Here is a 57,671-nt window from a genome sequence, read left to right as displayed (position 1 = left end):
ACCAAAAAACAAAAAGGGTAAGTATCCAAGGGTATGCTGGTGCCTTTCACGAAATTGCGGCGCGTCACTGTTTTCAGGACGAAACGCTGGAGATCATTCCCGCCCATACCTTTCCCGAATTGGTGGAGCAGGTCGAAGCAGGAGAACAATCGGACATCGGCCTGATGGCGATCGAAAACACCCTGGCCGGCAGCCTGATGAGCAATTACTCGCTGCTCAATGAATCCAAGCTCAAGATCACCGGTGAGGTTTTTCTGCGGATCAAACAAAACCTGCTGGTACTGCCGGGTCAGAAGATTGAAGACCTGACGGAAGTCCACTCCCACCCCATCGCTATTGCCCAGTGCCGGGAATTTTTCGCTCAGTATCCACACATCCACTTGGTGGAAACGGCGGACACGGCGCTGAGCGCGAAACACGTGCAGGAACAGCAACTGAAACACGTCGGTGCCATTGCCAGCACTCTGGCCGCAGAACTGTACGGCCTGGAGATCCTGGCTGCCGGAATCGAGACCAATAAAAAGAATCACACCCGCTTCCTTGTGCTCGAACGCCGGGAAGAAATCATTCCTACACCGGATGCGGACAAGGTAAGCCTCTGTTTTAGCGTTAATCATGAAGTAGGAGGCCTGTACCGCGTACTGGGCGTCCTGGCGGCCTACAACGCCAACCTGACCAAGATACAATCGACGCCCATCATCGGCAAACCCTGGGAATACATGTTCTTCCTGGATTTTGTCTCCGAAGGGGAGTTGAGTTACGAACAGGCTATTGAAGCGATCCGCCCGCTCACTCATTACCTGAACGTTATGGGGGTTTATCACCGCGGCGAGCACTACGAGTACTGATCGCTACCGAACCGACGAATTATACAACTATCGCATTCCCGATAAAGAAATTACCATGTCCGAGACGACAACAATTATGAACATTCAAACGGCATCCCGACTGGGTCAGGTGGAAGAATACTACTTCTCCCGAAAGTTGCGGGAGATCGCCCAGATGCGTGCGGAAGGAAAAGACGTACTCAATCTGGGGATTGGCAGCCCCGACCTCCCGCCGGCGCCGGAAGTGATCGAAACCCTCCACCAGGCCAGTAGCTCCGCCGGAAACCACGGCTATCAGAGTTACAACGGCATCCCGGAATTGCGGCAGGCTTTCGCCGATTGGTACCGCAATTGGTTTGAGGTGGAACTGGATCCGAACACGGAGATCCTGCCGCTGATAGGTTCCAAAGAAGGGATCATGCACATCAGCATGACCTACCTGGAAGCAGGTGATGAGGTGCTGGTGCCCAATCCCGGCTATCCGACCTACAGCGCCGTGGCCCGGCTGACCGGAGCTTCCATCCGTCATTACAACCTGGAAGCCGATAAAGGCTGGTTTCCGGACCTGGATGCGCTGGGGCAGGAAGATCTGAGCAAGGTCAAGATCATGTGGATCAATTATCCGAATATGCCGACCGGAACCCCGGCCAGCAAGGAGTTCTTTTCGGACCTGGTGGATTTTGCCCGCAAACACGAGATCCTGATCATCAATGATAATCCCTACGCTTTTATTCTGAACGACGAACCCCTGAGCTTGCTGAGCGTACCGGGAGCCATGGATGTGGCCATGGAACTTAACTCCCTGAGTAAATCGCACAATATGGCAGGCTGGCGGGCCGGTATGCTGGCCGGAAAGAAAGAATTCCTCCAGGATGTCCTCCGTTTCAAAAGCAATATGGACTCCGGTATGTTCCGACCGCTGCAAATGGCCGCGGCCAAAGCACTCTCCCTGCCGGAAAGCTGGTACCGCGATCTCAATGCGGTCTATACGGGCCGGAGATCAAAAGTCTTTGCCCTCCTGGATCAGCTGGGTTGTACGTACAATACCGATCAGGTAGGCATGTTCGTCTGGGCCGAAACGCCGGAACAGTATCCGGATGGCTATGCCCTTTCCGACGAAGTACTGGAAAAAGCCCACGTCTTCATTACGCCGGGCGGTATTTTCGGCAGTAGCGGTACGCCGTATATCCGGGTATCCCTCTGCAGCACAGAAGCCGTATTTGCGGAAGCACTGGACCGAATTAAAAGCGCTTTTTGATCTAACCGACTATGAACATTTCGATAATAGGAATAGGACTGATCGGCGGCTCTCTCGCCATAACGCTGAAGGAAAACGGCTTTGCCCAACGCATTATCGGCGTTGACGTCAGCCGGGAAAATCTGGATAAGGCCATTCGCCGCCGTCTGATCGATGAGGATATGAGCCTGGAGGATGCGGTGGCAGCATCCGATATCATCGTGCTGTCTACCCCGGTGGACGTCATGCTGGAACTACTCCCGAAATTGCTCGATCTGGTGGACCGGCAGGTGATCATGGATGTGGGATCTACCAAAAGTAATTTGCTGCAGGCAGTAAGTGATCACCCGAAAAGAGGCCGTCTGGTAGCTACGCACCCCATGGCCGGAACGGAGTACAGTGGTCCGGAAGCCGCCATTCCCGGCCTATTCGACGGTAAATGTACCGTGCTCGTGGATGCCGAAAAAAGCGATATAGATGCACTCGAACGCGTGCAGGAACTATACCTGAGTATACCGATGAAGATGGTACGTCTGGACAGTCATTCGCACGATGTCCATACCGCTTATGTGTCCCATATTTCCCACATCAGTTCTTTTGCCCTGGCGCTGACGGTGCTGGCCAAAGAAAAGGATGAGGACCGGATCTTCGAACTGGCCAGCGGTGGTTTCAGTTCCACCGTACGGCTGGCAAAAAGCTCACCGGATATGTGGGCACCGATATTCCGCCAGAACCGGGATAATCTGCTGGACGTACTCGACGAACACATTAATCAGCTGGCTCGCTTTCGCAGTTTGCTGATTAAGAAGGACTTTGCTACCTTTTACGAGTTAATGAAAGAAGCTAATCAAATTAAAAAAATAATTAAATAAGCGATTTAAAACGACCGCTTTAAAAATTCTTGATCATGGAAATGAAGCTGCAATCAATTTTAGACAATCCGCACAAGCGCCCCATTATTATTGCCGGGCCCTGTAGTGCCGAAACCGAAGAACAGGTCCTGCAAACGGCCCGCGATCTGGCCCCTCAGAACATTGACCTGTTCCGGGCCGGCATCTGGAAACCCCGTACCCGTCCGGGTTCTTTCGAAGGGGTGGGTACTCCGGGTCTGAAATGGCTGAAAAAAGTAAAAGAAGAAACCGGCATGAAGGTAACGACCGAAGTTGCCAAAGCCGAACACGTATACCAGGCGATCAAGCACAATATCGACGTGCTGTGGATCGGTGCCCGGACCACGGTAAACCCTTTCTCCGTGCAGGAAGTAGCGGATGCCATCGAGGGCGTTGACATTCCCGTACTGATCAAGAACCCCATCAATCCGGATCTGGGACTGTGGGTTGGTGCTATCGAGCGGATCTACAAGGCCGGCGTAACCAAGATCGGTGTGATCCACCGCGGATTCTCCTACCACGGGGACACCCCTTTCCGGAACGTACCGAGATGGCAGATCGCCATTGAACTGAAGCGTCGTTTTCCGGATCTGGTGATGATCTGTGACAACAGTCACATCTGCGGTCGCCGCGATACCCTGTTCGAAGTAGCCCAGCAGGCCATGGACCTCAACTACGACGGTATCATGACGGAGGTACACCCCACGCCGGATGACGCCTGGAGTGATGCCAAGCAGCAGATCACCCCGGCCCAGTTCCAGGAACTGGTTAACAATCTGGTGTTCCGTGATGCGACCACCGATGACATCGAATTCCTGGAAACGCTGGACCACCTGCGTAAGGAGATCGACCACATCGACAATGAACTGTTCAACCTCCTGGGCCATCGCATGGAACTGGCGGACAGCATCGGTCAGTACAAAAAGCGCAACAACATTTCCATTCTGCAGACTACCCGCTGGAATGAGATCCTGGAAAAAACCATCGCTCTGGGTCAGGCCAAAGGACTGAGTCAGGAATTCGTTACCACCGTACTGCGGGCGATCCACCAGGAGTCCATCAACCACCAGGAAGCAGTTATGTCAGCTGAAGAATCCAAGATCGGAGGATAATTTTCGATCGTCTATACCGATACAGGAAGCTGGGCGGTGGAGACCACCCGATCGCACCTTTTGTTAGGGGTGGGATCGTGGGTGCTCACCGGCCCGGCTTTCGAATATTTTCAACTTCCCAACTTTCATTCCTAACCAAGCACATGTCATACCAAAACCTAAGCGTACAAGAAGAGAACGGGATCCTGATCCTGACCATTTCCCGCGAAAAAGCCCTTAATGCCCTGAACGGCCAGACCATCCTCGAACTCCGTCAATTCTTTGCCGAAGATGCGCCCAACCGCGACGGGATTCGCAGCATCATTATCACCGGAGCCGGTCCCAAGGCCTTCGTGGCCGGAGCCGATATTAAGGAGTTTGTAGGCCTCGATGCCGAGAACGGCCGTCAGCTTTCCCAGCGGGGCCAGGATGTTTTCCGGATGATCGAAACCTTCCCCAAACCGGTACTGGCCGCCGTCAATGGGTTCGCGCTGGGCGGGGGTTGCGAACTGGCCATGGCCTGCCATCTGCGGGTAGCTTCGGAAAATGCCCGCTTCGGACAGCCGGAGGTCAATCTCGGGATCATCCCCGGATACGGTGGCACCCAACGCCTGATCCAGTATGTCGGCAAGGGTAAAGCGATGGAACTTCTCCTGACCGGCGACATGCTCGACGCGCGGGAAGCACACACACTCGGACTCGTCAACCACGTCGTACCCGCCGGGGAACTACTCGATAAAGCCAAATCCATTCTGCAAAAGATCGCCACCAAAGGTCCGGTTGCCGTGGCCGGAGTGATCAGTTCCGTAAACGCCTACTTCCAATACAATGAAGACGGCTTTGACCATGAGGTCCGGGCTTTCGGCAAAACTACCGGTACGGAAGACTTCAAGGAAGGAGCAACCGCCTTCATCGAAAAACGTCAGGCGAATTTTACCGGTAAATAATCGATCTTTCCGTGGGGCCTGGAAATACATTCGGCTCCAATGAACACCGGAGCTTATCCGCACGTTTCTGAGTTGTGAAGTCAGATTTAAGATTCTGGCTTTATTCTCCGTACGTTCCTTATATTTGCGGAGAACGGAAAACTCGATATTTAGAAGATCACTATTATGAAAGCAACACGCTTCTTTCAAACTGCCCTGCTCATTATTGGACTTGGTTCTCTCCTCGCTTGTGGTGAAGACGAGATCCAGGACACTGACCTTATCCTCGGCCGATGGGATATTCAGGAAGCGCTCCGCAGCGGACGCCCCACCGAAAGCCTGGACAATCTTTTCTTTGAATTCTTTGAGGAAGGTAAAATGCGCACCAACATAACCGGATCCACCGTTGACGGATCCTACGAAATTGATGGTGATCAGCTCCAGCAACGGGGCGGTCCACTCGAAACGAACTATACGATCCAGTCTCTAACTGATTCCATGCTGGTACTTAGCGCAATGATCAATAAATTTGATTTCAAATTGCAGTTTACCCGTACCGTACAGGAAGAATAGTCCATTTTCCCAGCATCTGATCCGAAATAATGTAAGCCGCCGGCCATAATGCGGTTTTGGTGGTGGTGACTAAGCTGCAGGTTCGCGGATTCCGGGCAATTTCTTTTATCTTAACGATAAGATATTGCAGCCCGGAAGATCTTTCGCCGATGAACCCTGATTGTCGTACGGCCGGTTGATTTTTCCTCCGGACTGGCAAGTGTTTATTGCACGCAATCACCCGGCTATGCTCTACCAACTCCTTTACTTTTCCGGATTTCTGTTGTTTACGCTGCGCCTGTCGGCCATTGATGCCGCCATCAGTTATGCGGCCTATCAGACGCCCGATCAGGCTTATGTTGAGCTAGCCCTGCGCGTCAGCGGGGCGGGGATTACTTTTCAGCCGGTAAACGATACGCTGCTCCGGGCCCAGGCAGATATTCTCCTGCACTTCTATCGGGACGGGAAAGTCGAGCGAACCGATCACTTTCGGATCTCCAGTCCCGAATCACCGGTTCCCCTGGATTTCATCGCTCTGCAACGCTACGTTCTACCCGCCGGTAATTACGATCTCGTACTTGAGCTCAGCGATGCCGCCGATAACGATAACCGCAAAAGGTACCGGGCCGGTATGGAGATCCGCTTCCAGCGGGATTCCCTGGCCCAGTCCGATATCAGTCTGCTCGCCGATATGTATGCTCACGCCGGCAAAGGGCTTCTGATCCGCAACGGGATCCATATGGAACCCCTCCCCGACCGGTATTACGGCCCGGACGGTGAACGCCTGTACTTTTACCACGAGATCTACGGATCGGATCGGTTTATCGGGCAGGACTTTGTCGTCACCTACGCCATCGAATCCCTGCAAAACGGAGAACGCACCAGGATCATGGAAAGACATAAGCGCCAGTCTCCGGAGAAGGTCATCAGCCTGTACGGGCAGATGGATATTCGCGAACTGCCCAGCGGCCTGTACCAATTGGCGGTGGAAGTACGCGATCCGCAAAAAAATCTGCTTAGCCGGAGTTTTACCTTTTTTCAACGTAGTAATCCGGAGCTCTGGCGACAGGAAGGCTGGCTGGCCCGATTCGATCCCGATCTTACCTTTGTGGGCCGCATTCCGGAAGACAGTCTCGCCTACAGCCTGCGGGCGCTCAATCCGGTGCTTCCTCCGTCGGATATGGAATCGGTTAACTGGTTGTTGAAGCAAAAAGACATACGTTCGCAACGGGCCTATCTGTTCGCCTACTGGGCGGCACGGGCCGGTGACCGGGCACCAGTAGACTATCAACAATACATGGAAATCGCCCGCGCGGTGGATCAGCAGTTCAACTCCGGGTTCCGCTACGGCTTTGAGACGGACCGGGGATACGTCTATCTGAAATACGGCCGACCCACCGAGATCGAGGCCCGGGAGAACGAACCCTCTGCCCCACCCTACGAAGTCTGGACTTACGATCACCTGCCGGCTACCCGGCAAAATAATGTTCGTTTTATTTTTTACAATCCTTCCCTGGCTCCCGGTGACTACCGGCTGCTGCACTCCACCGCCCGCGGTGAACTGCAGCAACCCCAGTGGCAACGCATCTTATACCGAAACGCCCCCAATCAGACCGGCAGTGATGATTTTCTCGAAGGCACGGAGGTGATCGATAACTTTCATCGCAGCAGCCGGAGAATTTTCGGAGAAGGTGGCCAATGAAAAATGAGTAGGTGATCGGGAGACGGGGAGATTTGGTGAAAGTTTGGTATTCTCCCCCTCTCCTCGTCGCCCCTTCTCACTGGCTCTTTGTCTGCCCATCACCACTTACGGTTTGATCACTTTTCCATCCTTTTTGGCTCGCTGCATCGGATTGAGTTTTTCCTTCATTTTGTGGGCCTTGAACACCTGGAAGCGGCTCGGCATTTCCCGCACCGGCCAGTTGTTATTGCTTTCGTCGATATCCGCCGTTTCTTTGAACGGATCGATCCGGATAGCCGTAGCTACTTTATCCTTAACGAAAACCCGGGAAAAGGCTTCTTCATTTTTCCGCCAGATCTGGACCGGGATCCGCTCGATCTCGGTAGTACCGTCCTCAAAGGTCCATTCAATGATCACCGGCATAACCAGACCACCTTTATTGGAGAAAAACAGCTGGTAATAGTTTTTCCCTCCGTAGCGTTCCTCTTTCTCCGCTTCGGTAAAGGTCTGATCGTACAGATAGGTGGTCGTTTCCTGTACGGAATCCACGGTTTCCCAGGGCTTGTAGTTCGTATAGAAATCCTGGAGTTCTTCGTCCTGTTCTACTGTAAATTCCATATCCGAAGCGCGATTGCGGCGGCGGGTAATATCCAGGAAAGGTTCTTCCACTTTTTGGGTCATGGTATGTTCCTCCCTTCGCGGATTGGTTTCCAGGTCGACTTTATACCACTGGATACTATCGAGCGAAATATCCGTAGCGTCCGTGCTGTAGAACCATCCTCTCCAGAACCAGTCCAGATCCATACCGCCGGCATCCTCCATACTTCGGAAAAAGTCAGCCGGCGTGGGATGTTTGAACGCCCAGCGGCGACAGTATTCCCGGTAAGCGTAATCAAACCGTTCCCGGCCCATGATGGTTTCCCGCAGGATATTCAATCCGGCCGCTGTTTTGGTATAGGCATTGCTGCCGAAATCGATCAGGTTTTCTCCATTCGTCATCAAAGGCTCCAGGTATTCTTTAGGTAAGGCCATGTAATCCGTTATGGTAGAGGTAGCTCCGAAGCCCGAAGGATAATTATTGTCGAATTCCATTTCCGTCAGGTACTGCACAAAGCTGTTCAGGCCCTCGTCCATCCAGGTCCACTGCCGCTCGTCGCTGTTGATGATCATCGGAAAGTAATTGTGCCCCACTTCGTGGATGATCACCGATATGGCGCTGTGTTTAGCCTGCGGCGTATAGGTGCCGTCCTTTTCGGCGCGCCCCGGATTGAAGCAGATCATGGGGTATTCCATCCCGTTGGCCGCCTCCACCGATATGGCCGAAGGATAGGGATAGGGGATCGAATAACGGGAATAGGTACGCAGGGTCTGAGCCACCGCTTTGGTGGAATAACGGTTATAGATTGGATAGGCTTCCTTACCGTAGTAGCTCATACACATGACCCGCTTCCCGGCCTCGGTGATGTGCGGCATGGCATCCCAGACGAATTTCCGGCTGGCCGTCCAGGCGAAGTCCCGTACATTTTCCGCCCGGTAGATCCAGGTTTTCGTGGCGGTGCTATTCTCCTTTTGCTCCAGGGCTTTGGCTTCCGCCAGCGTGACGATCTCCACCGGTTCGGTGGCGGTTTGGGCCTGTTCCCATCGTTCCAGCTGGGTGGATGAAAGGACCACCGGATAGTTCAGACACTCACCGGTAGCGCCCACCATGTAATCATCGGGCAGGGTCATCTTGACCAGAAAATTGCCAAAGTTGAGCGCGAATTCCGCCTGACCGGTAAACTGGTTGGTCTGCCAGCCTTCAAAATCGGAGTAGACGCACATGCGCGGGTACCACTGCGTAATAGTGAAAAGGTAATTGCCATCCTCGGGAAAGTATTCGTAGCCACCCCGCGGGTAGTTGGCGAACACCTTGAGGGTCTCAATCAGTTTGACCCGGTCTACAATATTGTAAAACCATTTAACCTTAAAGGTGAATTTTTGCCCGGGAGCGAGCGGTTCGGGTAATTCCACCCGCATGATGGTGGCGTCAATAAAATGCCGGAGCGGTTCGTCATTTTCGCCCTTCACTTCCAGGATCTCGATCCCGTAATCGGCTACTTCTTTGGCCGATTCCAGGGCGCGAAGGTCGGCGGCACTCATCACCGGGTCGATGGAGTTTGGGTCGAAGTACTGGTTATTGTTCTTTGCCGAGTGTTGATTTTCGTCCAGTTGCAGCCAGAGATACCGCAGCGTATTGGGCGACTGGTTGTAATAGGTGATGCTTTCTTCGCCGTTCAGGCGCAAATTTTCGGTATCCAGCGTACAGTCGATATCGTAGTCCGCCCGCTGTTGCCAGTATTCCGGCCCCGGGGAGCCATCCTGGCTGCGGTAGGTATTGCCGGGAGGCAGCATGGTGCCGAGTTGTTCGAACTTGTTGCCGTGCACTCCCGGTTGCTGGGCCTGTATAAGCGCGAACGGAGCGAGGACAAAAAGCAGAAAGGAATAAGTTGATCGGGAAAAGACGAAAGGTTTCATACTAGTGAATTTTGTGGCTGAAAAACGGGAATTTGCGGTAAACGACCATTCCTTCAAGAGATGCTGTAATCGTATCTCCGGGATAGCGTCAAAATTTGCCCGGCTTCTTCGAAGATAATGTTTCCGGGCCAGTCGGCAGGCGGTAAAATCGTCCACCGGCGACTTTTACGATCAAAAATAAAAAAAGAAAGGCTCACCGAAACCCCATTGGTAGTTTCGGTAAGCCTTTGTATCGTGGCGGCGGAAGTCCTTTAGAACTTCTCAATGAGTTTCTTCTTCATTTCCTGGAATTCTTCCTCAGAGATCACGCCCTGGTTTTTCATATCGGCCAGTTCTTTGATCTTTCTCAGCACTTCATCTTTGGAAGATCCCGCGGTGTTGGTAGTAGTGGTAGTTTCGGTCTGCACCTCAACGGTAGCGGTAGTATCCTGCGTATCCTTCTCCACTTTTACTTTCTTGACGGTCTTTCCGTTACCCGTTTTCGAATCCTCTTCTTTTTTCATCTGCTCGGCTACCTTTTTGCCCTTCTCGAATTTTTCCTTGTACACTTTTTTCAGGCGTTCGGTATCGAAGTCGAGGATAGTGCCTCCGGATTCAAAATGTTTTTTGAATACCTCACCGATCGCATAGGTGCTGGCGCCGTTAAAGATAGACACCGCTACCCCACCGACGATGGTCCCGACCACGGGGATCAGTTTGATCAGGCTGCGTGCACCCGCCCGGGCGAGTGTGGAGGTACCCAGAGCAGTCACGATGGCTTTGCCCTGCGTCTCGGAGAAATCTTTATCGTAAACTTTACACAACTGACGGATCATATCCAACTGCACGGCACTTACGGCGAAAATGTCCGCGATCGGAACGGGTACTACTATACTCATACCCATGGACCAGATCATGTGATTGCGGATCACCGAATCGGCATGTTTGCTACGGTCAGTCTTCGTGTCACTCATAATGGTCTTTTTTACTTGGTTCTTTGCGTAATCGAATATTTGCTTCTTCACGTCTTCATCTTTGTTACAGTTTCCAATATTACGAATAATCCAAGATACCTGCCGGTTTTTATCGACAATTCCAGAAGGAATCGGGATTAATGATCACCTCCCGAGCGGGAGAAAGCACTTCCGGAATACCCGAGAGCATAGCCGTAGGGTAAATTTTCCGCCAACCAAAATCCTTAGCTGCTGTTGTGATTGAATGATCACTTCTTTGTTATCTTGAAGGGAGTTAGTACCCTATTACTGTTTTGTCAAAACACTCACTTATGAAATTTACCACTATAGAAAAAACGTGGCGGCGCCGGCCGGTGCTGATGCTGTTCCTGGCCTTTTTAACCGGAGGTTTCAGCGTACAATACTTTTCCGCCGAAATCACCGCCGAAGACGCACGATCCAGCGCCAAAATAATGGGTCTGGAATTCACCGATGCGGAGATCGACTCTCTATTACCGGCCCTGGAAGGCTTTCGGGAAGACTATATCTCCCTTCGGAAAAAGGAGCTGCCGAACAGTGTAAGTCCGGCGCTGTACTTTAACCCGCTACCGCCGGATTTTGTAACGCCCACCGAACAGAATGCGGTGAGTTTCAGCGATCCGGGCGAGGTTAAACTGCCGGCCGACCGCTCGGAGCTGGCTTTCTATACCGTCCGGCAACTGGCCGCGCTCCTCAAAAGTCAGCAGATCACTTCCACAGAACTGACCAAATTCTTCATAGAGCGGTTGAAAGCATACGATCCCACCCTGCACTGTGTTATCACCATCACGGAAGAAAAAGCCCTGCAACAGGCCGCGAAGGCGGATGCCGAGATCCAGGCCGGAAATTACCGCGGCCTGCTCCACGGGATCCCCTACGGAGCCAAGGACCTGCTGGCCGCCGAAGGTTACAAGACCACCTGGGGAGCCATGCCGTACAAGGAACAACAACTGGACTACGACGCCACGGTCGTACAAAAGCTGGAAGAAGCGGGCGCCGTACTTACGGCTAAGCTAACCATGGGTGCCCTGGCCATGGGCGATGTCTGGTACGGGGAACGGACCCGGAATCCCTGGGATCCGGAAAGCGGTTCCAGCGGTTCTTCTGCGGGTTCGGCCTCAGCGGTTGCGGCGGGTTTACTGCCCTTCGCTATCGGTACAGAAACCCTCGGCTCGATCGTTTCTCCGTCTACGGTTTGCGGCACCACCGGTCTGCGACCCACCTACGGCCGGGTGAGCCGGCACGGAGCGATGGCGCTGAGCTGGTCCATGGATAAGATCGGTCCGATCTGCCGCTCCGCCGAGGACTGTGCGGTGGTCTTCCAGGCTATCGCCGGACCGGATGGTAAAGACCTTTCCGTGACGGACTACCCGTTCAATTACCAGGCTGATTATCCGGCCAACCGCAAACTCAAAGTCGGTTACGATCAGGCGGCCTTCGAACGGGATTACGGTTTTAAGGAGCAGGACCAGGCCAGCCTGAAAGTTTTGGAAGACCTGGGTTACGAACTCGTACCGATCGAACTGCCGGAAATGCCGGATATCGGATTTCTGCTTTCCGTAGAAGCCGCCGCTGCCTTTGATGAACTCACCCGTAGCGGACAGGACGAACTGCTGGTGCGCCAAACCCGTAATGCCTGGCCGAACCTGTTCCGGCGGGCCCGTTTCGTACCGGCCGTGGAGTACATCCAGGCCAATCGGGTACGGACGCAACTGGTAGCCGATATGGCGAAGGTATTTGAAGAGGTGGACCTTTACGTGCATCCATCCTGGGCCAGTCGCAGCCTGCGGATCACCAACTATACCGGCCATCCCTGCGTAGTGCTGCCGAACGGCTTTCAGGAGAACGGCCGGCCGACCAGCATCAGTTTCACCGGTAAGCTCTACGACGAGGGCACCATCGTTGGGGTAGCCCAGGCCTATCAGAATGCGACGGAATTTGAGGATCAACACCCTGCGCTGAAGGATTGATCATCGTGCAGACCGGCTGGTTGGGTTCCTAGAGGTCCAGCCGGTCTGCAATACTCAGCAAAAACTGGAAAAGTTAAAATTACAAAGCCGTATTTCGAAAGGTGGCTTTATTGCGTTCTAAGATCTAAGGGCGAAGTCGTTCGATACGATGGACCGGTTAATGGTCGCCGACCGGGATCAAAGATCCGGATCCTTATTACCGATCACTTGCCTTTCACCACTATTAAATCTAAACCTATGAAGTTGTTCTCTCTACTTTTAATTGCCGGCCTTTTTTGTCTGGCGGGAAATCCGGTAACGGATGATTATCAATACGAGCTCACCGTAGAAACACTGGGTGACTTAGAAACTACTTTTGATCTTATCATCACCGGCAGCCTGAAAGCCGATGATGAACCGGTCAAAGAGACTTTCATCAAGCTGAAAACTCCTTATCAAAAGATCCTCGCTCCCGGCACTTACACCATCAAAATTGATCCGAAATCCAGGACCAGACAGGTGTCAGGTAAAATACGGGGCATTCAGAACGGCAAGTATAGAGGTTCCGCATCGGCTAATTCCGGAAAGATCTTACTGCAAGCCGGACCGGGAGGAAGCTATTCTACCGGAAGATGGTGATCAGCCGCCAATGATCATGAACACCGCGTCCATTATGCTGAATAATTGAAGTCGACCGTCAGGCCACCGATACCGGCCGTGAAGCTACCCGCTTCCGTGATCCATTCCCCGTTTTGATCGACAAAGGCCAGGTCCCTGGCCCGAATGGCGAATTCCACCCGAGTAAGCGCTCCGGGCTCCAGGAATACCTTCTTAAAGCCGCGCAGGCGGCGGACCGGCGGCGTCAGACTGGCGTAATGATCCGAAACGTACAACTGCACCGTTTCGTGCCCGGCCCGATCGCCGGTGTTCTGCACTTCTACCGAAATGACCAGTAAATTGTGCGCCGTCAGTTCCGGCGTATTCAGACTTAGGTTGTGGTAGGCAAAGGTCGTGTAACTCAGACCGTGCCCAAACTCAAATTGGGGATTGTACCTGACCCCACTCTCCTGAAGCGGCATGCTTTCTGTAGCCTTGTGATCGTAGGGAATCAACCCGTTTGGATAGCGGGGATAGGTGATGGGCAGTTTCCCCCCCGGATTGTAGTCTCCGAACAGCACATCAGCAATGGCCCGACCGCCTTCATTGCCGGGATAAAAGGCCGCCAGTATGGCCGGTACCTGATCCGCGAATTTGCTGATGAGTCGCGGCCGTCCTTCCAGTAGCAGCAACACCAGGGGCTTTCCCGTGTTGAGCAGTGCGTACGCCAGTGCGTGTTGCGCATCCGGGAGATAAAGATCATCAATGCTTCCGAAAAATTCCGTGTAGGAAGCTTCTCCCAGGCAAAGCAGGATCACATCTACCTCAGCCGCCGCCCGCACGGCGTAGGGAATATCGATCCTTTCTTCGAAGTCAACCCCGGGAGCGTAATAGACCTGCCCTTCCGGCATGCGCCCCGCTACGGCATTAAGCACCGTCGGGTATTCTTTTTTGTCTAATAGTTCATCTATCTGGTCACCCTGCCAGGTATAAGTCCAGCCGCCGTTCAGACTTCGCAGGGTATGGGCCGCGGGCCCGGCCACCAGTATTTTCTGATCTTTCCGCAGTGGTAATACCGACTGCTCATTTTTCAACAGTACGATGGATTCACGGGCTGCCTCTAGGCTGGCATTTCGGTGGGCGGCGCTGCCAAAATCGGGATATTCTTCCAACGGATATACCGCCTGATCAAACAATCCCAGTGATTCCTTTAACTGTAAAATACGCCGCACGGACACATCGATTCGGGCTTCGGGTATCGTCCCTTCTTCTACCAGTTCCAGCAAACAATCAGAAAATGAAAAATCCAGCGGCACCATACTCATATCGATACCCGCCTCTACCGCCATCCGAACCGCCTCTTTATGGCTGGCCGCTATCCGGTGCCGGGTGTGCAGATAGCGAATGTCTTCCCAATCCGTAACAACCAGGCCTTCGAAACCCAGCTCTTCCCGCAGCAGGGTGGTCAAGATCTCCCGGTTTGCGTGTACCGGTATGCCGTTGATCTCACCGGAATTCACCATAATAGTGCTGGCTCCATCCGCGATAGCCCGGGCAAATGCCGGTAGAAAATATTCCCGTAACTGACTATCGGGGATCCAGGAGGGCGTCCGATCCTGTCCGGTCAACGGCCATCCGCCTCCGAGGAAATGCTTCGGGCAGGATGCGAGTCGGTACGGATGGGAGATATCATCTCCTTCGTAGCCCCGCTTCATGGCCAGCCCCAGTTCGCCGACTAAATGAACATCTTCGCCGAAAGTTTCCCAAAGTCGAGGCCAGGCCGGATGGCGGCCCAGATTCAGTACCGGTGAAAAATTCCAGGGAATACCCGCCGCCCGGGTTTCGTAGGCTGCGATTTGTGCCAACTGATTTACCCTTTCCGGATTCCAGGTACTGGCCAGGGCCAATTGCTGGGGAAATACCGTGCTCCCGGCTACATAGTTGGCCCCGTGCACGGAATCTATACCGTAAAGTACCGGGATCCGGTGCCGGGTCTGTCCGGCTGCTTTCTGGATCACGGCCAGGATGCCACGCCATCTTTCGACGCTATGGGCTTGGGTGCCCACATTGAGGATCGATCCGACACCGTAGGTTACGATTGCTTCCTGCAGTTTATGGGGATCGAGCTCAAGGGGATCTTCCAGTCGATAAGGGCGCCCCACTGCAATCGCATCGATCGCCAGTTGGGTCATCTGTCCGATCTTCTCGCGCAAGCTCATTCGGGTAAGCAGGTCCTGGATGCGATTGGCCATATCGTATATTTTTACTGGAGACAAAGAAAGAAAATATTGATCAAAATCTTATTTTACCCCGACCGGGTTGCAAACGCAACCTTCTAAAAGCAAGCGTATGGATTTCGTAATGGCCCAATGGAAGGAGCTGAGTGCGACCTACTGTTCGAAAGCAGGTACCGTCCGGAAGTGCTGGTCGGAAATAGAAAAGGCCTATACCAGCCGTCGCAGGCACTACCATGACCTGCAGCACCTGCACGAACTGCTGCAACAGGCGGCGCAACAACGATCCGTGCTGAAGGATTACGACGTTCTGCGGTTCTCCATCTTTTACCACGACTTCATTTACAGCAGCCTCCGCAAGGACAATGAAATTAAAAGCGCGCAGGTGGCCGAAAAGAAACTGGATAAGCTGGGTTTTCCTTCCCTGCGAGCGGCACGTTGTCTGCGTCAGATCAAAGCTACCCAGGGCCACCAGTTGTCTGTTTCCGACCGGGATCCCGATCTCCCCTATTTTCTGGATTTCGATCTGGCGATTCTTGGGGCCGACTGGGACCGGTATCTGCTGTACACCCAAAAAATACGTCGGGAATACCAGATCTATCCCAACTGGATGTACCGGAAAGGGCGGCGGAAAGTACTGTCTCATTTCCTCGAACGTCCGCGCCTGTACTTCACACCGCTGTATTTTGAACAATACGAATTTAAGGCCAGAGATAACCTCAAACGGGAACTCGCCCAATTGTAAAGACGGTACGCTGCCCTTGTCACTGAATGGTTTGTACAATTTTGCATACACACTTGCCTCTTCATCCGACGGGTAGATATTTGTTATCTTGGACCTTCAACTGGTTTCGCCTCCCAGAAACTGTAAACAGACGACTTACATACCGCACTGCGTGCGATCAATACCCGAACAATGAATCCGATCGATGCCGTCAGAATCAATTTCAACCCTGATCAGCTTTTTTTACTCAATATCTGTCTGGCTTTTCTCCTTTTCGGCGTAGCGCTGGATCTTCGGCTGGACCACTTCCGGGAGATCCTGAAATCGCCCAAATCCACCATTATCGGCCTTTCTTCCCAGTGGATATTGCTGCCGGCCCTGACCATCAGTCTGATCCTGATCGTGCAGCCACCGGTAAGTATCGCGCTCGGCATGGCGCTGGTGGCCGCCTGCCCGGGTGGGAACGTCTCCAACTACGCGGTCCATCTCGCCGGGGCCAATGCGGCACTTTCCGTTACGCTTACTTCGATCTCCACCCTGGGCGCTATTCTGCTTACGCCGCTCTACTTTTCCTGGCTGAGCCAACTGATCCCGGGGAGTGAAGCGTACGCCGGCACCATTCAGGTCGATTCCGGTCAGATGCTGAGTACGATTCTCCAGCTGATCCTGGTACCGATCGTACTGGGTATGGGATTGCGCTGGCGGTTCCCGGAATTTACCGCCAAGATCCGGCGACCGGTGGGTATTTTATCCATGACCATCTTCCTGGGCTTCGTTTTCGTAGCTGTTTACGCTAACTTTCAGCAAATCGTCGATTATCTACATTTAGTATTTCTCCTGGTTTTGATGCACAATTTCCTGGCGCTCACCGGAGGCTACTGGTTTGCCCGCTGGAACAAGCTGCCTCCGGCGGATATCCGGGCCATTTCTATTGAAACAGGTATCCAGAATTCCGGGCTGGGCCTCATCCTCATCTTCAACTTTTTCGACGGTCTCGGGGGCATGGCCATGATCGCGGCCTGGTGGGGTATCTGGCACCTGATCTCCGCCTTTTCGATAGCGACCTGGTGGCGGCGTCACCCACAGGAAATTGGTCAGGAAGCTGCCCTTTGAGCAAAACTATACTGGATTTTTCGCAACGATATTTGTATATTAGTGTTGAAGAATTATTAAACGCCCATGTATGAAAAGACTTTACATTTTAATCATTGGCCTGCTCTTTTTCCACACTTCAACCCACGCTGAAGATTACCAGGGATACATTATTACCCATAGCGGCATACGACTAACCGGGAAGATCAGCACTATTTTCCATTCCGATTTCGGCAGTGAACTCACCTTTATCAACGACTTTGGTACCAGCTATCAGATCCACCCGGCCCTGATCCGGGGGTTTGCTTTTAGAAATGAAGATGAAAATAACATTCTCTACGAAAGCCGTTTTACCAAAGGTTCCTGGATCTTTCTGGAAGTGATCTACCGCGGTAAGGATATGAGTCTGTACAAAGCGCCCGAGGAGAGAGTGAGTATCGCGCACGGTTTCAACACCATTGAATTGGAGGAATACTGGGTAGATGTACCCGGAGGTAACATGACTCCATTGACCCGCTTTCGCTACAAACGTCGCTTTCGTCGACTCGTTAAAAAGTCCGAACCGGAACTGGCCAGAAAGATCGGTAAACCGGGCTACCGGTTTAAGGACCTTGTGAAGATCATAGAAGAATTTAACCGTCTACAGCAGAAGCAGCTGTATAATCTTTAAAAGACCTTTTCCGCCATACTGTAGAACACAGAGATACCCTATTCGTAATTACTTCCCATCGGATCTCCGTTCTTACCTGCAGGGGCAAAAAAAGAAGGGAAAAGCGAGACGCTTTCCCCTTCGGTTTATATCCTATTTCCTATTAATTTCCTATTCTTCCTATCGAAGTCTAAATCCGGTAGCACCAAGGTAACCGGCATCCGAATAAACGAATACGTTGTATTCACCGGCTTCCAGGTCCTTATTCGGACTGAAAGACATGGCTACGGTCTGCGTACTGGACAGGTCAATCTGCTCAACATCCGCAGCGCTGATCTGGAGCGGCTCGTTGGCGGCCGGTACACTGATCTGCTCTACCGGCAGTACTTTTACCGGATTACCATCAAGCGTGGTAACGGTCAGGTACAATTCGCGGGCACCCTGTTTTTCGGGTGGTACGTTATCCAGGTCAAATCGTACAACGATCTCATCGGCACGACGTGCTCTGGAAGTTAGTTTATCATTCCGGCGTTCTACCTGAATACGGAAGTTGTCCGCTTTAAAACCGGCCGGAGCGAGCAGGGTCAGCCTGCGATCCAGCTTCTCGTTCTGTTGGTTCAGACTCGCGATTTCGGTACTCATTTGCTCCACCTTCATCTTGGATTCATCCAGGGCCAAAGTAAGCGTTGAGTTGGTTTCGGTCAGGCTGTCGTTCGTTTCCTGCAGGGCGAGCAGGTCCGTTTCCAAAGCAGCTTTCAGTTCTTCCATCTGGGCCAGTCGAGCTTTGATCTCACTGGTGTTGGCTTTACTGCTTGCAAGCTGGCTCCGTGCCTGCTTAATTCTGGTCTGCAGTTCTTCAACTTCCTGGACCTTAGTTTCAATTTCTGCAGTCAGATCATCATTGACCACCACCTGGGTGTCATAAGCCGATTGAATAACGGCCAGTTCATCCTGCATCTGGGTTTTAGTTTGATCCAGCTCTGTACTCAGTTCAGAGGAGAGTGTCTGATACTTGTTGGATCTTACTCCAAAGTAAATTGCCAGTACGGCCACTACGAACATAATGCCCGCGAAGGTCCATGCCAGCTTTTTTGAGGCTCCGGAATCACCACTATTGGGGGTGTATTCTGGCTTTTCTGAGCTATCGGAATATTTTTTCCAATCTGCCATAATTTTTCCTATTTTTTTTAACAAAAAGTGTGTTTACTTGCCCTTAAAACAGGAATCTCCGTTTTCATGTTCGTTTTTCCCGGGCGCAGGCCGCCGTATCGGGCAGGGCAAAACAGGAAGCTTATCAACTGATTGCAAGGGAGTTACCTGGTTTTTATAGCAGAATTTAAGCGGTTGGGCCGGGCAGTTGGAGGGCTACGGCGGGTGTTATCTTTTCCCGGCAGGCAGGGTAACTCAAAAGAAGCGAAATCCCCCTATTTCCGGGGCTTTTGGCCGAAAATCAGTCTTAAGATCCGGCAATTGATCCATCCGGCAATTTAGGCAAAGTAACGGTTCACAAGCTTCTCTCCGGTGGGGCCAGACAGGAATGGGCCGGTTCCGGAGTGTGTACTCCGGCCGGCCGCAATAATTTTTTCAGTTCAAATATGGATCATTTTAGGATTTTTCCGCCCAAACGGTAGACAAATGGACCAGCATTTCCACCGCTTTTTCCATATCCTGTACCGAAACCCACTCGTGTTTGGAATGGAAAGCGTGCTCACCCGCAAAGATATTGGGGCAAGGCAATCCCATAAAGGAAAGACGGGATCCGTCCGTGCCGCCACGAATACTGGAAGCAATGGGATCCATACCGGCCCGGCGAATGGCTTCTTTGGCGTGCGCTACGATCTCCGGATGCTGATCCAGTACTTTTTTCATGTTGCGGTACTGCTCCCGGATAGAAAGCTCCGCACGGGAACCGGGATATTTGGCGATCACGGCGTTCATGGCTCCCCGGAGTACGGCTTCGTGTTGTTCGAGCCCTTCTTCCGTGAAATCCCGGATGATGAACTGGATCGTGGCCTTTTCGGCGATACCGTTCACACTCACCGGGTGAATGAAGCCTTCCCGGCCCTCGGTTGTCTCCGGAGAGAGGCGATCCTGCGGTAAAGTGGCCAGGATCTCTCCGGCGATCTTAACGGCGTTCTCCAGTTTGCCCTTGGCAAAACCCGGGTGCGCACTCACCCCGTAGATGGTAATGGTGGCACCATCGGCAGAAAAGGTCTCATCTTCCAGCGTTCCCCGCTGCTCCCCGTCCACGGTGTAACCGAAGTCGGCTCCCAGTTTTTCGATATCTACCTTATCCACACCGCGGCCGATCTCCTCGTCGGGGGTAAACAGGATCCGGATCTTACCGTGTTCAATTTCCGGGTGATTGATCAGGTGATGGGCGGCGTCCATGATCTCCGCCAGTCCGGCTTTATTGTCCGCGCCTAGCAAGGTAGCCCCACTGGCCGTGACGATGTCGTTTCCGATCTGATCCTTCAGATGCGGGTGATCATCCGCGCGGATCACCTGACTGGGATCGTCCGGCAGGATGAGGTCCTGCCCCTGATAATTGCGGTGTATGATGGGTTTGACGTCTTTGCCGCTGGCGTCCGGGGACGTATCCATGTGGGAACAGTAACAGATGACGGGAACCTCCTTATCGACGGTAGCTGGTATGGTAGCGTAAACGTATCCGTGTTCGTCCAGGTGGGCATCGTTGATCCCCATCTCCTGCAGTTCTATGACCAGCAGGCGGCCCAGATCCTTTTGTTTGGCGGTGGAAGGACAGGTATCGGAAGAAGCGTCGGATTGGGTATCGATCTTAACGTAGCGCAGGAAGCGGTCCAGTACGGTATGCTGAATGGTCAGGGACATGATGATATGGTTGGTACACGGCCGGCTCTTGTTGGTCGTAGTCTGCCGTGGCGTATTAGACAAAATGGGCTGTCCCTGCAAATGTAAAATTTCCCACTAAATATACGTGGGCTTTAGCGGGCTTTATAAAAACACAAAACCCATAAGTCAGACTTATGGGCTTTGTTAGGGAGAAGATCCAAAAAAAGATGGCAATTAATATACGTTCTCGCTCTGCCTGCCGGGAATTTTCAAAAAACCTACCCCACCCAAGAGCGGGGTAGGCGATGGCATATTCCTATGCAGGAACTAGAGCTGATTTAAGAAGCATTTTAAATCTTGCATCGATTCTTTAAGATACCGGCTTAACCGTTTTGATGATCCGGGCTGCCACTTTGTAGGGGTCAGCCGCAGAGTTCGGACGACGGTCTTCCAGGTATCCGTTCCATCCGTTGTCTACCGTATAGATAGGAATCCGGATAGAAGCACCACGGTCAGAAATACCATAGCTGAACTTGTCGATGGACTGCGTTTCGTGCAGACCGGTCAGACGCATGTGGTTGTCTGCACCGTATACATCGATGTGCGCTTTGATGATATCTGCTGGTGCAAAAGCGTTACAGATCTTATCGTAAACTGCCTTATCACCGGCAGTTCTCAAAGTAGTATTAGAGAAGTTGGCGTGCATACCGGAACCGTTCCAGTCACCTTTGACCGGCTTACAGTGCCAGTTTACGGCTATACCGTAAGCTTCAGCCGTTCTTTCCAGCAGGTAGCGAGCTACCCAGATCTGGTCACCTGCAGACTCTGCACCTTTGGCAAAGATCTGGAATTCCCACTGACCAGCAGCTACTTCGCCGTTGATACCTTCAACGTTCAAACCGGCATCCAGGCAGAGGTCCAGGTGTTCTTCAACGATATTCCGGCCGTAGGCGTTGGTAGCACCAACGGAGCAGTAGTAAGGTCCCTGCGGAGCGGGGTAACCATTCTCGGGGAAGCCCAGAGGCTTGTTGGTTTCCGGATCCCAAAGGAAGTATTCCTGCTCAAAACCGAACCAGAAATCGTCATCTTCATCGTCAATAGTAGCGCGACCGTTGGTCGGGTGCGGCGTACCATCAGCGTTAAGTACTTCAGTCATTACGATGTAGCCGTTCTTACGACCCGGATCCGGGCAGATGAATACCGGCTTCAGGAGGCAGTCAGAAGCACCACCTTCTGCCTGTCCGGTTGAGCTACCGTCGAAAGACCACATTGGGCAGTCTTCTAGTTTTCCACTGAAATCCTTAACAATCTTCGTCTTGCCCCGTAATCCTTGCGTTGGTTCGGAGCCATCTAACCAGATGTACTCTAGCTTTGCTTTAGCCATTTTTTAAATTGAGTTTTAATTAAGTTAGCGAATATGCCTAAAAAGCGATTATTCTTAGAAGGAGTAAACAGCCGCCAGAATAAATGCAGGCAGGCTACCTACTGCCATACCTTCGTCATCTTGGAAGATATCTTCGCTACCCAGGTCAATCCGGAATTCAGGAATCAAACGCAAGTCACCAATTGTGATGTTACCAGAAGCAGTCAGAGCAATGATACTCGGCTCGTCGGAGACGTCTTCACCACCGTCCGGTGCGAAGTACTCACCACGCAGACCCAGTGCGAAAGTTTCGCTGGTCGTGATGGTCGTGTAAAGAGCCGTACCGAAGAAACCACCTTGAGATCTGCCGTCGATGCTGGTGCCGTAGTTCGCTACGTTTAGACCCAGCATGAAGCTTTCAGATACTTCGTAAGTAGCAGTAAGGTCGATCTCGTATTCGTTCAGATCGTTATCACCCAGTTCTGCTTCCTTACCGGTGATGAAGTTCAGATATGCACTCAAAGAACCGGCGGTTGCGGAGAGTTGAGCACCAATGTGCTTTCCTCCTACCGGATCGAATTTGGCATCCGTATCGTTGAATACACCCAACATAGCACCGAAGTTTTCTCCCAGTGCAAAGTCAGCTTTCACACCAGTGTGGTAGAAAGGACCGTTGGAGAACAGGTAAGAAGTACTGTAATTCACGTTACCCGGGGCGTCGATCAATTCGTAGCCCACGAAGGTACTAAAATTACCGAAAGTGAAAGTGACAGCGTCGGATGGCGCGTAAGTTACGTACAACTGCTTGATGGCAGCGGTCAGTATTCCTTCGCCGGTTCCGTTAGCAGCTTCGGCGCGCGGACCCCAGGCCAGGTCGGCAACAAAGCCCACTTTTTCTCCTTCTTTGGCCACTACTACGTTGGCCATACCTAAAGTGAAGGCGCCACTTACATCGGTGAAAGAAGTAGGGAAGCCCACTCCGTTGAATCCGGCCAGGTAATAGCCGTCTACAAAACCGGAGATCATCAGGTCTTCGTCTACTTTTTCAGCGTCTTCTTCCTCTTCTTCAGTAGCTTCCGTTTTTTCAGTTGTCGGTTCGGTCGTTGCGACCTTAACCGGTTCCGTGGTTCCCTTTGTAACCTCGGCGTATGTTTCCTGAGCCCCTAGATTGAAGGTAAATAATACCAGGGCAACAATAGTCAAGTATTGGATCGTTTTCATGTTGCTTACTATTTGATTGTTAATGAATAATACCGCAATAGGGTATAATAGCTGCAGCATCCGGCAGGGCCGGCGTACAGGATTCATGAAAACGGTAAACCAATATCAAAAGTCAATTTTCGAGGGTGTTCTTATAGTTTGGAAAATAGTCCCGAAAGATTAACTTTGCTTTGCATTTATAGGATTCGGTCTACCGTTTTCTGTAAAGGAGCTCCCGGATGTTGGCGCAAACCGGGGGCTTTTTTTTTGATGATATAAGCGGTATCAACTGCAATCTTAAAAACAACTTCAATTTCAGCGCTTCCGTCCGGTTGGCCCTTCAGGGCGCATGCAATTGAAGTTGTTGTTCTGCGGTTGAACTAAGTGTGTGTTATTATTAGTTGAAAGCAATTTGATCTCCGGTCGCTTCCGGGTATGCTTCCATATCGTGCTCGCCGATGTCCAGTCCTTTGATCTCTTCTTCTTCGCTTACGCGGATTCCCATCGTCGCCTTCAGGGCGTACATCAGGCCGAAAGAGAAAGCAAAAGAGAAGGCACATACTGCCAGAGCACCGATCAGTTGAGTTACGATCTGACCAACTCCGGCCATAGCACCGAAGATACCTACCGCCAGGGTTCCCCAGATACCACATACCAGGTGAACGGAAGTAGCACCTACCGGGTCATCCACTTTCAGTTTGTCGAACATAACGACGGAGAAAGGAATAATGGCACCGGCGATCAGACCGATCAGGATGGAAGAACCGGGTAGCATCTGGTCCGCACCGGCAGTGATACCTACCAGGCCACCCAGGATACCGTTGAGTACCATAGAAAGGTCATGGCTCTTGAACAACATCCAGGATACGAAGAAAGCACCGATCGCACCGGCGGCAGCCGCCAGGGAGGTCGTTACAAATACCAGGGATACGGCACCCGGGTCAGCAGACAGTACGGAACCGCCGTTAAAGCCGAACCAACCGAACCACAGGAGGAATACTCCGATCGCAGCCAATGGCATGCTGTGTCCGGGAATGGGTTTGATACCGCTATCGGTATATTTTCCACGGCGTGGGCCGAGCACCAGTACGGCAGCTAAAGCAGCAGCACCACCGGCAGCGTGTACCAGCGTAGAACCGGCGAAATCGTAGAAGCCCATTGCGTCGAGCCAGCCACCACCCCACTTCCACATACCCGTGATCGGGTAGCTGATCGCTACGAAAAGAGTAGCGAAAACCAGGAAGGGTTCGAGTTTGATCCGCTCGGCAACTGCACCGGAAACGATGGTAGCGCAGGTAGCGGCAAACATGCCTTGGAAAATAAAGTCTGTCCAGTAAGTATATCCGGCATCGGCGTATTCGATCAGACCAGCGGCACCTTCGGGCATATCCAGGCCGAAACCGGCAAAACCGAAGAATCCACCGGCGAAATCACCACCGGGATACATTAAGTTGAAGCCGCATATCCAGTAGGTAATGAGGCCGATCGCGATGATCATCGCGTTTTTAAATAGAATGTTTACTACATTTTTCTTTTGCACGAAACCTGCTTCCAGAGTTGAGAAGCCAAGGTGCATGATAAAAACCAGTACGGTAGAAACCAACATCCAGACGTTGTTAGCGGTAAAAGTTGCTTCTAAAGCTGCCTGTTCCATATCCGTCATTTGTAATCGTTAAGAAATATAATTCGAATTCTGCGGCCACTGTATCTTTCGGCTATTTAGGGTAGCAAAAGACATAGGCCAGTCACCCCAAGTGCGGATCACTTGGGAAAGCCCGATGTAGATCGGGAGGCTAATTTGATTACTTTATGGTGTAGGGATTTTTATTTTTGGGATCGGGAGTTACAAACGCTGATAATTTGGTCAATTATTTTGGTGTGGTTAGTGACAATGCGTTTGTCTCTTATCGGTGAGCAGAAGGAAAGAATCAGCTAGTGCCCTGCTCGGTTGTTTTCATTCAGAATATGCCAATCGATTTTTTTTGCTGTCCGATTAAACAGCTTCGGGTCCGGTTTCTCCGGTTCTGATGCGTACGCAGTGAACGGCATCGAGGACAGTAATTTTACCATCTCCGACCTCACCAGTGCGGCCAGCTTTCATGATGACATCAACGACTTCGTCTGCTTTTTCGTCGGAACAAAGAATATCCAACTGTAAGCGAGCGATATAATCGGAATCATATACACTTCCGCGGTAAACCATTTTGGTCCCTTTTTGCAGACCAAAACCTTTAACATCCTGCAGTGTAAAGAACTTAACTCCGATCTCAGCCAGTGCATCACGAACTTTGTCGAATCGGGAAAGCCGAACGATTGCTTCGATTTTCTTCATAATTGCTTAAATTTGTGAGTATAGAAAATTCGCTCAGCTTGTTCAGCCTCAGTTTTTAGGCGCCTATTGTCGTATTGGCCAAATGCTGTTATCTCGTATTGATGAAACAAATGTAGGCCCGAAGCTAAAGGCATCTTAATCTATTTTGTAGTACTTTTGTGATACTCAAAGCGGTCCTGACCAATATAAAGCACTCATATTCAAGGAACTAGAAACACATTCTTTGTCATGTCCAATGCACAAAAGGACCAATTATTTTTGCTGATTAATTCACTATCCAAAGCCGAAAAGCGCAATTTCAGGCTATACGCCACCCGCAATCAAAGCGGGAAGGACGCCAAATTCGTGCAGCTTTTTGACGCTCTGGACAAGCTGGATGATTTTGATGAACAGGCGGTCCTGAAAAAGCTGCCTGCCGTAAAAAAACAACATCTTCCCAACCTCAAACGCCATCTCTACCGACAGATCCTGACCAGCCTGCGGCTGATCCATATCCAGAAGAATATCGATATCCAGATCCGGGAGCAGATCGATTTTGCCCGGATCCTCTACGGCAAAGGCATGTACATGCAGAGCCTGCGTATACTCGACCGCATCAAGCAGATCGCTATCGAACACCACCAGGATCTCCTGCACCTGGAGATACTCGAATTTCAGAAACTGATCGAAGCGCGGCACGTTACCCGCAGTCGGGCCGTTGAGCATAAAATGGACGTGTTACTGGGCGAATCCGAAACCCGCTGCACGGTTACCTATTACAGCAATCTGCTCTCCAACCTGAATATTAAGATCCACGGCTGGTACATCGACCGGGGGCACGCCCGGTCCGCCGCGGAAAAAGACGAGATCAAGGCTTTTCTCGATCAGCACTATCCGGAACACCTGCACGTCACTACGCGGAAAGAAACGTTCTTCGAACGGGTCAATCTTAACCAGATCTATCTCTGGTTCCACTACATCAATCAGGATTTTCTACGCGCAGAAGAACAGGCTAAACAGTGGGTCAATCAGTTCTTCCGCAATACCCAGATGCAGGAAAAGGATCCCGATCTCTATATGCGGGGACTGTATTATCTGCTGGTCTTTCTTTTCATCAATCAGGATAAAAAAGAACACGCCTATTATCTGGATCAGTTTGTGGAGTATGTGGAAGATGCGGATTCCTATCTGAATACCAATTCCCGCATGGTCGCCAGCTTTTACCTCAATCTTTCGCGGATCAACCATCTGCTCCTGAACGGCAATTACAAAGGGGCAGATAAGCTCATTCCCGGGATCGAAGAGGAGATCGATCTCTATCAGCACCACGCCGATCGTTACCGCGTCCTGTTGTTCTACTATAAATTCGCCTGGATCAAATTTGCCCTCGGGGAATTCGACAAAGCCCAGGATTACCTCAACGAGATCGTACTGGTCAAAAACGATGTGCTCCGGGAGGAACTCTATTACTTTGCCCGGGTGCTGCAGCTGCTGTGTTTTTACGAAAACAACGATTACGATGTGATGGCCTACAACCTCACCTCCCTGCGGCGCAGTATGGGGCGGAGCCATCATACCGATAAACTGCTGCAGACCACGACCTCCTTCCTGAAAAAGATCTGCGAAACGCCCGAGTCCGAATCACTTGAGCTTTTCCAGCAACTGGGGCAGGAACTGGACAAACAGAAGCACAAACCGGATAATCAGAAATCCCTGATCTACCTCAATACGCCACTGTGGGTGAAAAGCCGGATCAAGGGATGTACCATTTCCGATATCTGCGAAACGGAATCGCTAACGGTTTCCGGATGTTAGTTTAACATTGGATCTGGAAAAGCTTTATTGGGATTTTTCCTCCAATCCCTCACTTCCATTTGCGTGGGTTCGGGATAAAACGGACCTTTGGGGAAAGCCTGAAAGACCCACTATGATCCGATTTACCGCAGCCCCGTTTGTCTGGCTGACCATCCTGGTGTACAGCGCCTCGCTGCCGGCCCAGACGGATACCCTGCCTGAGATCCCGGAATCATCCCGCCGCCTGCTGGAAGATTACCTCCAAAACAGCGACGAGGAGGGCGATTTCGATTTCAATACCATTTACGAGAATCTGGATCGCTATCTCGAGCGGCCGCTCAACCTGAACGAAGCCGGTGAAGCCGAACTGCAGGACCTGCGATTGCTTTCCGATGTCCAGATCCTCAACTTCCTACGCTACCGCGAACTGGCCGGTGAACTGGTCTCTATCTACGAATTACAGGCAGTGCCCGGGCTCGACCTGGCCACCATCCAGGCCATCCTCCCCTACGTCAGTATCGGTGGTGATACGGATGACTATCAGGAATCTTTATCCGATATGCTGCGGGAAGGTAAAAACGAGCTCTACCTCCGATGGTCGCGTTTCCTGGAACCACAGCGGGGCTACCGGCCACTCGCCGAAGGGGAAAGCGGGAGCCGCTACGAGGGAGATCCCAACCAACTCTATCTCCGCTTCAAACACAGTTACAGCAACCGCCTGAGCTACGGGTTTACGGCCGAAAAGGACCGGGGAGAGGCTTTTTTCCGGGCCAGTAATAAAAAAGGATTTGATTTTTATTCGGCCCACTTCTATCTCCGCGATTACAACCGTACCCTGAAAGCACTGGCCCTGGGCGATTACACCATCAGTCTCGGGCAGGGGCTGATCCTCTTTTCGGGATTCGGCGCCGGAAAAAGCGTGCTGGCTACTTCCGTCAAACGCGGCGGACGCGTAGTACGGCCGTACACTTCCGTCAATGAAGCCAATTTTATGCGGGGAGCGGCCGTCAGTCTGCAGTTTGGAGAACGCTGGTCTTTGACGGCGTTTGGTTCCTACCGGGGCCGGGACGGCAACCTCAGCCCGGCCGATACGCTCGATGTAGACCAACCCGTACTGAGCTTTACGTCTCTCGACATGGATGGCCTCCACCGTACTCCCGGCGAGATCGAGGATCGGAATGCCCTCTACCAGCTTTCCTACGGAGGTAGCCTGAAATATCAGTTCGGCAAAGGGCACCTGGCCTTCAACGCACTGGCGGATCACCTGGACAAACCGCTCATCCGTCGCGAACAACCTTATAATCGCTACTATTTTGCCGGGGATCACGTAGCCAACGCCAGCCTGGACTACGCCTACCGCTGGCGAAATTTCCACTTCTTCGGCGAAACGGCCATCGGCAATAACGGAGTGATGGCTACGGTGAACAGCGTACTGGCCGGACTGGATCCCAAACTGGACATCGCTCTTGTCCACCGCCATTTTCCGCGGGACTACGTAGCCCTGAATGCCAATCCTTTCGCCGAAACGACCGGTGCCCGCAACGAAGCGGGGATGTACTTCGGCATTATCCTGCGGCCGGCCGGTGGCTGGCAAATAAGCGGCTATTACGATCTGTGGCGTCATCCGTGGCTGCGGTTCAACACGGACGCACCGAGCGGCGGCTACGAGTACCGCTTCCGCATCCGCCATTTTAAAAAGCGGACCTACGAGGCCTATCTGGAAGTGCGGGATGAGGTCAAAGGCCGCAATGTGTCCCTCTTCGATACCAAAACCGACTGGCCCGTGCCTTCCCGGGTATTTCAGGCCCGCCTGCATCTGGCCTACCAGTTGCACAAAAGCCTGGAATGGCGCAGCCGGATCGACATTGGCTTTGCCGATAATGAGATCAATGAGTTACAACAGGGTTTCGCCATTTATCAGGACCTGCTATTCCGACCGATCGGGTTTCCGTTGTCTTTCACCACCCGTTTTGCGCTTTTCGATACCGATGGTTACGCGATCCGCTTCTATTCTTATGAGAATAATCTGCTGTATAGTTTCTCCATACCGGCCTACTACAATCGCGGGAGTCGCTTTTACCTCAACCTACGCTACAAAGGGATCCGCAAACTCACCCTGGAAGCGCGCATCGCCCAGACCTACTGGTGGGATCAGGAAAATATCGGAAGTGGGCTCGAACAGACCGATGGGCCGGTTCGCACCCAGGTGGCGGCACAGTTGAAGTATCAGTTTTAGGGAGGCAAGGTACCTTTACGCCAGTGCCTTCTTGATCAGATCCAGACTTTCCGGGGAATAATCCAGTTTCAAAGCGGCCTCATGCCCTTTTTCGGACATCTTGCGCCAGGTTTTCTGGACGATATCGATGAGTTTTTCTTCTTCGTACTTTTGAGAGAAAGGTTCGAAATAATACTGCAGGAAGACCAGGCAGATCACATCTTCCAGGGTTTGGGTATCCGGATCCCGGCGAAGTTGTTTTTTCTGCAGTAGAAATTTGACCCGCTCGATGGTCTCTTCATCGTAGCCTACCTGTTGGAGGATGTTTTCCGCCTGTTCGGCGTGGTATTTTTTGAGCTCATTGCGCCAGGCGTGGTAACCGGGCCGGTCCATCGGATAGGTCTCCCGCGGGATCTCCCAGCGTTTAATATGTTGGCAACGGGCTGCCAGCTGTAGTGCTTCCGGAGCATCGGGTGCAAAAGCTTCCAGACAATCCGTCATCCGTTCGGCGTATAACATTTCTTTGGGGTAGGTATTCCCCTTCCACTCTTCCTGATTGGGATCCTGGCTGTTGGCCAGATCAAACTGGTGAATGGCCGCTTTAAATTTATCAGTCTCGATCATGCCGCTAATTCTATTCTGGTGAAGATGTTCCCCACGGGGACTATCGCTTAGCAAAATAAGAAATTGTAGGATAGAGCGGTGGCCTTTTAGTTAAAATGCAAATAGCCGGACCCGCTTTTCGGGTCCGGCCGAGAGTTTTCGTTTGAACATATTTTTCCAAAACAGGTCCGCTGATGAGCCTATTGAAGCCCTTACGCACCGTTTGGACGGGTATTACCCTACAGATTTCTTACGATCAGCTTGACCCGATAAGATTCATCTGGTATTTCGGTCGTGCCGATGGGCGCCGGGAACACGTCGAGTAATTCGATCTCCTGATCACCGACGACGGCTTTGGATAGGCCGAGCTGTTCGTCATTCGGCAGCCCCAGCGTGATTAAATTACCTTCTACCTCCAATTGAATATCCACCCTTCCGGCCCAAATGCAATCTACCGTGGTAGGACAACGGGAATCCTGAATTTCTCCGGTGAAGGTGATGTCCAGCGTTTCACAGTCCGTAGACTGATCGTACCACAGCCAAAATGGCGTGCCGATCTCGCAATCAGGTGGTGGCAGATTGTCCGGTTTAAAAAATTCACAGGCGGGGCTTAGCAGCACCGCAGCCATTAAAAAGAGGCCTAAAATGCTTTGCGTTTTCATTCGGATGATGTTTTTAAGTTTCGATACCTGTTTAGACGGGATCCCGGCCGGAAGTGGTTGGGAAATGGAAAGATTTTAGGAAATCATTAACGGATCGAAGCCGGGATCGGATTGGTTAGAGTGCTTCCAATTGGAAGTCATCGACCGCTCCCAATCCCTTAAAGGTCAGGATCACGCCGACGATCTGCCCGTAATCTTCCGCAAAGTCGATCTGGCCGATCTCCTGCTTATTCAACCGTATTTTCCCCCGCTGTTGTTCAACCCGCAGTTCGATTTCCTGCCAGTCGTACACATTGGTGCCAAATGCGGAGAGGTCCGCATCCCGGGCGCTCCGGAACTGCTCGCCCAGGCGCAGATCCAGATTCGCCACACAGCCCTTGGGAGTGAACTGAACATAAGAAATATCCTTTTCCGTGACGATCATGATCTCCATCAGCGGGCAGACGGTATTGCGCAGGCTGTCGATGCGCATGGTGGTTTTCAGTTGAAAATCCGAAAGGGGTACACTGCCGAAATCCCGCACCTGGTAGTAGCGCACGTAAAAATCGCGGTCCGTGTCGATGCCCAGGTCGGACACCAGTTCCGGATTCAATTGTAATTTCCCGTTCCGACTGATCGAATCCGTCGGTAAGTAGGTAGGGATGTTGTCCCTGAGGTCGTACTTGACGATGCCCAGCCAGTCCTCCGATTTAATATGGACGGGCTGAAATTTGATAATGGAGGTATTGGCAATGAGACGGGCGTAGTGAAAACCCGGCGTATAGTAGATAGTCGAGAAATGATTTTTAGTCGGATCGATCCGCACCTTATTACGCGGGTTCCAGGACTGCTGAATAAAAAAACTGTCGGCCTCCACGTCACTGACATCGTAATTAAAGATCACGGTATTGGGTACTCCCGTCGATACCATTTTGTCGGCGGTGAACAGGATCTCCCCTTCGATATTGACCGGCCGTTCGATAGTGATCAGTTTCGCCAGTGCGCTCTGGGTATTACGGTCAAACACCACCAGGAACAGCAGGGAGCACAGGATCAGCGGAATAACGATCGGCATGTAGTTTTTCGCTTCCTGGATCACCGGAAGTGCGTCGTTGTCATCATCCGAAACTTCCTGTTTAAATGCGGGCCAGTCTTCGTAGCCCAATACGGACACCAATGCGTTCAGCGTGGCCGGATGGGGCGTTTTGTCGTAGCCCTTCTTCCAAATCCTTTTCAGGGTGGAAGTACTGATCTTAATTCCGGAATTTTCTTCAATACTGGTGGCCAGGTATTCAAAATCCCGGCTGCGCAATTTGCCGGTCTCTGATCCCAATTGCAGTTGCTCGGCAATCTTTGCTTTACAAATCTGAAGATGATCCTTTTCGGCAACCGTAGACATGAGTCGGATGATTATTAATGAATTTCACTGGTGATTTGCTTATTCACCGGCATTTGGGCCCTAGCGCAGGTAGCGTTTCGGGCCATCGGTACTGAGGTAAGATTGGTTTGGTCCCGACGTTCTAAAAACAGGCATGATCAAACCCCTTTACCTCAAGTATAAAATTACAAATTCCCGGATGAACCAAAAATGCCCCAAACTTGAACGGGGCTTTTTTTGGATCAAACCCGCATTAAGGTACTACTTGCAGGAAAAACAAAACTGTTATTATGATCAATCGAATTATTTATCCGACTATCCTGCTGATGTGTTCTATGCTTCTCCTGCAGGCCCAGCAGGTCTCCGTACCTTTTGACAGCGAGCAATGGGAACTGGGAGCCACCAAAACCAACATAGAAATGTACCAGGGCAAAAAGAGTCTGGCGCTATCCGGTGGAGCCATTTTCCTGTCGGAGCCGTCCTTTTTTAACGGGACCATCGAAGTTGATGTAAATTTCCCGGACCAGCTCAATTTCTTCGGCCTCATTTTCCGGGCCCGGGACGAGGGTAACTACGAGCACTTCTATCTCCGCCCCCACCAGACCGGCAAACCGGATGCCAATCAGTATACGCCGCAGTTTAACGGTTTCTCCGGCTGGCAGCTGTACCACGGCGAGGCTTATAGTTCCCAGTTGGACCTCGTTCCCGACCAGTGGCACCACCTGAAGATCGTGGTCCGGGGCAACCAGGCCACCGTTTACTACGACGATATGAACCAACCTCTGCTGGAGATCCCCGAACTGAAAGGCAACTTCTCCGCCGGTAAGATCGGGATAAATTCCGGACAGCCCGTGCATTTTGCCAATTTCAGCTACGAGCTGGATAACCGCTCCTACCCTACTCCCGTCTCCGACGAAACAACTGACCCGAAAGTGATCACATCCTGGCAACTCACTGAAGCACTGAAGAATGATGACTTTGCGAATCCCACCCAGGTAAATAGTAGCCTGCTCCAATCCGTTCAGTGGACCAAATACCCTACGGAAGCCGGAGGTTTGCTCAACATCGCCCGCCACGTTGTGCCGGACGAAGGAAAAACCACGGTGGTGGCCAAACTGGAAGTGACCGCCAACCAGGATGAGATCAAAGGTCTTGCCTTCGGATACAGCGACGAAGTACTGGTGTACGTGAACGGAAAACTGCAGTACGCAGGGCAGAACAACTACCGCTCCCGGGATTTCCGCTACCTCGGTACCATCGGATATTTTGATGCCGTATTCCTGGATCTGAAAGAAGGCAAGAACGAGGTGTGGTTCGTGGTAAAGGAAAATTTCGGCGGCTGGGGGATCCAGGCCCGGTGGTTCTGAATTCGCTGAACGCCATCCAAACCGTCACTTTCATTCATCCAATAATTGCACAAGTTAACATCCATGAAAGCTTTCACACTCTCCCTGTTCCTGCTTTGTTTTTGCTCGCTCAGCGCTCAGGAAACCGCCCAGAACATTCCCTATGGTAATAACCCGGCTGCCGGGCATTACCTGGAAATAGCCGGCACCCGACTGTACTATGAAATTTACGGCGAGGGCGAACCACTACTCATGCTGCACGGCGGCGTTTATGGCTACATCGATGAATTTACCCCGCTGATCCCCGAACTGGCCAAACAGTACCAGGTGATCTGCCTGGCCACCCGGGGCCACGGTAAATCCGAGATCGGGCACCAGCCGTTTACTTACCGCCAGCGGGCCGGGGACGCCTACGAGCTAATCCAACATCTGAAACTGGAAAAGGTCCGGGTGATCGGTTTTAGCGACGGCGGCACCACGGCGCTGCACCTGGCGGCCCTTCATCCCGAAGCGGTGTATAAGCTGGTGGCTATGGGGGTAGGTGAGATACCAGCGGGCAGCCGGGAGGAAAGTTTCAGCTATTCAGCGGAAAGCCTGCTGACCGAAGCTAAAGCCTATTTTGAAAGTAGGCTGGAGTTGATGCCCGAACCCGACCGCTGGGACGAAAGCCTGCAAATGCTGAACCAATTGTACAACAACGCCGCTCTGGACGCCGGAACACTCAAAAAAATAAAGTGTCCCGTACTCCTGATGAATGGCGATCACGATCAGTATTATCCCATTGCGAAAGTAGTACGGGCTTACGAGGCGGTCCCGGCCGGACTTCTTTCCGTGATCCCCGGCTGTGGTCACGTTATTTTTTACTGTAATCTACCGGCCGTACTCGCTGGTATTACGCCCTTCCTGAAAGATTAGCAGCCCACTAAAAACATCCCATACGAAGGCAGAAAGGCACCATCTTCGGAGATCCCAATCGATAAAGTTGATGAAATCCGGGCCTTTCCCGCCTTTGTATGGTTTTCCGGCTATAGATACTGCCACCGGGATTTTATCACAGCGGATACAACAGATATTTCTGCCGGATCTGCCGGTATTTTTCCAGACCCTCCTGCCAGCCGGCGCGGATCTCCGCTTCCGTTTTTCCGGCAATGATCTGTTCGCGCAGGTCTTTCCCTCCGGCCAGCGTATCGAAATACTTTTTAAAGAATTTATCCTTATCGGGAAAATTCCGGTAGAAGTCGATCAGGTAACTGAGATTGAGTTGGCCCTGCTCTCGAACAGTCTCCGTATCGATCACCGTGAGGTCATAACCGTGGCACTCCTCCCCTTTTAGTTTCGGGTTGGAGGCACCCGGACCGGGAGTCGGGGTGAAGGTATATTCGGCAATGTCTGCAGGATAATCCGGGTGCCCGTACACCTGAAACTGCTTATCCGTGCCCCGGCCCTCGCTGGCGATGGTGCCTTCAAAAAAACAGGTGGATGGATACAGGTAGATGGAACGCATATTCGGCAGGTTCGGGGAGGGGCTAATGGGTAATTCATAAGCCGTCTGGTGCGTATAGTTCTTACACGGGATCACCGTTAGCTTGCACGTGCGGCCATCCGTCAGCCAACCTTCTCCGTTGACCATTCCCGCGTATTCGCCTACGGTCATACCGTGTACGACCGGTATCGGATCAAGCCCAACGAAGGATTTGAATTCGGGATCCAGTATGGGGCCGTCCACGTAGTGCCCGTTCGGGTTGGGGCGGTCCAGGACCATGAACTGTATCCCCATTTCCGCACAAACGTCCATCACGTGGTGCATGGTGGAGATGTAGGTATAAAAGCGGGCCCCTACATCCTGAATGTCGAAGATCACCCAATCCAGCCCTTCCAGCTGACTGGTCTGGGGTTTCCGATTCTTACCGTAAAGGGAAACTACCGGCAGGCCCGTTTCGGGATCCTTGCCGTCTTCCAGATGTTGTCCCGCGTCCGCCGTTCCGCGGAACCCATGCTCCGGGGCAAAGATCGATCGGACCGCGATATCGTTTTCCAGCAGAATGTCGACCAGATGACGGTCCCCTACCACGGAGGTATGGTTGACCACCACACCCACCGTTTTTCCGGCGAGGGCCGGCAAATAGGCCTCCAGCTGCGCGGCGCCTACCTCCGGATCGGCCACCGTTGCGGGCGTATCTTCCGGGCCGGCTTCGACCGTATCTTCGGGAGAAGTAGCGGTGGTACAATTAAGTTGGAAAAACAAGAGAAAAACAACAAAAATTTTTACCTTTATCATATTTAGAACTTTAAATCGTAATTTTCCGTCGCCGTTTTTAGCGCACCGTTTATAGTTGATCGTACTTACAAGAAACTACCACTTACAACTTATTGACTTACAAAGAGCATGTCCAAACGCTACGCCATAGTAGATATTGAAACTACCGGAGGTCGGGCCTCCCGCGATAAAATTACTGAAATTGCCGTTGTCATCCACGACGGGCAACGCATCATCGATTCTTTTGAAAGCCTGGTCAATCCGGAGTGCTATATTCCCTACGGGATCACCCAGCTGACGGGCATTACCCAGGAAATGGTGGCCGACGCTCCGAAGTTTTACGAGATCGCCAGGAAATTTGTCGAAATAACGGAAGGGGCTGTATTCGTGGCCCACAATGTACGATTTGATTACGGATTTATCCGCGAAGAGTTCGCCCGTTTGGGATATACCTATTCCCGGCGGCAACTCTGTACCGTCCGGCTGAGCCGAAAATCCTTTCCGGGCTTGCCGTCCTACAGCCTGGGCAATCTTATCCGGCATTTCCGCATTCAGGTAAACGACCGGCACCGGGCCATGGCCGATGTGATGGCTACCGTGCAGCTTTTCGAACGCATTTTGGATCAGGAAAAAAGCGAGCAGGAGATCAAGCAGATGGTCAATCTCGGCATCCGGGAGTCCAAGCTGCCCAAAAATCTGAGTATTGAAAAGATCCACGCACTGCCCGAAGATTGCGGTGTCTACTACCTGCACGATGAACAGGGACGGGTGGTTTACGTCGGAAAAAGCATCAATATCCGCAAGCGGATCGCTGAGCATTTTGCCGATCAGACGGAGAAGGCCCGCAAATTGCAGGAGCGGGTACACGATATCAGTTACGAGCTGACGGGGAGCGAGCTGCTCGCCCTACTGCTCGAATCCTTCGAGATCAAACGACTGAGCCCACCGGTAAACCGGGCCCAGCGCATGCGCAACTTTCCCTTTGTGATCCACTATTACCACAACGAAGCGGGTTATCTGTGCTTTGAAATGGCCCGGGTGGCGGCCCGGGAGCGAAAAAAACTGCAGCTCGTTTCCGAATACCCGACCATGAGCCGGGCCAAAAGCCGGCTGGAATACATCTTCCGAGAATACGAGCTCTGCGCCCGGTACTGTCAGCTGGACAGCAGCCGCGGCCCCTGTTTCCATTTCCACCTGCAACAGTGCCGCGGAGCCTGCGCGCACGTAGAATCACCGGAAGAATACAACCTCCGCGCGGCCGAAGCGCTCGAACGCCTGTCCACCATTTTTGAACAGGATTTCTTTATCCTCGATAACGGCCGGCACCGGGATGAATATTCCGTCGTACACATCCAGGACGGCGCGTACCGGGGTTTCGGATACATTGGTCAGGACGATAACCTTTCGGTCACAATGCTCCGGGATGCCATTAAGAACTATCCCAGCAGCCCAGAAACCACCCGCATCATTCAGCGGTATTTGCACCAGAATCCCAAAATAAAGATCATCAAATGCCGGTAGCAGTTTCTTAGATACGTTCCAGATATTCCATTAAATGTTGACGGTAGTTGCCGCCGATCGGGTAAGTTTCGCCGGAGAGAGAGACCTCGCCGGTGGAAAGGTCCACACTTTCGATCATGGGGAGCTGTACGATATAATTCCGGTGGATCTGGCGGAAGAGCAATCCGGATAATTTCTTTTTGATCTTGCGAAGAGAGATCTTCACCGCGTGCCGCCGCTGTTGGGTAATGATCACGCAGTAATTGCCATCGGCCATGACGGCGATAATATCGCGCTGCTTGACCTTCAACAGTTTGTTATTGTTCTTGATGAAAAAGGAACTGCGCAACTCCTCCTCTTCGCGCCAGCTCCGAATAATACGGAGCACTTTTTGATCCGAATCGGAACAAAGCAGCACCATTTCGATCAAACAACGAAGCTGTAACACGGAATACGGTCGCACCAGATAGCCGACCGGCAGTATATTCCGGTAGTAGAAATATTGCTTTTCATCGGCGTCGGTAGCCAGAAGGATCTTTTTTCCACTTCCTTCCAACAGGATCCGCTCAATCAATTTATCTTTCCGTTGTTCGTTTTTCAGATCGATCAGCCAGACATCCGGCTGTTGTTCTTCCAGGACCTTTTGAACCTCGGTCGCTGAAAGCACAGTAAGTCGCCAGCTAAGTTCCTCCGAAAACTTTTCGAGATGTTTCCGGGTGACCGGATCATCTCCAATATAAAGCACGGTAATGTTATTCATAGTATGGACGATACATTGGGCCAGTCCCCTTGGTTAGTGTTTGTTTATGGTTTTCAGCGGCCCTGTAATTGAACGGCGAAGTGGCCGACGAACAGGCCACGAACATGCAATTCAATCGTTTGGTAAAATAGCATTACGAAATTTAATAAAGGTTACGATCCGCAAAATGAGGTGATGAAATGCCCCTTTTGGTTGATAGATTGCAGAGAGCGGTGTAAAAAGCCAACATTGGTTTTAGAGAATAGGTGTGATATTCCGTCGGTTTAAGGCCTCCTGGTTCGGAGGATCTTCTACTAAAATAAAGTTGCCGGCTTCAACAGCAAGCTGTATTCCACCGGCAACCGTTCCCCCTTACTAAAATTCTTAGGGAGTCATCCGATACCAGGTATCGGTGACTACTATATTTTTTTTGTTAGTGTTGATTTTTGGATAACAATGTACCCTATCCTCATTGAGCTGAGGACAGCCAAAAAAGCTTGAGATAGTTTTTGGAAAAGCTAAAGTATATTGATCTGATCCATCAGATCAGAACGAAATGTTCGTCCGATCGGCAAGGTAGTGGAACCTACTGAAAGTTCATTAGTTTGAACATCAATTTTTTCTACATTTTTCAGCCGGACCACGTAACTTTTGTGGATTCGGACGAAATGTCCCTTCGGCAGCTTCTTAACCAGTCGTTTTAGAGAGGTTTTCAGCGCGAATCGCTTTTGGTCAAGATGGATGTAACAGTAGTTGCCGTCGGCGTGTATCCAGCGAATTTCTTCGACTAGGATCTTCTGTAGATGATTTTGGACCCGGACAAAAACGCTTTGAGGTGCAGGAGCAAATAGTTCGTAATGATGGTTTTTAATACTCTCATTGGTAGTGTAAAGTTCAGTAGGCATAAGTTTTTGCATCTTAGATGAAGTTAGTGCAACTGATTTCAATCAGTGTCGATAGTACGTATCAGTTTCTTACTTTTTCAGACGCCCTTCTTCCAGTTTGGTCACATTCGAAACGAATGTTTTTTCGTTTTTTTTTGTTTTACTTTTCGTTCACCGGCTTTTCGGCATACGATCCGGTTGGCCTATTGTCCACCTATCCCCTTCTCATTCAATTTCTTAAGCTGCACCCCATCCTTTCGGACCTGGCGGCCACTCCGGTAAAATTCCAGACTGACCCGATCTCCCGGATTATAGCGTGCGATCTGTTCCTGCAGTTCGGGAACCGAAGGTGTAGGCACACCATTGATACTCACGATCACGTCACCGGCCCGCAGATCGGACTCCGAGGCGCCTCCGCCTTCCGTGACATTGCGGATCAGGACACCGGCTACATTCGGAAGTTTTTTGTCGGCTGCGATCTCGGCCGTCACCTCATCGATCTGAACGCCGAGGATGGCCCGCTGGACTTCTCCGTACCGCATCAGGTCGGTAATGACCTTTTTTACCAGATTGGACGGTATGGCAAAGGAATAACCTTCGGACAGGCCGGATTCGGTAATGATGGCCGTATTGATGCCGATCAGTTCACCGTTGGTATTGACCAGAGCGCCCCCGCTGTTTCCGGGATTGACGGTCGCATCCGTCTGGATGAAAGACTCCACGGCGTAGGAACCGGTCAGTATATTGATGTTACGGGCTTTGGCACTGACGATGCCGGCCGTAACGGTAGAGGCCAGATTGAAGGGGTTGCCCACCGCCAGCACCCATTCGCCCACGTCCACCAGATCGGAGTTGGCGTAGCTCAGCGGTTGCAGATTGATCTCATCGATCTTGATCAACGCCAGATCCGTTTGCGGATCCTTACCCACCACCATCGCCGAGTAGGTGCGCCGGTTGTTCAGGGTCACATCGATCTTGGATGCATCCTGGATCACATGATTGTTGGTAATGATGTAACCTCCCGAAGAGATGATCACGCCCGATCCGCCGGACAGGCGATAGCCCGTCGCACCGCGGGAAACGATATTAACCACTGCGGGAGTCACCCGGCGGGAAATAGATCTGAAATCCAGCACGGTGGTCAGATCATTGGAAAGCGCTCCGGGGGAGCGGTTGACCGGCTTTTCGATCTCGCCTTCGTAATTGACGATCCGGGCCGTTCGCTGGTCATTGACCTGGATCACCATTTGCGGAGGAAAGAAATAGCTGAAGAGCATAAAGCAAATAGCCGTGGAAAATAAAGCAACTAAAGTATGGGTAAAAATACTTCTCATAGAGTCACACAGTATTTGACAGGTGGTAATTGAACCACTCCGAAAATATAATAATTTTCGCAAATTATCGCGTTCAGCCTGAACTGAATAGCGTTAAAAAGTTTTTTTCGGAAAAGAATAGCTGTTGTTACTATGCTCGGGTCAGCAGATGTTTATGGTCGATCAATTCTGGTTTCGGCCGGCCGGGTCCGGATCAGTTTTTCGGTCGGGCTACAACGATCTCGGCCGCCAGCAATTCATCGGGAATGGCAAAGGCATCCACCAGGGCCGCCGCATCCTGCCGCAGGGAAGCACACAGTGCATCCACTTCTCGCCGAATGGCCTTGGCTTTTACCGGAGCCAGATATTCCTGCTCCAGATACCACCCCCTATGGGTTTCGATCGTGTGCAGCGCAAACAGATCGGACAAACGTTTCACGACCTGCTGCAGCGCTTCGTTATCTATATTACGGGAAACAGCCAGAAATTGTTCCAAAATAATTCGTTCAACAAAGGCATTTGCCAAATTTAGCATGTGATTCTGGCACCGCAGCCCCGCATCGTAGGCGGAATATCCGTTCTTGATCAGGGCCCGCATCCTTTGGGTGAGGGAATAAAGGATCTTTCCTTCCCGGTAGCGGAAAGCCGCCAGTTGGAATTCCTCATCCCGCAGGTGATCCGGGTCCGTATTGCGGATCGCGAACGGGTTGCGCTCGCTGATGGCCGTCGAAAGCCGGGTACCCAGATAGCGCAGTATAGCCAGATTACCCTCTTCGTGGAATTCTTTCCGGAACTCCGAGAGCACTCCTTTGGCCACCAGTTGCATCAGGACCGTATTGTCTCCCTCAAAAGTGGTAAAGATATCCGTATCGGCTTTCAGCGCAGCGAACCGGTTCTCGGCCAGATAACCTTTCCCCCCGCAGGCTTCCCGGCACTCCTGGATGCACTCCGTAGTGAACCAGGTAGCGTAGGACTTCAGTCCCGCCGCCAGGGTCTCGATCTCCCGGATGTCCTCTTCACTCCGGTTGACGTAACGGGTAGTCAGATAGGTCAGGGCAAAATCCAGCGCGTAGGATTTGGCCAGCAGGGGCATCAGACGCCGCTGGTGACTGGGATAATCCAGCAACAGCGTTTCCGGTTCGGTAAAGGTTGGAGCGAACTGACGCCGCTTCAGGGCGTAACGTACGGCGATGGTCAGTGCGGATTTCGCCGCACTCAAACCCGCCCGCGGCACACAGACACGTCCGCCGACCAGCGTCCCCAGCATCGTAAAGAAACGGCGGGAAGGGTTCTCGATTGGGCTTTGGTATTGTCCATTTTCGTCTACATCTCCAAAGCGGTTCAGTAGGTTTACGCGCGGTACCCGGACCTGATCAAACCAGATCCGGCCGTTGTCTACTCCGTTGAGGCCCAGTTTGTAGCCGTTGTCCTGTACTTCGATGCCAGGCAACTCATTGCCCGCTTCATCCCGCAGGGGTACCAGGATGGCGTGAACGCCGTGGTTCTCTCCGTCGACGATGAGTTGGGCGAATACACTGGCCATCCGGCCGTGCAGTGCGTTACCGATGTATTCCTTACCGGCCGCCCGGTGGGGGGAATCAATAATGAATTCATCCGTATCGGGATCGTAGGTAGCGGTAGTTTCCAGGCCGCGTACGTTGGAGCCGTGGCCCGTTTCCGTCATCGCAAAACACCCCGGCAGTTCCATGGTGCCGATCGCTTCCATATAGCGATCGTGGTGTCTTTTGGTACCCAGCCAGAGCACGCTGCCGCCGAACAGTCCGAACTGTACCCCGAATTTGATGGTGAGACTCAGATCGTGGTAACCCAGCGTTTCGAAAACGGCCGCATACTGCCCCATATCGTTTTTTCCGCCGTATTCCACCGGGTAGGAGTAAGCTCCCAGTCCCTGTTCCGCCAGATATTTACACCACTCCAGCACCTGCTGGCGGTAATCTTCTTTAATGCGCAGATTGCGGTAGCGAAAAACCGGATCGCAGAGCAGCGTTTTTACCCGCCGGCGCAGGTCACCGTACTGATCGTCCAGTAAACTGGTCAGATCTTCCGTTTCAAAACTGGTGGTTTCCTTTTCCTGGGCGATCTGTCGTCTATGGCCGATCTCCGGGAATATGCTGTAATAGGTATCCAGCCCGATCTGCTGCAGGGCCTCTTCAAAGGCTTCCAGCTGGGTTCGGATATCCGACCGGGCCCAATCGATCCGTCGGGAATCTTCGGGCAATCGCTTACTGGAATTTCCCGCCATAAATAAACCGAGGTCCACCAGACTGATCTTCAACTCTGATTCCTGGCTGTATTCATCCGCCGCCCGGCGCAGTTCGATCTCCCAGTATTTAAACAAATAAGGTGACGGGGGGCGCATGGGATTACTCCAATCGGATAGCAGAGCTTTGTCATCAGCCGTCAGAAAATCCAGCGCGTCGGCCTCTATCCGGAGGATACGCACTTCGGATGGGGTCAGCACCCGGTCGGCCCAGGCCGCGTAGATCATGGGCATCAGACTCTGGACAGCGGGAGAATAACTAAAGTTATAAACGGGATGGATACTCATTGGTGATATTTTGGGTCCAACACCGACGGGTCACTATAGACCGTCAGTGCGATAATGCTTGCTTGTGACCGGGCACGTGGCGGGGCATTCAGCCCGGGAAAAACCTACCCCACGCCGGGTCTATTAAGTATAACAGCAGAGTCGCCATTTTGTTAGCATCTCCCAATCACTCTTCCCCAACCGGGATCCTATCCGGATAATCCGTTATGATCCCATCCACTCCGAGTTGTTGCAGAGAGCGCATATTTTCCGTGTCGTTCACCGTCCACGGAATGATCTGCATGCCCCGTTCGTGGATCTGCCGGACCATATTGCCGGTAACGAGCATATAATACGGACTATAAATGGTGGGCGTAAAGCTGAGCCTGGCGAGATTGTCTTCGAGCGAATCCAGCTCTTCCACCAGATAGGCGGTTACCATTTCCGGATCCTGGGCGTGTACCGCTTCCAGGGCCCGCACATCGAAGGACTGAATACAGGTGCGATCCTTAATACCCAGGCGTTCGACCTCTTCCAGTACCAGGCGGGCGAAGGTATCCGGTTCGGGAGAGCGGGTACCGTCCCATTCCGGGCGGCTTTTGATCTCGATATTGTATTTAGGCAGGGTCCGGTTCATTTCAGCGGCGCGTTGCTCGGCGGCCGATACTATTTCGGAGAGCAGTGGCTTGTGCGTTCGCATCGTTTTCTGTCCGGGAAAACGGGTGTTGCCCCGGCTGCCGCAATCGTAAGCCCGTAATTCTTCCGCAGTCAGCTGATGGATGAGCAGCTCCGTTTCTTCCGATGCTTCCACCGGGCGACCGTCCGGCCAGCTACAGATCTCATGGGATAACCAGGGTTCGTGACTAACGATGAGCTGATTGTCCCGGCTGACGGCCAGGTCCAGTTCGAGCGTGGTCAATTGTGGGAATTCCAGCGCCAGTAAAAACGCCGGCACCGTATTTTCGGGCATTAGCCCCCGGGCGCCGCGATGTCCCTGCCAGTCAAATGCTTCCTCCTGCATATTTTGCTGATTTTTACCGGTAGATTGTTCCGGATTGTTCCCACATCCTGCATAGAGCAGACTAATAACGCAAATTAGGCTTAATTTTAATCGCATTCTTGAGCTTTCAACATTGAGTAGAAAAGTTATTTTTGCCCAAAATAAGGAAAATCACCGATGCAGGAAAAAGAGACCAAATATGCCCTGATCACGGGGGGTAGCATGGGGATCGGCAAAGCGATCGCTATCGAATTAGCCCAAAAAAGCACCCCCTTATTACTGGTTGCATTGGAAGAGCCCATGTTGTACCAAACTGCCGATGAGCTGCGGCAGACCTATCAGATACCGGTGGAAACACTGGGCATCAATCTGGTGGACGAGCAAAGCCCGCAACGGGTATTCGACTGGTGTCAGGAAAACAACTACGCCGTCAATATCCTGATCAACAACGCCGGATTTGGCCGCGGCGGCCAAATGCATGCCTTCCAGCTTTCCGAGTATTACGCCATGATGGCCCTGAATAACCGGGCTACCGTTGGACTGACCTATCTGTTCATCCCCGAACTGGAACGCCACGATGAAGCGTACATCCTGATCATGAGTAGTATGGAGGCCATGCTGCCCCTACCCTACAAGGCGGTGTACGCAGGTACCAAAAACTTCTTGTTCGGCTACGCTCTGGCGTTGCGGGAAGAGTTGTCCGGTAAAAATATCGGCGTAACGGTCATGTGCCCGGGACCGACCGTCACCAATGAAAGCGGTTTGAAGCGCATCCAGGCCAACCCCAGCAATAAGATCCTGGTAAAAATGCCCGATGAGGTAGCCAGAGCGGGGGTCAATGGAATGTTCCAGCGCAAAAACATTGTGGTGCCCGGCAGGCTGCAGTCTACCTTCTTCAGCCTGGGTAAACACCTCCCCACACGGCTTAAGATGAGATTACTCAAGCGGATCTCCCAGAGTTTCGCGAATGATCCGGGATAAGCGGCCGGAATGAGTCATTTGTAGCCGGCCAACATTCCCGTTCGCCGGCTACAAGCTGCCTATGTGCGCTGCTCAGGGATTGAAAAAATCATCAACTCCGCACTGCTCCTTGCTCAACTCCCACAGCCGGGCGGTTTCTTCCGTCTGGTAGGTATAATCCGAAGAAGGTTTGGGTTTACAGTTATCCCAGTAGAGCCCGCTGCGGTCCGATGCTTCCGGAGAACTGGCCAGATAAATGGAAGTCTCCGCTCCCTCGGCCGGGCTGACACCGCGCCATAGCGTCCGGCGCACCTTCCAGGCAAAAGCGTGGAGCCAGGTGGTGCGTTTGAGACCAATATCGGTGTAGACCAGACCGGGCTGAACGGCATTGGCGACGATGTGATCTACCGGTTTGCGCCGGTCCAGTTCGTAGGTGAACATCACATTGGCCAGTTTCGACTGCGCGTAGGAGCGCAGGCCGTGGTAGCTTTTCGTCAGGAAGGGATCCTCAAAGTCAAATTTCTTTACCTGCATGTGCGAGTCGGAAGCCACATTGACCACCCGTCCCTGCCCACCGGATTCCAGAGCCGGCCAAAGCATATGCGTCATCAGGAAATAGGCCAGATGGTTGACCGCCAGTACCGTTTCCATACCATCTTCGGTGTAGGTCAGGTCGGATATCCAGGTACCGGCATTATTGACAAGCACATCGATCTCCGGATAACGATCCCGGATCTCGGTGCCCACTTCCCGGACCTGTTTCTGGGAAGACATATCGGCGATCAAAAGCCGCACTTTATCGTTTTTGCTCTCCGCCATGATCGCTTCCCGCGCCGCCTGACCTTTATCTTCGCTGCGGCAAACCATGACCACTTCCGCACCTTTACCGGCCAGTGCCTTGGCGGTTTCAAATCCGATACCCGAATTGGCACCGGTTACTATACATATTTTTCCTTCCATATTGGATGTACAATTTGACCGCAATGATACTCAACCCATTTTGTAATTGCAACCCACCCCACCGGACAAAATGGAAACCCAACCGACAGAGCCCCACACTTCAACACCACAACACTCAACACTACAACACTACAACACTATAACACATCTCAACATCAACACTTCAACACATTAACCTTCTTCTAACCAAACCTTCGCCCGCAGTAGCCCCATGATACTCAGAGAATCCGTGATCTCCCCGCGATAGATCATTTCCAGGGCTTCGGTAAAGGGTACTTTTTTTACCAGGAGATCCTCCGTCTCCTCGGGTTGCGCCTCACCAAAAGACAGGTCCCGGGCGATAAAAGCCATACCCGCCTCGTCGGAAACCGAATTGGAAAGATGAAAATCCAGAATATGCTCCCAACGGGCGGCCGTTATCCCGGTCTCTTCCAGTAGTTCCCGTTTGGCGGATTCCAGCGGGGAGGTACCTACGGGGCAGCCACCTTCCGGGATCTCCCAACTGTAGCGGTCCAGGGTGTAGCGGTACTGGCCCACCAGCCAGGTGTATCCGTGCTCGTCCAGGGGCACGATACCGATAGCCAGATTCTTGAAGTGGACCACACCGTAGATACCTTCGTTACCCGAGGGATTTATGACCTCGCGGTGGGTAACCGATATCCACGGATTTTCGTAAACCGTCCGTTTATTGATCGTCTTCCAGGGATTTTCCATGCTTTTTAAAAAATATTTTATCGAACATTAGCAAATGATAAAGGATTGTACTATCATGCCTTCATAAGGTTCATAACCATTATTACTTAAACAAAACCAAAGAGTATGGGATTATTTTCATTTATTAAAGACGCTGGCTCTAAACTATTCGGCGGAAAAAAAGAAGAAGAAAAGAAAGTTGAACTTTCTCGCCAGGATGCACTGAAACAGGAGATCCAAAGATTGGGTATTCCCATCACCAATCTTGATGTTGATCTCGGACAGGCGGTAACCGTCAGTGGACGTACCTCTACCAATGCCGACCGGGAAAAGATCATCCTTGCGCTCGGTAATACGGAAGGTGTAACGGCGGTTCAGGACCACATCGAAGTGGCCAATCCCGAACCGGAAGCTACCTTCTACGAAGTGAAAAGAGGAGATAGCCTTTCCAAGATCTCCAAAGCTCACTACGGCGACGCTCAGCAGTACATGAAAATCTTCGAAGCCAACAAGCCAATGTTGAAAGACCCTAATGAGATCTATCCGGGTCAGATCCTCCGCATCCCGCAGTAAAAAACTGATATGATGGTGTAAAGTGAAATGATGATACGGTGGATTCGCCGAATTATCGTTCATCATTTCACTACATCATCATCTCAACGCTTCCCGATATCAGCCATCTTTGATATCACTTCACCACACTACTTCTTCTCTCCATCCGGTTTACTGACCGAACGGCCGCGGTCCGGCGAACAATTGCGCAAGAATATAATCCAGCAATTCCGGCTGCAGGGTCATGATGGAAATTACGGTAAAGGCCAAACCGAAGATCGCTCCCCAGAGGTGCGCATTGTGGCCGATATTATCCGATCCTCTTTTATCCATATAAGACGAATAGACCAGGAAACCGATGCCCACGAGGATAGCCGGTAGCGGTGGGAAAATAAACCACTGCCAGGGATCGAAAAGGATGTAGGTAAAGACCAGGGCCGAAGTTGCCCCCGAAGCACCCAATGCAGCGTAGCCGTAATTGTCCTGATGACGGAAATAGGTCGGAATACTGGAAAGCACGATAGCCGCCAGATAGAACAGCAGGTAAATAAACTTACCCATGGTCTCTCCGAAAAGCAGGGGAAAGACAGCATCTTCGGCAAAACGTCCGAATTGATACAGGACGAACATATTGATAAACAAATGCCCCCAGTCTCCGTGGATAAAACCCGAAGTCAGGAAACGGTAATATTCTCCCGATGATTTGATGGTCGCCGGGTAAAAGATCAGTTTCGCCCGCATCTCGGGATTATTGAATGCCTGGTAGGAGATAAACCCCGTCATGATCAGCAATATCAGCGTAATACTCATTTATTGGATGTTTTCTTGCTAACTAATGCTATACCCGAAGCCAGGTAGCTGGGGATCTCCCAAATCGCTTCGGTCCGTATAGTTCGGGCCGGCCCGTCGGACCGGACTCTTACCGCAAAAAGCCGGAGATGCGACTTCCTGCGGTAAAAGGTCCCGTTTTCTTTTATACTATAAAGGAGTGCCGGGAATGACGATAGTCACACTTTGGCAACTGTCGCCTTTCTGCACTCGCTTTCTGGTTCAACTGTTATGGTACGGTTCGTTCCTGAGTATCGTCATGGCCCGGTACAGTTGCTCGAGAAAAAAGAGCCGCACCATCTGGTGCGAAAAAGTCATTTTGCTCAGCGCCAGTTTGGCATTGGCCCGCTGGTAAACTGCATCCGAAAAACCGAAAGCCCCGCCTACCTGAAAGATCAGCCGCCGGTACGGCATTTGCAACTGACGATCCAGATACGCCGCAAAATCGACCGAACCGAACTGTTTGCCATTTTCATCCAACAGGATCAGCAGATCGTCGGTTTTAAGCCGGTTGAGCAGGTATTCCCCCTCCTTTTGCTTGAGCTGGTCGGCACTCAGGTGCTTTGCCTGCCGGACGTCGGGCAACACTTCCATTTCAAACGGCAGGTAATGGCCCAGCCGCTTGGCATAGATCTCTATACCTGCGTTCAGGTATTTTTCATTGGTCTTACCGATTACCCAGAAAAGTACTTTCATTCCACCCCAAACTTATAAATCGTCGTGGTGTGGTAAGTCTCGCCGGGTTTTAAGACAACAGATGGGAAGGACGGCTGGTTGGGGCTATCCGGAAAATGCTCGGTTTCCAGACAAAAACCGTAGCGTTTTTCGTACTTCACACCACCGATACCCGTCAGGCTTCCGTCCAGGAAGTTGCCGGTGTAGAACTGGACTCCCGGTTCGGTCGTGTAGACTTCCAGGGTGCGCCCGCTGTTGGGTTCACGTACCTTGGCCGCCATGGTCAGTTCATCCGAATCGCGGGGCCGGTTCAGTACCCAGCAGTGATCGTAACCGCCACCGTACTCGATCTGCTGGTGATCGGCATCGATGCGATCCCCGATGCGGGTAGGTTGGGTAAAATCAAAAGGCGTGTCGTTCACCCGTTCCAGTTCACCGGTGGGGATCAGGGTCTCATCTACGGGAACGTAGCGGTTGGCCTTGATCGTCACCACGTGGTCCAGAATATCCCGTTTGGCGTTGCCCGTCAGGTTGAAATAGGTGTGGTTGGTCAAATTCACGACGGTCGGCTTATCGGTTTTAGCCGTGTAGTCGATCTTCAGCTCGTTGTCCTGGTTCAGACTGTACATCACCGTGATATCCAGTTTGCCGGGATAGCCTTCCTCTCCGTCCGCACTGGTGTACTTCAGCACCAGACCGGGCAGGTCATTGACTTCTTTGATGGTCGGACTCCAGACCACTTTATCGAAGCCTTCTTCTCCACCGTGCAGGTGGTTGCCCATATTGTTTTTAGCCAGATTGTAGGTCTGACCATCGAGCGTGAACTGGCCCTTGGCGATCCGGTTACCGTAACGCCCCACCAGGGCTCCGAAAAAAGGATTGGTTTCCAGATACTGCCGCAGGGTATCGAATCCCAGCGTGACCTCTTCGAAATTGCCGTCCTTATCGGGCGCCAGTATGGAAGTAACGATACCGCCGTAGTTGGAAATATCTACTTTTATTCCCCGACCGTTGGTCAAAGTATACAATTGCGTGCCTTTACCCTTGACGTTGCCCGTCGGTTTGAAAGCGATAGCCGGAGGTTTCAGTTCCGTTTCTGCGGGTTCCGGCTCGGTGGTTGAATCGGTAGTGTCGGAACCGCAACTGATCATTAACAGGCTCATTCCCAATACCACCAGTCCAGATAACATGTGGTTTTTCATACAATTTTTCATTTTGATACTTGAAAGAAGCTGTACATTTTCACCTTGAAAGAAATGCCAAGATAATAATTGTTTCTAAGCTTTAAAATGTGTAATTTGGCAGGTCATATCCACAGCAGCAGGAATCATGAATCTCGAAAACTTCGCCGAATATCTAAAATATCCTTCCCGGCTTTACCAGCTCCCCTACGAAGAGCTCAAGAGTTTGACCATGCAGTATCCGTACTGCAGCAACTTTCACGTACTCCTGCTGATCAAAAGCAAACTGGAAAATCATCCGGACCTGGAAAAGAACCTGGCGCGGGCGGCTACCTACAGCGTAGACCGCAAACACCTGCGTCGCATTATGCTCGAAGAGCAGCTCATTCCCGCCGAATCCCAGATCACGATCGGGGAAGACGAAATACTGGAATTGAAGGATCTCTTCACGCTGGATGACGAATGGGAAAAGATCCCCGTAGATACCACCGAATTAGAGGAGAACGAAGCGGTTGACTCACTGGAATTCGATTTTTCCGCGCGCAGTGAAACGGTAGAGGAGGAAGGAGATCTGGATTTTTCGGTCCCGGATATGGACCAGGGCGAAAACTCCGATGCAGAATTGCCGGAATCGACGCCCACTGAATCTTTTTCGGATGTACCCGAAATACCATCGGCTCCCGAAGTAACGCCCATCGTTCCGGAAGACGTAAAAGATTCGCAGATCGGCATCCCGGATGCAGCGGCCGTTGTGCCGGCCTTTGCCCTGCCCGCAACGCTCATGGCCGACCTGGGTGCCATTGTTGGCTTTACCCAGACCTGGTCACCGCCGGTGAGGGTAGTTAAAACGCCGAAACCGGTCATTTCCTATCAGCTGTCCGAAGCCCTGATCGCGGATTGTGTAGCGGCAAACGTGGCGGTACTGGAATGGTGGGAAGAACGCGAGAACGTGGCGGTGCTGGAATGGGAGATCACTCCGGCTCCGGCCAGAACGGCAGCTCCGGCGGTCAGCAGACCGGTAATGGCCCCAACCCCGAAATCCAAGTTCCAAAGTTACAAAAAGCGGTACCGGCGTCCGCTGGAAAAAGAGATACCGCCGCCTCCCCCACCCCCTCCGGTACCCGTCGAAACCGGCCCCGGTGCTAAAAAAGTAGCCGAGGAAAGTGTGCGGGAAGATCTGGGCGTAGCCAGTGAAACCCTGGCCGGGTTGCTGGTGCAGCAACACCAGTACGAACGGGCAATTAAAATGTACGAGCACCTAAGTTTGCTAATTCCCGAAAAAAATACTTACTTTGCGGCCAAAATTGACGCAATTAAAAATTTATAAACGATGCTAACCGGAATTATCCTACTGATCGCCTTGGTATGTCTTTTGTTGATGGGCGCTGTGTTGATCCAGAATCCAAAGGGTGGCGGTATTGACTCCACTTTCGGTGGCAGCCAAGCCAATCAGATGTTTGGTGCATCCAAACAAACTGATTTCATTGAAAAGATCACCTGGTACCTGGCAATCGCACTTTTTGTGCTTTGCATTATCGCTGCCCGCATGGTGGGTAGTACTGGTGGTGCGATCGATCTGTAAGCCATACCCAATAACGTCTAGTTATTTGTATATAGCAGATCACTCAAAAAGACCTGGCAGAAATTAGCTGCCAGGTCTTTTTTTGTTTTCGACCAAGCTTGTCAAATTGTCAACATAAATGACAGTTTTTTCGACCAGAAGGGGTTTTTGTGACTGCTGATGGGCCAAAGCTGCAAATTTGTCAGTTCCTCCATTTTGGCATGACCTATGCTATGTGTTTAGAGGCTGGGCTCGTTGTCTGTCAGCTTGTCTGCCTTTTTACATTAGATTTCATAAAGTTTAAACGAATTTAATATACGCAAAACATGAATATGAAGCCTATTAACGACAGAGTTGTTATCAAGCCGGCACCGGCTGAAGAGAAAACCAAAGGTGGTATCATCATTCCGGATACGGCGAAGGAAAAACCACAGCGCGGTGAAGTAGTTGCGGTTGGCCCCGGCAAAGACGGCAACCTGATGACCGTTCAGGTCGGAGACATCGTACTCTACGGTAAGTATTCCGGCCAGGAGCTGAACTACGAAGGAACGGACTACCTCATCATGCGGGAAGACGATATTCTCGTTATTCTGTCGTAAGACCATCGGCCGGTCAAAAGGGCCGAACCGGCCTGCACACACATTCCAATCGGTTCCTGCAATTACAAATCCAATAATTTTAAATAACTAGAATACAATGGCTAAAGAAATTAGCTTTAATAGAGATGCCAGGGAAAAACTCCGCGCCGGAGTGGATGCTTTGGCCAACGCTGTAAAAGTAACATTAGGACCTAAAGGCCGTAACGTTGTTATTCAAAAGAGTTTCGGCGCCCCTCAGGTGACTAAGGACGGTGTTACCGTTGCCAAAGAAGTGGAACTGGAAGATCCCGTTGAGAACATGGGTGCCCAGATGGTAAAAGAGGTAGCTTCCAAAACGGCGGATATCGCCGGTGATGGTACCACTACCGCCACTGTACTGGCTCAGGCTATGATCAATGCCGGTTTGAAAAACGTAACCTCCGGAGCTAACCCAATGGACCTGAAGCGTGGTATCGACAAGGCCACCAAGGTTGTGATTGAAGCATTAAAGAAACAATCCGAAACTATCGGTGACGATCTGGATAAGATCCGTCAGGTAGGTGCGGTTTCCGCAAATAACGATAACGAGATCGGTACGCTGATCGCCGACGCTATGAAGCGGGTATCCAAAGACGGTGTAATCACCGTTGAAGAAGCCAAGGGTACGGAAACTTACGTTGACGAAGTACTGGGTATGCAGTTTGACCGCGGTTATCTGTCTCCTTACTTCGTAACCAACACCGAGGACATGACTACGGAATACGAAAATCCGTACATCCTCATCCACGATAAGAAGATCTCCAACATGCAGGAAATCCTGCCTATTCTGGAGCAGGTAGTACAGTCCGGCAGCCCGCTGCTGATCATCGCTGAAGACATTGAAAGCCAGGCTCTGGGCGTATTGGTGGTGAACCGCCTGCGCGCTCAGCTGAAGATCGTTGCCGTTAAAGCTCCTGGCTTTGGTGACCGTCGTAAAGCTATGCTGGAAGATATCGCCATCCTTACCGGTGGTACCGTGATCAGCGAAGAGAAAGGTTACAAACTGGACAGCGTGACCATGGACCAACTGGGCCGTGCTGAAAAGATCAATGTCGACAAAGACAATACTACCATCGTAAACGGCGCCGGTCAGGAAGAAATGATCGATGCCCGTATCAAGCAGATCAAACAACAGATCGAAAATACCACTTCTGACTACGATCGGGAGAAACTGCAGGAGCGTCTGGCCAAACTGTCCGGCGGTGTTGCCGTACTGCACGTAGGTGCCCCTACCGAAGTAGAGATGAAAGAGAAGAAGGATCGCGTAGATGATGCCCTGCACGCTACCCGCGCTGCGGTTGAGGAAGGTATCGTTCCGGGTGGTGGTGTGGCTCTGATCCGCACGATCGCTGCCCTTTCTGACCTGAAAGGCGAAAACGAAGACCAGACTATCGGTATCCAGATCGTGAAGAAAGCCCTGGAAGCTCCCCTGCGTATCATCGCTGACAACGCCGGAGCCGAAGGTTCTGTAGTACTGCAGCAGGTACTGAGCGCGAAAGATAGCCACGGCTACAACGCTCGCACCAACGAGTACGAAGACCTGAAGAAAGCAGGTGTGATCGATCCGACCAAAGTAACGCGTATTGCACTGGAAAATGCCGCTTCTATCGCCGGTATGGTCCTGACCACCGAATGTGTGATCAACGACAAGCCGGAGAAAGAACCCGCAGGTGGTGGCCACATGCCGCACGGTGGCGGAATGCCGGGCATGATGTAATACCGGATAAACTGAACCGAAAAGGGTACGATCCCTTTTCAGAAAATTACCCCCGACATGTTCGCATGTCGGGGGTTTTTCTTTTTAAAAGACCGGAAAAAGGATCAAATTGACTAGAAAAAGCATCAAATCGACTAGAAAAACCAGTCGACAATTACTTCTTTTGCGTATCATACAAGTCAAAAATTGATCAAAACCGACTAACACATGAAAACAAGTTCAACGCTACTCGTGCTTATTATTCTCATTTCCGGGGGGCTTACCAGCTGTGTTACCCAAAAAAAATACGATGATCTTTCCAGTGAAAAGGATCGTCTGACCCGGGAATACAACAACACCCTGCAAAGCCTCAAAGAAACGACCGTTGCCCGGGATGCACTCACGGTAAAGCTGAAAAGTGCGGAAAGTCAGATCGCACAGCTCGAATCGGACCTGAAATTAGCCCGGGAGCGTTACACCCAGTTGGACAACACCAATAAAGACCTCCTGGCCCGCTACGATCGCATCATTGCGGAAAACGAAAAACTGCTGGCCTCCGCTTCGGACGAAAAACAGGCCCTGACTACCGCCCTGGCCGAAAAACAGAGAGAACTCGATCAACGCGAACGGCAGCTACGCAAACTGGAAATGGAAGCCAGCACCAAAGAAAGCCGCTTGGATCAGTTGAGCGCCGACCTGGAATCGCGGGAAGAAAGAGTACGGGAGCTGGAAAGCGCTATTGCCGAAAAAGATGCCAAACTGACCGCCCTGCGGGAGAGGGTCAACCAGGCCCTGCTGGGCTTTTCCGCCACCGATCTGCAGGTTACCGAAAAGAACGGGAAGGTGTACGTATCGCTGAGTCAAAACCTGCTGTTCTCTTCGGGCAGCAAAACCATCAACTCCGCCGGTCGTAATGCACTGGCCAAAGTAGCGGAGGTATTAACCGCCAATCCCGATATCAATATCACCGTGGAGGGACATACCGATTCGGATGGTGACGCCAATTTCAACTGGGATCTCAGCGTGGGGCGCGCTACCAGCATCGTGAAAGAACTCACGAAAAACGGCGTAGACCCCAAACGGGTCACCGCCTCCGGCAGAGGCGAGTATTTCCCGGTAGCTACGAATGAAACGGCCCAGGGGAAAGCGCAGAATCGCCGTACGGAGATCATCCTGGAACCCAACCTGGATGCGCTGTACGAGCTGATCAATAATTAAAGGTAATTGGTTGCTCTCCAAGTTCCGTCAAGTTCGATAAGGATTTTGGACACCCTTTCCGCAGGTACTACTATAAAGCTGAATCTTTCGAAAATATATGGCAAACACATCAAACGAAACCACCAAGCAGCCGACCGTCGTCATGTTGGGCTGTTTCGACACCAAAGGTGAGGATTTTCAATATCTGTATAACTGTTTGTCGACGCTGGGAGCCCGGGTGATCAGTATCAATACCGGCGTACAGGATGTTGCTGTCGACTTTCCGATAAGTATCAGCGCCGAAAGCGTAGCCCAACAGAACGACTGCGAACTGGAAGCCCTCAAAAATTCGAACGACCGCAATCTGGTGGTGCAAAAGATGGGACAGGGAGCCGCCGGCATCATTTCCGGTCTGCTTGCTAAAGGAGAGATAGACGGTGCCATAAGTATGGGTGGCGGGGGCGGAACCTATATGGCCCTACTGGCCATGCAGGCGCTTCCCATCGGTATGCCCAAGCTTTGCCTGAGTACGGTAGCCGCAAAAGACCTTTCCCGCCAGGTAGGCACCAGAGATATTACCCTGATGCCGTCCGTAGTGGACGTTGCGGGTCTGAACCGCATCAGTCGGTTGCTGATCAGTCAGGCTGCCGGTGCCATCTACGGTATGATGACCGCCCCCCGACCGACCGCTGAACATGCGGCCGGCACGATCGCCATCAGTATGTTCGGCAATACGACGCCCTGTGTCGAGCACTGTACCCGCTTACTCAAGCAGGAAGGTTACGAAGTACTGGCTTTTCACTCCGTGGGCGTGGGTGGAAGAACAATGGAAGCCCTGATCCGCGAAGGATTCTTTGATGCCCTACTCGATATTACCACTACCGAACTGGCAGATGACCTGTGTGATGGGATCTGTAGTGCCGGTCCGGACCGACTCACCGCCGCCGCCCAAACGGGTATTCCACAGGTGGTGGTACCCGGCTGCCTGGACATGGTCAATTACGGTCATATGGATACCGTGCCGGAAAAATTCCAGTCCCGCCAGTTGTTCAGCTGGGCCCCGGACGTAACGCTGATGCGTACTAATGTGGAGGAAAACCGGATCCTGGGAAGGTCTATTGCTGAAAAATTAAACGAGGCCAGGGATCAGGTCGCTATTCTACTGCCCTTAGGGGGAATTTCCAAGATCAGTAGCCAGGGCGAATCGTTTTATGATCCCCAGGCCGATGCCGCATTATTCGGGGCGATCAAAGAAAATATTCGACCCACTACTCCGGTAGCGGAAGTTGATGCCAACATTAATGATGTGGAATTCGCCGAACGGGCGGTAGCTACTCTGCTGGCCATGCTCCGAAAATGAGGTAAGGCCCATCGCCCGAAGATCATCCAACACCCCCATTTTTATAAAAAATCTATTAAACAAAAATATAACTATGCCAAATCCATGGACGGGAAAGGGAAACCCGTATACCAAACAGGAAGTAAGAGATCGATTACAAGCTACACTGGATCAAAACCGGGCGATCATAGCCGCCGGAGCCGGAACGGGGATCAGTGCCAAGTTTATTGAAAAAGGCGGCGCCGATCTGATCATCATCTACAATTCCGGACGTTTCCGCATGTCAGGTCACGGTTCTACGGCCGGCCTCATGGCCTACGGTGACGCCAATGCAGTAGCGATGGAGATCGGTGAATTTGAAGTACTGCCCGTTGTGGAGGAGATCCCCGTGATCTGTGGGGTCCACGGCAGCGATCCTCGCCGCCGGATGTGGCATTTTCTCGGACAGGTTAAGGATATGGGATTCTCGGGAGTTAACAATTTCCCCACCCATAGTATTGTGGACGGGCATTTCCGGAACGTACTCGAAGAAACCGGTATGAGCTTCCAGAAAGAGGTGGAAATGGTAGGCCTGGCCACCAAGATGGACCTGTTCTCCATCGTTTACGTAGCCAAACCCGAGGAAGCGGTGCAAATGGCGGACGCCGGTGCCGACGCCATTATCGCCCACGTTGGTACCACGGTAGGTGGTTCGATCGGTGTGGTGAATGCGACCGTTGACATGGACAGTGCAGTAGAGCAAACCCAGGCCATCATCGACGCGGTGAAAAAGTCCAATCCGGATACTTTTTTCCTCGCCCACGGCGGGCCGGTCAATACTCCGGACGACGTACGGATCATTCTGGACCGGACGGATGCGCACGGATTCGTAGGAGCCTCCTCCATCGAGCGTATGGGTGTAGAACAATCTCTGACCGATCTGACTAAACGATTCAAATCGCTAACCCTGAAGTAAATCTATTTATGGATTCCTATTGGAAATTTACCAAGGCGGATCTGATCGAAAAAGAGCAGGTCTCCGGTCGGGACCATTACTGGCACTTCAATCCGGAGATCAGTCAGCAGGCAGAGACCATACTGGTGAAAGTTGTGGTACCCGTTGGCGGTGGACATCCTTTTCACCGGCACCCGGAGATGAACGAGATCCTTTATGTGATCAAAGGACGGGCTGAACAGTGGGTGGAGGACGAGATGCAATTTATGGAAACCGGTGATTCGGTCTACATAGCTCCCGATGTCATTCACGCCACCTATAATGCCGGTGATGAAGAACTGGAATTTTTAGCAGTGTTATCACCTGCCGCCGGTTGGGGAGCCGGAACGATCGATGAATCCGATCATCCGGACTACGCTCATCTACGAAAATAGAGCGCCAGATTCTTTCTCATACTATTGAATAGAATGAGAAAGACTGGGAGACTGGGAGACTGGGAGACCGGGAGACCGGGAGACCGGGAGTACCGATAATTGCAAAAGGCTTCGGATCAAACGTTAAGAGAAAAGAAAGAACTCTTACACAAAAATCCGAAGCCATGAAATCAGAACAAAGATCAGAAGAAATCTTCAAAGGAA

At 51.8% G+C, this 57,671-nt stretch carries 50 protein-coding genes (1 of these 50 running past the window's edge); 27 read left to right on the top strand and 23 right to left on the bottom strand.

Translation table 11 applies throughout. The features are described 5' to 3' along the window. The 7 genes from CRP01_RS37275 to CRP01_RS37245 all read left to right on the top strand — a co-directional run. Window positions 1-848 carry the 3' portion of a prephenate dehydratase gene (locus tag CRP01_RS37275; RefSeq protein ID WP_099155192.1) on the top strand. It extends 55 nt beyond the left edge of the window, so only the last 848 of its 903 coding nucleotides appear in the window; the start codon falls outside the window, past its left edge; it ends in the stop codon at window positions 846-848. 76 nt (window positions 849-924) lie between these two features. Beyond that, window positions 925-2,085 carry a pyridoxal phosphate-dependent aminotransferase gene (locus CRP01_RS37270; protein WP_099155191.1) on the top strand — a complete coding sequence of 387 codons (1,161 nt, stop codon included), beginning with the start codon at window positions 925-927 and terminating at the stop codon, window positions 2,083-2,085. Window positions 2,086-2,096: 11 nt separating this feature from the next. Next, window positions 2,097-2,936 (top strand): prephenate dehydrogenase, encoded by an 840-nt coding sequence (locus tag CRP01_RS37265; protein ID WP_099155190.1) that lies wholly within the window; start codon window positions 2,097-2,099, stop codon window positions 2,934-2,936. Between the two features lie 35 nt (window positions 2,937-2,971). Beyond that, entirely contained in the window at window positions 2,972-4,066 is a 1,095-nt protein-coding gene (locus CRP01_RS37260; RefSeq protein ID WP_099155189.1) for a bifunctional 3-deoxy-7-phosphoheptulonate synthase/chorismate mutase type II, read from the top strand. A gap of 143 nt (window positions 4,067-4,209) precedes the next feature. Further along, window positions 4,210-4,992 (top strand): enoyl-CoA hydratase/isomerase family protein, encoded by a 783-nt coding sequence (locus tag CRP01_RS37255; protein WP_099155188.1) that lies wholly within the window; start codon window positions 4,210-4,212, stop codon window positions 4,990-4,992. A gap of 165 nt (window positions 4,993-5,157) precedes the next feature. Further along, window positions 5,158-5,544, top strand: coding sequence for a hypothetical protein (locus tag CRP01_RS37250; RefSeq protein WP_099155187.1), 387 nt, complete (start codon window positions 5,158-5,160; stop codon window positions 5,542-5,544). 226 nt (window positions 5,545-5,770) lie between these two features. Then, the gene (locus CRP01_RS37245) at window positions 5,771-7,225 is read left to right on the top strand and encodes a GWxTD domain-containing protein (RefSeq protein WP_099155186.1); all 1,455 of its coding nucleotides are present in this window, start codon (window positions 5,771-5,773) and stop codon (window positions 7,223-7,225) included. 105 nt (window positions 7,226-7,330) lie between these two features. Here the strand turns inward: CRP01_RS37245 and CRP01_RS37240 are convergent, their stop codons facing one another. Together CRP01_RS37240 and CRP01_RS37235 are read right to left on the bottom strand one after the other, a co-directional pair. After that, window positions 7,331-9,718 (bottom strand): M1 family metallopeptidase, encoded by a 2,388-nt coding sequence (locus tag CRP01_RS37240; RefSeq protein ID WP_099155185.1) that lies wholly within the window; start codon window positions 9,716-9,718, stop codon window positions 7,331-7,333. Window positions 9,719-9,969: 251 nt separating this feature from the next. Next, complete coding sequence (locus CRP01_RS37235) at window positions 9,970-10,671, bottom strand: DUF697 domain-containing protein (RefSeq protein WP_233752826.1); 702 nt, start codon at window positions 10,669-10,671, stop codon at window positions 9,970-9,972. Between the two features lie 311 nt (window positions 10,672-10,982). Between CRP01_RS37235 and CRP01_RS37230 the strand changes: the two genes are divergently transcribed. Further along, a complete protein-coding gene (locus CRP01_RS37230; RefSeq protein ID WP_222845909.1) occupies window positions 10,983-12,659 on the top strand; it encodes an amidase in 1,677 nt (558 codons plus the stop codon). A 237-nt stretch (window positions 12,660-12,896) separates the two neighbouring features. After that, the gene (locus tag CRP01_RS37225) at window positions 12,897-13,277 is read left to right on the top strand and encodes a hypothetical protein (RefSeq protein ID WP_099155183.1); all 381 of its coding nucleotides are present in this window, start codon (window positions 12,897-12,899) and stop codon (window positions 13,275-13,277) included. A 32-nt stretch (window positions 13,278-13,309) separates the two neighbouring features. On the opposite strand, the gene CRP01_RS37220 is transcribed toward CRP01_RS37225, so the two are convergent. Beyond that, entirely contained in the window at window positions 13,310-15,487 is a 2,178-nt protein-coding gene (locus tag CRP01_RS37220) for a glycoside hydrolase family 3 N-terminal domain-containing protein (protein WP_099155182.1), read from the bottom strand. 97 nt (window positions 15,488-15,584) lie between these two features. On the opposite strand from CRP01_RS37220, the gene CRP01_RS37215 reads away from it, so the two are divergent. From CRP01_RS37215 to CRP01_RS37205, 3 genes are all read left to right on the top strand, one after another. After that, window positions 15,585-16,214: an HD domain-containing protein gene (locus CRP01_RS37215; RefSeq protein ID WP_099155181.1), complete on the top strand. Its 630-nt coding sequence runs from the start codon at window positions 15,585-15,587 to the stop codon at window positions 16,212-16,214. Window positions 16,215-16,385: 171 nt separating this feature from the next. Next, window positions 16,386-17,306 (top strand): bile acid:sodium symporter family protein, encoded by a 921-nt coding sequence (locus tag CRP01_RS37210; protein WP_099155180.1) that lies wholly within the window; start codon window positions 16,386-16,388, stop codon window positions 17,304-17,306. Window positions 17,307-17,376: 70 nt separating this feature from the next. Then, a complete protein-coding gene (locus tag CRP01_RS37205; protein WP_099155179.1) occupies window positions 17,377-17,955 on the top strand; it encodes a hypothetical protein in 579 nt (192 codons plus the stop codon). A 159-nt stretch (window positions 17,956-18,114) separates the two neighbouring features. On the opposite strand, the gene CRP01_RS37200 is transcribed toward CRP01_RS37205, so the two are convergent. The 6 genes from CRP01_RS37200 to CRP01_RS37175 form a co-directional block, all read right to left on the bottom strand. Then, window positions 18,115-19,104 (bottom strand): hypothetical protein, encoded by a 990-nt coding sequence (locus CRP01_RS37200; RefSeq protein ID WP_099155178.1) that lies wholly within the window; start codon window positions 19,102-19,104, stop codon window positions 18,115-18,117. 435 nt (window positions 19,105-19,539) lie between these two features. Next, entirely contained in the window at window positions 19,540-20,787 is a 1,248-nt protein-coding gene (pepT, locus tag CRP01_RS37195) for a peptidase T (protein ID WP_099155177.1), read from the bottom strand. 331 nt (window positions 20,788-21,118) lie between these two features. Continuing rightward, a complete protein-coding gene (locus CRP01_RS37190) occupies window positions 21,119-22,132 on the bottom strand; it encodes a glutamine synthetase beta-grasp domain-containing protein (protein ID WP_099155176.1) in 1,014 nt (337 codons plus the stop codon). Window positions 22,133-22,186: 54 nt separating this feature from the next. After that, the gene (locus CRP01_RS37185) at window positions 22,187-23,332 is read right to left on the bottom strand and encodes a porin (RefSeq protein ID WP_170110713.1); all 1,146 of its coding nucleotides are present in this window, start codon (window positions 23,330-23,332) and stop codon (window positions 22,187-22,189) included. 376 nt (window positions 23,333-23,708) lie between these two features. After that, window positions 23,709-24,965: an ammonium transporter gene (locus tag CRP01_RS37180; protein WP_099155203.1), complete on the bottom strand. Its 1,257-nt coding sequence runs from the start codon at window positions 24,963-24,965 to the stop codon at window positions 23,709-23,711. A gap of 339 nt (window positions 24,966-25,304) precedes the next feature. Next, window positions 25,305-25,643, bottom strand: coding sequence for a P-II family nitrogen regulator (locus CRP01_RS37175; protein ID WP_099155174.1), 339 nt, complete (start codon window positions 25,641-25,643; stop codon window positions 25,305-25,307). Between the two features lie 228 nt (window positions 25,644-25,871). Between CRP01_RS37175 and CRP01_RS37170 the strand changes: the two genes are divergently transcribed. Further along, window positions 25,872-27,437 carry a hypothetical protein gene (locus CRP01_RS37170; RefSeq protein WP_099155173.1) on the top strand — a complete coding sequence of 522 codons (1,566 nt, stop codon included), beginning with the start codon at window positions 25,872-25,874 and terminating at the stop codon, window positions 27,435-27,437. A 112-nt stretch (window positions 27,438-27,549) separates the two neighbouring features. After that, entirely contained in the window at window positions 27,550-29,652 is a 2,103-nt protein-coding gene (locus tag CRP01_RS37165; RefSeq protein WP_099155172.1) for a ComEA family DNA-binding protein, read from the top strand. 15 nt (window positions 29,653-29,667) lie between these two features. Here the strand turns inward: CRP01_RS37165 and CRP01_RS37160 are convergent, their stop codons facing one another. The 3 genes from CRP01_RS37160 to CRP01_RS37150 form a co-directional block, all read right to left on the bottom strand. Next, on the bottom strand, window positions 29,668-30,255 hold the full coding sequence (locus CRP01_RS37160; RefSeq protein ID WP_099155171.1) for a DUF4202 domain-containing protein: 588 nt from the start codon (window positions 30,253-30,255) through the stop codon (window positions 29,668-29,670). Between the two features lie 218 nt (window positions 30,256-30,473). Next, window positions 30,474-30,896 carry a hypothetical protein gene (locus CRP01_RS37155; protein WP_099155170.1) on the bottom strand — a complete coding sequence of 141 codons (423 nt, stop codon included), beginning with the start codon at window positions 30,894-30,896 and terminating at the stop codon, window positions 30,474-30,476. A gap of 115 nt (window positions 30,897-31,011) precedes the next feature. Next, window positions 31,012-32,274: a hypothetical protein gene (locus CRP01_RS37150; RefSeq protein WP_099155169.1), complete on the bottom strand. Its 1,263-nt coding sequence runs from the start codon at window positions 32,272-32,274 to the stop codon at window positions 31,012-31,014. A gap of 269 nt (window positions 32,275-32,543) precedes the next feature. Between CRP01_RS37150 and CRP01_RS37145 the strand changes: the two genes are divergently transcribed. Beyond that, window positions 32,544-33,620 (top strand): family 16 glycoside hydrolase, encoded by a 1,077-nt coding sequence (locus CRP01_RS37145; RefSeq protein WP_099155168.1) that lies wholly within the window; start codon window positions 32,544-32,546, stop codon window positions 33,618-33,620. 63 nt (window positions 33,621-33,683) lie between these two features. Continuing rightward, complete coding sequence (locus tag CRP01_RS37140) at window positions 33,684-34,514, top strand: alpha/beta fold hydrolase (protein ID WP_099155167.1); 831 nt, start codon at window positions 33,684-33,686, stop codon at window positions 34,512-34,514. A 136-nt stretch (window positions 34,515-34,650) separates the two neighbouring features. On the opposite strand, the gene CRP01_RS37135 is transcribed toward CRP01_RS37140, so the two are convergent. After that, complete coding sequence (locus CRP01_RS37135) at window positions 34,651-35,877, bottom strand: exo-beta-N-acetylmuramidase NamZ family protein (protein ID WP_099155166.1); 1,227 nt, start codon at window positions 35,875-35,877, stop codon at window positions 34,651-34,653. Window positions 35,878-35,985: 108 nt separating this feature from the next. Here CRP01_RS37135 and CRP01_RS37130 point away from each other — a divergent pair, with 108 nt between their 5' ends. Further along, window positions 35,986-37,377 (top strand): exonuclease domain-containing protein, encoded by a 1,392-nt coding sequence (locus tag CRP01_RS37130; RefSeq protein WP_099155165.1) that lies wholly within the window; start codon window positions 35,986-35,988, stop codon window positions 37,375-37,377. Between the two features lie 7 nt (window positions 37,378-37,384). Here CRP01_RS37130 and CRP01_RS37125 read toward each other — a convergent pair whose 3' ends face one another. The 5 genes from CRP01_RS37125 to CRP01_RS37105 all read right to left on the bottom strand — a co-directional run bounded on the left by CRP01_RS37125 (window position 37,385) and on the right by CRP01_RS37105 (window position 43,861). Continuing rightward, complete coding sequence (locus tag CRP01_RS37125) at window positions 37,385-38,116, bottom strand: LytR/AlgR family response regulator transcription factor (protein ID WP_099155164.1); 732 nt, start codon at window positions 38,114-38,116, stop codon at window positions 37,385-37,387. Window positions 38,117-38,613: 497 nt separating this feature from the next. Further along, the gene (locus CRP01_RS37120; protein ID WP_170110712.1) at window positions 38,614-39,000 is read right to left on the bottom strand and encodes a LytR/AlgR family response regulator transcription factor; all 387 of its coding nucleotides are present in this window, start codon (window positions 38,998-39,000) and stop codon (window positions 38,614-38,616) included. Window positions 39,001-39,182: 182 nt separating this feature from the next. Then, the gene (locus CRP01_RS37115) at window positions 39,183-40,313 is read right to left on the bottom strand and encodes a S1C family serine protease (RefSeq protein WP_099155162.1); all 1,131 of its coding nucleotides are present in this window, start codon (window positions 40,311-40,313) and stop codon (window positions 39,183-39,185) included. A gap of 193 nt (window positions 40,314-40,506) precedes the next feature. Further along, window positions 40,507-42,861 (bottom strand): acyl-CoA dehydrogenase family protein, encoded by a 2,355-nt coding sequence (locus tag CRP01_RS37110; RefSeq protein WP_099155161.1) that lies wholly within the window; start codon window positions 42,859-42,861, stop codon window positions 40,507-40,509. Window positions 42,862-43,027: 166 nt separating this feature from the next. Further along, window positions 43,028-43,861 carry a glycerophosphodiester phosphodiesterase family protein gene (locus CRP01_RS37105; protein ID WP_222845908.1) on the bottom strand — a complete coding sequence of 278 codons (834 nt, stop codon included), beginning with the start codon at window positions 43,859-43,861 and terminating at the stop codon, window positions 43,028-43,030. Between the two features lie 156 nt (window positions 43,862-44,017). Between CRP01_RS37105 and CRP01_RS37100 the strand changes: the two genes are divergently transcribed. After that, a complete protein-coding gene (locus CRP01_RS37100) occupies window positions 44,018-44,821 on the top strand; it encodes an SDR family NAD(P)-dependent oxidoreductase (protein WP_099155159.1) in 804 nt (267 codons plus the stop codon). Window positions 44,822-44,893: 72 nt separating this feature from the next. Here CRP01_RS37100 and CRP01_RS37095 read toward each other — a convergent pair whose 3' ends face one another. Both CRP01_RS37095 and CRP01_RS37090 read right to left on the bottom strand, forming a co-directional pair. After that, window positions 44,894-45,760: an SDR family oxidoreductase gene (locus CRP01_RS37095; protein WP_099155158.1), complete on the bottom strand. Its 867-nt coding sequence runs from the start codon at window positions 45,758-45,760 to the stop codon at window positions 44,894-44,896. Between the two features lie 171 nt (window positions 45,761-45,931). Beyond that, the gene (locus CRP01_RS37090; RefSeq protein ID WP_099155157.1) at window positions 45,932-46,474 is read right to left on the bottom strand and encodes an NUDIX domain-containing protein; all 543 of its coding nucleotides are present in this window, start codon (window positions 46,472-46,474) and stop codon (window positions 45,932-45,934) included. A 105-nt stretch (window positions 46,475-46,579) separates the two neighbouring features. On the opposite strand from CRP01_RS37090, the gene lysM reads away from it, so the two are divergent. Next, the gene (gene lysM, locus CRP01_RS37085; RefSeq protein ID WP_099155156.1) at window positions 46,580-47,026 is read left to right on the top strand and encodes a peptidoglycan-binding protein LysM; all 447 of its coding nucleotides are present in this window, start codon (window positions 46,580-46,582) and stop codon (window positions 47,024-47,026) included. A gap of 150 nt (window positions 47,027-47,176) precedes the next feature. Here lysM and CRP01_RS37080 read toward each other — a convergent pair whose 3' ends face one another. The 3 genes from CRP01_RS37080 to CRP01_RS37070 all read right to left on the bottom strand — a co-directional run bounded on the left by CRP01_RS37080 (window position 47,177) and on the right by CRP01_RS37070 (window position 49,710). Further along, a complete protein-coding gene (locus CRP01_RS37080; protein WP_099155155.1) occupies window positions 47,177-47,815 on the bottom strand; it encodes a rhomboid family intramembrane serine protease in 639 nt (212 codons plus the stop codon). A gap of 240 nt (window positions 47,816-48,055) precedes the next feature. Next, on the bottom strand, window positions 48,056-48,529 hold the full coding sequence (gene rlmH, locus CRP01_RS37075; protein WP_099155154.1) for a 23S rRNA (pseudouridine(1915)-N(3))-methyltransferase RlmH: 474 nt from the start codon (window positions 48,527-48,529) through the stop codon (window positions 48,056-48,058). Further along, a complete protein-coding gene (locus CRP01_RS37070) occupies window positions 48,526-49,710 on the bottom strand; it encodes an aldose epimerase family protein (RefSeq protein WP_099155153.1) in 1,185 nt (394 codons plus the stop codon). The genes rlmH and CRP01_RS37070 overlap by 4 nt, the downstream gene beginning before the upstream one ends. A gap of 127 nt (window positions 49,711-49,837) precedes the next feature. Here CRP01_RS37070 and CRP01_RS37065 point away from each other — a divergent pair, with 127 nt between their 5' ends. The 8 genes from CRP01_RS37065 (at window position 49,838) to CRP01_RS37030 (ending at window position 57,467) form a co-directional block, all read left to right on the top strand. Continuing rightward, window positions 49,838-51,016 (top strand): hypothetical protein, encoded by a 1,179-nt coding sequence (locus CRP01_RS37065; protein WP_099155152.1) that lies wholly within the window; start codon window positions 49,838-49,840, stop codon window positions 51,014-51,016. A 3-nt stretch (window positions 51,017-51,019) separates the two neighbouring features. After that, window positions 51,020-51,271 (top strand): preprotein translocase subunit SecG, encoded by a 252-nt coding sequence (secG, locus tag CRP01_RS37060; RefSeq protein WP_099155151.1) that lies wholly within the window; start codon window positions 51,020-51,022, stop codon window positions 51,269-51,271. A gap of 311 nt (window positions 51,272-51,582) precedes the next feature. After that, window positions 51,583-51,849, top strand: a complete 267-nt coding sequence (locus tag CRP01_RS37055; protein ID WP_099155202.1) for a co-chaperone GroES — start codon at window positions 51,583-51,585, stop codon at window positions 51,847-51,849. A gap of 97 nt (window positions 51,850-51,946) precedes the next feature. Continuing rightward, window positions 51,947-53,584, top strand: a complete 1,638-nt coding sequence (gene groL / locus CRP01_RS37050; protein ID WP_099155150.1) for a chaperonin GroEL — start codon at window positions 51,947-51,949, stop codon at window positions 53,582-53,584. A gap of 207 nt (window positions 53,585-53,791) precedes the next feature. Then, the gene (locus tag CRP01_RS37045) at window positions 53,792-54,781 is read left to right on the top strand and encodes an OmpA family protein (RefSeq protein WP_099155149.1); all 990 of its coding nucleotides are present in this window, start codon (window positions 53,792-53,794) and stop codon (window positions 54,779-54,781) included. 97 nt (window positions 54,782-54,878) lie between these two features. Then, complete coding sequence (locus CRP01_RS37040) at window positions 54,879-56,120, top strand: Tm-1-like ATP-binding domain-containing protein (protein ID WP_099155148.1); 1,242 nt, start codon at window positions 54,879-54,881, stop codon at window positions 56,118-56,120. Window positions 56,121-56,193: 73 nt separating this feature from the next. Beyond that, the gene (locus tag CRP01_RS37035; RefSeq protein ID WP_099155147.1) at window positions 56,194-57,054 is read left to right on the top strand and encodes a phosphoenolpyruvate hydrolase family protein; all 861 of its coding nucleotides are present in this window, start codon (window positions 56,194-56,196) and stop codon (window positions 57,052-57,054) included. A gap of 8 nt (window positions 57,055-57,062) precedes the next feature. Next, entirely contained in the window at window positions 57,063-57,467 is a 405-nt protein-coding gene (locus CRP01_RS37030) for a cupin domain-containing protein (protein WP_099155146.1), read from the top strand. Window positions 57,468-57,671: the final 204 nt, after the last annotated feature.

The organism is Flavilitoribacter nigricans DSM 23189 = NBRC 102662 (assembly GCF_002646595.1).
Classification (GTDB): Bacteria; Bacteroidota; Bacteroidia; order Chitinophagales; family Saprospiraceae; genus Flavilitoribacter; species Flavilitoribacter nigricans.
Note: the sequence above shows the minus strand (reverse complement) of the source record. Positions and strands in the feature narration are given on the sequence as shown.

Bases quoted from the DNA above. Each gene is read 5' to 3' on its own strand.
- CRP01_RS37270 (WP_099155191.1), top strand. From the start codon at position 925: ATGAACATTCAAACGGCATCCCGACTGGGTCAGGTGGAAGAATACTAC.
- CRP01_RS37265 (WP_099155190.1), top strand. From the start codon at position 2,097: ATGAACATTTCGATAATAGGAATAGGACTGATCGGCGGCTCTCTCGCC.
- CRP01_RS37260 (WP_099155189.1), top strand. From the start codon at position 2,972: ATGGAAATGAAGCTGCAATCAATTTTAGACAATCCGCACAAGCGCCCC.
- CRP01_RS37255 (WP_099155188.1), top strand. From the start codon at position 4,210: ATGTCATACCAAAACCTAAGCGTACAAGAAGAGAACGGGATCCTGATC.
- CRP01_RS37250 (WP_099155187.1), top strand. From the start codon at position 5,158: ATGAAAGCAACACGCTTCTTTCAAACTGCCCTGCTCATTATTGGACTT.
- CRP01_RS37245 (WP_099155186.1), top strand. From the start codon at position 5,771: ATGCTCTACCAACTCCTTTACTTTTCCGGATTTCTGTTGTTTACGCTG.
- CRP01_RS37240 (WP_099155185.1), bottom strand. From the start codon at position 9,718: ATGAAACCTTTCGTCTTTTCCCGATCAACTTATTCCTTTCTGCTTTTT.
- CRP01_RS37235 (WP_233752826.1), bottom strand. From the start codon at position 10,671: ATGAGTGACACGAAGACTGACCGTAGCAAACATGCCGATTCGGTGATC.
- CRP01_RS37230 (WP_222845909.1), top strand. From the start codon at position 10,983: ATGAAATTTACCACTATAGAAAAAACGTGGCGGCGCCGGCCGGTGCTG.
- CRP01_RS37225 (WP_099155183.1), top strand. From the start codon at position 12,897: ATGAAGTTGTTCTCTCTACTTTTAATTGCCGGCCTTTTTTGTCTGGCG.
- CRP01_RS37220 (WP_099155182.1), bottom strand. From the start codon at position 15,487: ATGGCCAATCGCATCCAGGACCTGCTTACCCGAATGAGCTTGCGCGAG.
- CRP01_RS37215 (WP_099155181.1), top strand. From the start codon at position 15,585: ATGGATTTCGTAATGGCCCAATGGAAGGAGCTGAGTGCGACCTACTGT.
- CRP01_RS37210 (WP_099155180.1), top strand. From the start codon at position 16,386: ATGAATCCGATCGATGCCGTCAGAATCAATTTCAACCCTGATCAGCTT.
- CRP01_RS37205 (WP_099155179.1), top strand. From the start codon at position 17,377: ATGAAAAGACTTTACATTTTAATCATTGGCCTGCTCTTTTTCCACACT.
- CRP01_RS37200 (WP_099155178.1), bottom strand. From the start codon at position 19,104: ATGGCAGATTGGAAAAAATATTCCGATAGCTCAGAAAAGCCAGAATAC.
- pepT (WP_099155177.1), bottom strand. From the start codon at position 20,787: ATGTCCCTGACCATTCAGCATACCGTACTGGACCGCTTCCTGCGCTAC.
- CRP01_RS37190 (WP_099155176.1), bottom strand. From the start codon at position 22,132: ATGGCTAAAGCAAAGCTAGAGTACATCTGGTTAGATGGCTCCGAACCA.
- CRP01_RS37185 (WP_170110713.1), bottom strand. From the start codon at position 23,332: ATGAAAACGATCCAATACTTGACTATTGTTGCCCTGGTATTATTTACC.
- CRP01_RS37180 (WP_099155203.1), bottom strand. From the start codon at position 24,965: ATGGAACAGGCAGCTTTAGAAGCAACTTTTACCGCTAACAACGTCTGG.
- CRP01_RS37175 (WP_099155174.1), bottom strand. From the start codon at position 25,643: ATGAAGAAAATCGAAGCAATCGTTCGGCTTTCCCGATTCGACAAAGTT.
- CRP01_RS37170 (WP_099155173.1), top strand. From the start codon at position 25,872: ATGTCCAATGCACAAAAGGACCAATTATTTTTGCTGATTAATTCACTA.
- CRP01_RS37165 (WP_099155172.1), top strand. From the start codon at position 27,550: ATGATCCGATTTACCGCAGCCCCGTTTGTCTGGCTGACCATCCTGGTG.
- CRP01_RS37160 (WP_099155171.1), bottom strand. From the start codon at position 30,255: ATGATCGAGACTGATAAATTTAAAGCGGCCATTCACCAGTTTGATCTG.
- CRP01_RS37155 (WP_099155170.1), bottom strand. From the start codon at position 30,896: ATGAAAACGCAAAGCATTTTAGGCCTCTTTTTAATGGCTGCGGTGCTG.
- CRP01_RS37150 (WP_099155169.1), bottom strand. From the start codon at position 32,274: ATGTCTACGGTTGCCGAAAAGGATCATCTTCAGATTTGTAAAGCAAAG.
- CRP01_RS37145 (WP_099155168.1), top strand. From the start codon at position 32,544: ATGATCAATCGAATTATTTATCCGACTATCCTGCTGATGTGTTCTATG.
- CRP01_RS37140 (WP_099155167.1), top strand. From the start codon at position 33,684: ATGAAAGCTTTCACACTCTCCCTGTTCCTGCTTTGTTTTTGCTCGCTC.
- CRP01_RS37135 (WP_099155166.1), bottom strand. From the start codon at position 35,877: ATGATAAAGGTAAAAATTTTTGTTGTTTTTCTCTTGTTTTTCCAACTT.
- CRP01_RS37130 (WP_099155165.1), top strand. From the start codon at position 35,986: ATGTCCAAACGCTACGCCATAGTAGATATTGAAACTACCGGAGGTCGG.
- CRP01_RS37125 (WP_099155164.1), bottom strand. From the start codon at position 38,116: ATGAATAACATTACCGTGCTTTATATTGGAGATGATCCGGTCACCCGG.
- CRP01_RS37120 (WP_170110712.1), bottom strand. From the start codon at position 39,000: ATGCCTACTGAACTTTACACTACCAATGAGAGTATTAAAAACCATCAT.
- CRP01_RS37115 (WP_099155162.1), bottom strand. From the start codon at position 40,313: ATGAGAAGTATTTTTACCCATACTTTAGTTGCTTTATTTTCCACGGCT.
- CRP01_RS37110 (WP_099155161.1), bottom strand. From the start codon at position 42,861: ATGAGTATCCATCCCGTTTATAACTTTAGTTATTCTCCCGCTGTCCAG.
- CRP01_RS37105 (WP_222845908.1), bottom strand. From the start codon at position 43,861: ATGCAGGAGGAAGCATTTGACTGGCAGGGACATCGCGGCGCCCGGGGG.
- CRP01_RS37100 (WP_099155159.1), top strand. From the start codon at position 44,018: ATGCAGGAAAAAGAGACCAAATATGCCCTGATCACGGGGGGTAGCATG.
- CRP01_RS37095 (WP_099155158.1), bottom strand. From the start codon at position 45,760: ATGGAAGGAAAAATATGTATAGTAACCGGTGCCAATTCGGGTATCGGA.
- CRP01_RS37090 (WP_099155157.1), bottom strand. From the start codon at position 46,474: ATGGAAAATCCCTGGAAGACGATCAATAAACGGACGGTTTACGAAAAT.
- lysM (WP_099155156.1), top strand. From the start codon at position 46,580: ATGGGATTATTTTCATTTATTAAAGACGCTGGCTCTAAACTATTCGGC.
- CRP01_RS37080 (WP_099155155.1), bottom strand. From the start codon at position 47,815: ATGAGTATTACGCTGATATTGCTGATCATGACGGGGTTTATCTCCTAC.
- rlmH (WP_099155154.1), bottom strand. From the start codon at position 48,529: ATGAAAGTACTTTTCTGGGTAATCGGTAAGACCAATGAAAAATACCTG.
- CRP01_RS37070 (WP_099155153.1), bottom strand. From the start codon at position 49,710: ATGAAAAACCACATGTTATCTGGACTGGTGGTATTGGGAATGAGCCTG.
- CRP01_RS37065 (WP_099155152.1), top strand. From the start codon at position 49,838: ATGAATCTCGAAAACTTCGCCGAATATCTAAAATATCCTTCCCGGCTT.
- secG (WP_099155151.1), top strand. From the start codon at position 51,020: ATGCTAACCGGAATTATCCTACTGATCGCCTTGGTATGTCTTTTGTTG.
- CRP01_RS37055 (WP_099155202.1), top strand. From the start codon at position 51,583: ATGAAGCCTATTAACGACAGAGTTGTTATCAAGCCGGCACCGGCTGAA.
- groL (WP_099155150.1), top strand. From the start codon at position 51,947: ATGGCTAAAGAAATTAGCTTTAATAGAGATGCCAGGGAAAAACTCCGC.
- CRP01_RS37045 (WP_099155149.1), top strand. From the start codon at position 53,792: ATGAAAACAAGTTCAACGCTACTCGTGCTTATTATTCTCATTTCCGGG.
- CRP01_RS37040 (WP_099155148.1), top strand. From the start codon at position 54,879: ATGGCAAACACATCAAACGAAACCACCAAGCAGCCGACCGTCGTCATG.
- CRP01_RS37035 (WP_099155147.1), top strand. From the start codon at position 56,194: ATGCCAAATCCATGGACGGGAAAGGGAAACCCGTATACCAAACAGGAA.
- CRP01_RS37030 (WP_099155146.1), top strand. From the start codon at position 57,063: ATGGATTCCTATTGGAAATTTACCAAGGCGGATCTGATCGAAAAAGAG.